Source organism: Pseudomonas sp. B611 (assembly GCF_055407965.1).
Genome location: NZ_JBUZST010000003.1, coordinates 507,964 through 563,988, shown reverse-complemented (window position 1 = coordinate 563,988; position 56,025 = coordinate 507,964). Strand labels below are relative to the sequence as shown.

General features: G+C 60.3%; 50 protein-coding genes and 2 pseudogenes (1 of these 52 only partly in view). 18 read left to right on the top strand and 34 right to left on the bottom strand.

From position 1 onward, the window contains the following. The 10 genes and pseudogenes from ACZRMO_RS10830 to ACZRMO_RS10785 form a co-directional block, all read right to left on the bottom strand. Nucleotides 1-339, bottom strand: a pseudogene (locus ACZRMO_RS10830) (ribonucleotide-diphosphate reductase subunit beta); the annotation flags it as partial. Nucleotides 340-579: 240 nt separating this feature from the next. Further along, nucleotides 580-1,881, bottom strand: a complete 1,302-nt coding sequence (locus ACZRMO_RS10825) for a carbohydrate porin (RefSeq protein WP_463972840.1) — start codon at nt 1,879-1,881, stop codon at nt 580-582. 187 nt (nt 1,882-2,068) lie between these two features. Next, nucleotides 2,069-2,839 carry an SDR family NAD(P)-dependent oxidoreductase gene (locus tag ACZRMO_RS10820; RefSeq protein WP_124529780.1) on the bottom strand — a complete coding sequence of 257 codons (771 nt, stop codon included), beginning with the start codon at nt 2,837-2,839 and terminating at the stop codon, nt 2,069-2,071. A 28-nt stretch (nt 2,840-2,867) separates the two neighbouring features. After that, complete coding sequence (rhaT, locus tag ACZRMO_RS10815) at nt 2,868-3,926, bottom strand: L-rhamnose/proton symporter RhaT (protein WP_463972839.1); 1,059 nt, start codon at nt 3,924-3,926, stop codon at nt 2,868-2,870. Nucleotides 3,927-3,966: 40 nt separating this feature from the next. Continuing rightward, nucleotides 3,967-4,287, bottom strand: coding sequence for an L-rhamnose mutarotase (rhaM, locus tag ACZRMO_RS10810; RefSeq protein WP_463972838.1), 321 nt, complete (start codon nt 4,285-4,287; stop codon nt 3,967-3,969). Further along, nucleotides 4,287-5,162: an amidohydrolase family protein gene (locus ACZRMO_RS10805; protein WP_463972837.1), complete on the bottom strand. Its 876-nt coding sequence runs from the start codon at nt 5,160-5,162 to the stop codon at nt 4,287-4,289. The genes rhaM and ACZRMO_RS10805 overlap by 1 nt, the downstream gene beginning before the upstream one ends. Before the next feature lie 70 nt (nt 5,163-5,232). Further along, nucleotides 5,233-6,666, bottom strand: coding sequence for an aldehyde dehydrogenase (gene aldA, locus ACZRMO_RS10800; protein ID WP_463972836.1), 1,434 nt, complete (start codon nt 6,664-6,666; stop codon nt 5,233-5,235). 12 nt (nt 6,667-6,678) lie between these two features. Continuing rightward, nucleotides 6,679-7,479 carry an HpcH/HpaI aldolase family protein gene (locus ACZRMO_RS10795; protein ID WP_463972835.1) on the bottom strand — a complete coding sequence of 267 codons (801 nt, stop codon included), beginning with the start codon at nt 7,477-7,479 and terminating at the stop codon, nt 6,679-6,681. 11 nt (nt 7,480-7,490) lie between these two features. Then, a complete protein-coding gene (gene rhmD / locus ACZRMO_RS10790; RefSeq protein ID WP_124529790.1) occupies nt 7,491-8,675 on the bottom strand; it encodes an L-rhamnonate dehydratase in 1,185 nt (394 codons plus the stop codon). A gap of 16 nt (nt 8,676-8,691) precedes the next feature. Then, nucleotides 8,692-9,987, bottom strand: coding sequence for an MFS transporter (locus ACZRMO_RS10785; protein ID WP_463972834.1), 1,296 nt, complete (start codon nt 9,985-9,987; stop codon nt 8,692-8,694). A 117-nt stretch (nt 9,988-10,104) separates the two neighbouring features. Here ACZRMO_RS10785 and ACZRMO_RS10780 point away from each other — a divergent pair, with 117 nt between their 5' ends. From ACZRMO_RS10780 to ACZRMO_RS10765, 4 genes are all read left to right on the top strand, one after another. Beyond that, nucleotides 10,105-11,034 carry a LysR family transcriptional regulator gene (locus ACZRMO_RS10780; protein WP_463972833.1) on the top strand — a complete coding sequence of 310 codons (930 nt, stop codon included), beginning with the start codon at nt 10,105-10,107 and terminating at the stop codon, nt 11,032-11,034. 142 nt (nt 11,035-11,176) lie between these two features. After that, the gene (locus tag ACZRMO_RS10775; RefSeq protein WP_026137138.1) at nt 11,177-11,683 is read left to right on the top strand and encodes a sigma-70 family RNA polymerase sigma factor; all 507 of its coding nucleotides are present in this window, start codon (nt 11,177-11,179) and stop codon (nt 11,681-11,683) included. Further along, a complete protein-coding gene (locus tag ACZRMO_RS10770; RefSeq protein WP_463972832.1) occupies nt 11,680-12,582 on the top strand; it encodes a FecR domain-containing protein in 903 nt (300 codons plus the stop codon). The genes ACZRMO_RS10775 and ACZRMO_RS10770 overlap by 4 nt, the downstream gene beginning before the upstream one ends. A gap of 148 nt (nt 12,583-12,730) precedes the next feature. Then, entirely contained in the window at nt 12,731-12,946 is a 216-nt protein-coding gene (locus ACZRMO_RS10765) for a TOBE domain-containing protein (RefSeq protein ID WP_003173733.1), read from the top strand. 45 nt (nt 12,947-12,991) lie between these two features. Here ACZRMO_RS10765 and ACZRMO_RS10760 read toward each other — a convergent pair whose 3' ends face one another. Continuing rightward, complete coding sequence (locus ACZRMO_RS10760; protein WP_463972831.1) at nt 12,992-14,137, bottom strand: MalY/PatB family protein; 1,146 nt, start codon at nt 14,135-14,137, stop codon at nt 12,992-12,994. Between the two features lie 144 nt (nt 14,138-14,281). Next, the gene (locus ACZRMO_RS10755) at nt 14,282-14,950 is read right to left on the bottom strand and encodes a M10 family metallopeptidase C-terminal domain-containing protein (protein WP_463972830.1); all 669 of its coding nucleotides are present in this window, start codon (nt 14,948-14,950) and stop codon (nt 14,282-14,284) included. A 170-nt stretch (nt 14,951-15,120) separates the two neighbouring features. Between ACZRMO_RS10755 and ggt the strand changes: the two genes are divergently transcribed. Then, nucleotides 15,121-16,845 carry a gamma-glutamyltransferase gene (ggt, locus tag ACZRMO_RS10750; protein ID WP_124529804.1) on the top strand — a complete coding sequence of 575 codons (1,725 nt, stop codon included), beginning with the start codon at nt 15,121-15,123 and terminating at the stop codon, nt 16,843-16,845. Nucleotides 16,846-16,965: 120 nt separating this feature from the next. On the opposite strand, the gene ACZRMO_RS10745 is transcribed toward ggt, so the two are convergent. The 3 genes from ACZRMO_RS10745 to ACZRMO_RS10735 form a co-directional block, all read right to left on the bottom strand. Continuing rightward, the gene (locus ACZRMO_RS10745) at nt 16,966-17,490 is read right to left on the bottom strand and encodes an AAA family ATPase (protein ID WP_463972829.1); all 525 of its coding nucleotides are present in this window, start codon (nt 17,488-17,490) and stop codon (nt 16,966-16,968) included. Beyond that, entirely contained in the window at nt 17,487-18,050 is a 564-nt protein-coding gene (gene pnuC, locus ACZRMO_RS10740; RefSeq protein WP_448184971.1) for a nicotinamide riboside transporter PnuC, read from the bottom strand. Before pnuC ends, ACZRMO_RS10745 begins: the two co-directional genes overlap by 4 nt. A gap of 175 nt (nt 18,051-18,225) precedes the next feature. Continuing rightward, nucleotides 18,226-19,860, bottom strand: a complete 1,635-nt coding sequence (locus tag ACZRMO_RS10735; RefSeq protein ID WP_463972828.1) for a methyl-accepting chemotaxis protein — start codon at nt 19,858-19,860, stop codon at nt 18,226-18,228. 199 nt (nt 19,861-20,059) lie between these two features. Between ACZRMO_RS10735 and ACZRMO_RS10730 the strand changes: the two genes are divergently transcribed. Both ACZRMO_RS10730 and ACZRMO_RS10725 read left to right on the top strand, forming a co-directional pair. Next, a complete protein-coding gene (locus tag ACZRMO_RS10730; protein WP_463972827.1) occupies nt 20,060-20,890 on the top strand; it encodes an undecaprenyl-diphosphate phosphatase in 831 nt (276 codons plus the stop codon). After that, nucleotides 20,887-21,270: a DUF1294 domain-containing protein gene (locus tag ACZRMO_RS10725; protein WP_463972826.1), complete on the top strand. Its 384-nt coding sequence runs from the start codon at nt 20,887-20,889 to the stop codon at nt 21,268-21,270. The genes ACZRMO_RS10730 and ACZRMO_RS10725 overlap by 4 nt, the downstream gene beginning before the upstream one ends. Here the strand turns inward: ACZRMO_RS10725 and ACZRMO_RS10720 are convergent. Together ACZRMO_RS10720 and ACZRMO_RS10715 are read right to left on the bottom strand one after the other, a co-directional pair. Further along, nucleotides 21,259-21,615 (bottom strand): MmcQ/YjbR family DNA-binding protein, encoded by a 357-nt coding sequence (locus ACZRMO_RS10720; protein ID WP_463972825.1) that lies wholly within the window; start codon nt 21,613-21,615, stop codon nt 21,259-21,261. The genes ACZRMO_RS10725 and ACZRMO_RS10720 overlap by 12 nt on opposite strands. Continuing rightward, nucleotides 21,612-22,520, bottom strand: a complete 909-nt coding sequence (locus ACZRMO_RS10715) for a LysR substrate-binding domain-containing protein (RefSeq protein WP_463972824.1) — start codon at nt 22,518-22,520, stop codon at nt 21,612-21,614. The genes ACZRMO_RS10720 and ACZRMO_RS10715 overlap by 4 nt, the downstream gene beginning before the upstream one ends. A gap of 124 nt (nt 22,521-22,644) precedes the next feature. Between ACZRMO_RS10715 and ACZRMO_RS10710 the strand changes: the two genes are divergently transcribed. Both ACZRMO_RS10710 and ACZRMO_RS10705 read left to right on the top strand, forming a co-directional pair. Further along, nucleotides 22,645-23,256: an FMN-dependent NADH-azoreductase gene (locus ACZRMO_RS10710; RefSeq protein WP_463972823.1), complete on the top strand. Its 612-nt coding sequence runs from the start codon at nt 22,645-22,647 to the stop codon at nt 23,254-23,256. A gap of 211 nt (nt 23,257-23,467) precedes the next feature. After that, on the top strand, nt 23,468-24,505 hold the full coding sequence (locus tag ACZRMO_RS10705; protein ID WP_463972822.1) for an alpha/beta hydrolase family protein: 1,038 nt from the start codon (nt 23,468-23,470) through the stop codon (nt 24,503-24,505). Here the strand turns inward: ACZRMO_RS10705 and ACZRMO_RS10700 are convergent. The 5 genes and pseudogenes from ACZRMO_RS10700 to ACZRMO_RS10680 form a co-directional block, all read right to left on the bottom strand. Next, nucleotides 24,499-25,674, bottom strand: coding sequence for an MFS transporter (locus ACZRMO_RS10700; RefSeq protein WP_463972821.1), 1,176 nt, complete (start codon nt 25,672-25,674; stop codon nt 24,499-24,501). The two genes, ACZRMO_RS10705 and ACZRMO_RS10700, sit on opposite strands and share 7 nt — an antisense overlap. Nucleotides 25,675-25,821: 147 nt before the next feature. Then, complete coding sequence (locus ACZRMO_RS10695; protein WP_124524611.1) at nt 25,822-27,408, bottom strand: ABC-F family ATPase; 1,587 nt, start codon at nt 27,406-27,408, stop codon at nt 25,822-25,824. Between the two features lie 1,015 nt (nt 27,409-28,423). Continuing rightward, nucleotides 28,424-29,374, bottom strand: a complete 951-nt coding sequence (locus tag ACZRMO_RS10690) for a fimbrial protein (RefSeq protein WP_463972820.1) — start codon at nt 29,372-29,374, stop codon at nt 28,424-28,426. A gap of 242 nt (nt 29,375-29,616) precedes the next feature. Further along, a pseudogene (locus ACZRMO_RS10685) lies at nt 29,617-29,826 on the bottom strand (hypothetical protein). A gap of 66 nt (nt 29,827-29,892) precedes the next feature. Continuing rightward, entirely contained in the window at nt 29,893-30,816 is a 924-nt protein-coding gene (locus tag ACZRMO_RS10680) for a fimbrial protein (RefSeq protein ID WP_463972819.1), read from the bottom strand. 1,368 nt (nt 30,817-32,184) lie between these two features. Here ACZRMO_RS10680 and ACZRMO_RS10675 point away from each other — a divergent pair. Continuing rightward, nucleotides 32,185-32,700 carry a GNAT family N-acetyltransferase gene (locus tag ACZRMO_RS10675; RefSeq protein WP_463972818.1) on the top strand — a complete coding sequence of 172 codons (516 nt, stop codon included), beginning with the start codon at nt 32,185-32,187 and terminating at the stop codon, nt 32,698-32,700. Nucleotides 32,701-32,810: 110 nt separating this feature from the next. On the opposite strand, the gene ACZRMO_RS10670 is transcribed toward ACZRMO_RS10675, so the two are convergent. Together ACZRMO_RS10670 and ACZRMO_RS10665 are read right to left on the bottom strand one after the other, a co-directional pair. After that, entirely contained in the window at nt 32,811-33,137 is a 327-nt protein-coding gene (locus ACZRMO_RS10670) for a DUF2388 domain-containing protein (protein ID WP_463972817.1), read from the bottom strand. Nucleotides 33,138-33,213: 76 nt separating this feature from the next. Then, nucleotides 33,214-34,452: an MFS transporter gene (locus ACZRMO_RS10665; protein ID WP_463972816.1), complete on the bottom strand. Its 1,239-nt coding sequence runs from the start codon at nt 34,450-34,452 to the stop codon at nt 33,214-33,216. A gap of 155 nt (nt 34,453-34,607) precedes the next feature. On the opposite strand from ACZRMO_RS10665, the gene ACZRMO_RS10660 reads away from it, so the two are divergent. Beyond that, nucleotides 34,608-35,414, top strand: a complete 807-nt coding sequence (locus ACZRMO_RS10660; RefSeq protein WP_463972815.1) for a class I SAM-dependent methyltransferase — start codon at nt 34,608-34,610, stop codon at nt 35,412-35,414. Nucleotides 35,415-35,551: 137 nt separating this feature from the next. Here ACZRMO_RS10660 and ACZRMO_RS10655 read toward each other — a convergent pair whose 3' ends face one another. Next, a complete protein-coding gene (locus tag ACZRMO_RS10655) occupies nt 35,552-35,938 on the bottom strand; it encodes a TIGR03067 domain-containing protein (protein ID WP_463972814.1) in 387 nt (128 codons plus the stop codon). Nucleotides 35,939-36,246: 308 nt separating this feature from the next. On the opposite strand from ACZRMO_RS10655, the gene ACZRMO_RS10650 reads away from it, so the two are divergent. From ACZRMO_RS10650 to ACZRMO_RS10635, 4 genes are all read left to right on the top strand, one after another. Further along, nucleotides 36,247-37,524, top strand: coding sequence for a Wzz/FepE/Etk N-terminal domain-containing protein (locus ACZRMO_RS10650; RefSeq protein ID WP_463972813.1), 1,278 nt, complete (start codon nt 36,247-36,249; stop codon nt 37,522-37,524). Between the two features lie 212 nt (nt 37,525-37,736). Beyond that, the gene (gene lpxO / locus ACZRMO_RS10645; RefSeq protein ID WP_463972812.1) at nt 37,737-38,636 is read left to right on the top strand and encodes a lipid A hydroxylase LpxO; all 900 of its coding nucleotides are present in this window, start codon (nt 37,737-37,739) and stop codon (nt 38,634-38,636) included. Between the two features lie 117 nt (nt 38,637-38,753). Beyond that, entirely contained in the window at nt 38,754-39,068 is a 315-nt protein-coding gene (locus ACZRMO_RS10640; protein ID WP_463972811.1) for a hypothetical protein, read from the top strand. Between the two features lie 11 nt (nt 39,069-39,079). Beyond that, nucleotides 39,080-40,237 carry a PQQ-dependent sugar dehydrogenase gene (locus ACZRMO_RS10635; protein ID WP_463972810.1) on the top strand — a complete coding sequence of 386 codons (1,158 nt, stop codon included), beginning with the start codon at nt 39,080-39,082 and terminating at the stop codon, nt 40,235-40,237. A 50-nt stretch (nt 40,238-40,287) separates the two neighbouring features. Here the strand turns inward: ACZRMO_RS10635 and ACZRMO_RS10630 are convergent, their stop codons facing one another. Further along, nucleotides 40,288-40,767: a nuclear transport factor 2 family protein gene (locus tag ACZRMO_RS10630; protein WP_124524506.1), complete on the bottom strand. Its 480-nt coding sequence runs from the start codon at nt 40,765-40,767 to the stop codon at nt 40,288-40,290. A gap of 55 nt (nt 40,768-40,822) precedes the next feature. After that, on the bottom strand, nt 40,823-41,374 hold the full coding sequence (locus ACZRMO_RS10625) for a TetR/AcrR family transcriptional regulator (RefSeq protein ID WP_463972809.1): 552 nt from the start codon (nt 41,372-41,374) through the stop codon (nt 40,823-40,825). A gap of 125 nt (nt 41,375-41,499) precedes the next feature. On the opposite strand from ACZRMO_RS10625, the gene pssA reads away from it, so the two are divergent. Together pssA and ACZRMO_RS10615 are read left to right on the top strand one after the other, a co-directional pair. Continuing rightward, nucleotides 41,500-42,843: a CDP-diacylglycerol--serine O-phosphatidyltransferase gene (gene pssA / locus ACZRMO_RS10620; protein WP_463972808.1), complete on the top strand. Its 1,344-nt coding sequence runs from the start codon at nt 41,500-41,502 to the stop codon at nt 42,841-42,843. 356 nt (nt 42,844-43,199) lie between these two features. After that, nucleotides 43,200-46,679, top strand: a complete 3,480-nt coding sequence (locus ACZRMO_RS10615; RefSeq protein ID WP_463972807.1) for a hypothetical protein — start codon at nt 43,200-43,202, stop codon at nt 46,677-46,679. Between the two features lie 46 nt (nt 46,680-46,725). On the opposite strand, the gene efeO (ACZRMO_RS10610) is transcribed toward ACZRMO_RS10615, so the two are convergent. The 4 genes from efeO (ACZRMO_RS10610) to efeU are packed head-to-tail and all read right to left on the bottom strand — an operon-like array spanning nt 46,726 to nt 50,946. Further along, nucleotides 46,726-47,544 (bottom strand): iron uptake system protein EfeO, encoded by an 819-nt coding sequence (gene efeO, locus ACZRMO_RS10610; protein WP_463972806.1) that lies wholly within the window; start codon nt 47,542-47,544, stop codon nt 46,726-46,728. A 27-nt stretch (nt 47,545-47,571) separates the two neighbouring features. Further along, nucleotides 47,572-48,891, bottom strand: a complete 1,320-nt coding sequence (efeB, locus tag ACZRMO_RS10605) for an iron uptake transporter deferrochelatase/peroxidase subunit (RefSeq protein WP_463972805.1) — start codon at nt 48,889-48,891, stop codon at nt 47,572-47,574. Further along, on the bottom strand, nt 48,888-50,090 hold the full coding sequence (gene efeO, locus ACZRMO_RS10600) for an iron uptake system protein EfeO (RefSeq protein WP_463972804.1): 1,203 nt from the start codon (nt 50,088-50,090) through the stop codon (nt 48,888-48,890). The genes efeB and efeO (ACZRMO_RS10600) overlap by 4 nt, the downstream gene beginning before the upstream one ends. A 10-nt stretch (nt 50,091-50,100) precedes the next feature. Beyond that, the gene (gene efeU / locus ACZRMO_RS10595) at nt 50,101-50,946 is read right to left on the bottom strand and encodes an iron uptake transporter permease EfeU (RefSeq protein ID WP_463972803.1); all 846 of its coding nucleotides are present in this window, start codon (nt 50,944-50,946) and stop codon (nt 50,101-50,103) included. A 168-nt stretch (nt 50,947-51,114) separates the two neighbouring features. On the opposite strand from efeU, the gene ACZRMO_RS10590 reads away from it, so the two are divergent. Beyond that, a complete protein-coding gene (locus ACZRMO_RS10590; RefSeq protein ID WP_463972802.1) occupies nt 51,115-52,131 on the top strand; it encodes an AraC family transcriptional regulator in 1,017 nt (338 codons plus the stop codon). A gap of 722 nt (nt 52,132-52,853) precedes the next feature. On the opposite strand, the gene ACZRMO_RS10585 is transcribed toward ACZRMO_RS10590, so the two are convergent. The 3 genes from ACZRMO_RS10585 to ACZRMO_RS10575 form a co-directional block, all read right to left on the bottom strand. Beyond that, nucleotides 52,854-53,381, bottom strand: coding sequence for a hypothetical protein (locus tag ACZRMO_RS10585; protein WP_463972801.1), 528 nt, complete (start codon nt 53,379-53,381; stop codon nt 52,854-52,856). 309 nt (nt 53,382-53,690) lie between these two features. Next, nucleotides 53,691-55,106 (bottom strand): efflux transporter outer membrane subunit, encoded by a 1,416-nt coding sequence (locus ACZRMO_RS10580; RefSeq protein WP_463972800.1) that lies wholly within the window; start codon nt 55,104-55,106, stop codon nt 53,691-53,693. Further along, nucleotides 55,103-56,025: the end of an efflux RND transporter permease subunit gene (locus ACZRMO_RS10575; RefSeq protein WP_124524494.1), read on the bottom strand. The gene runs 2,257 nt beyond the window's last position; the window shows 923 of its 3,180 coding nt (coding positions 2,258-3,180); its start codon lies off the right edge, out of view; the stop codon is at nt 55,103-55,105. The genes ACZRMO_RS10580 and ACZRMO_RS10575 overlap by 4 nt, the downstream gene beginning before the upstream one ends.

Sequence of the window (56,025 nt, the reverse complement as noted above, 5' to 3'; positions counted from 1 at the left end):
GCCGTCGAGGTACTTCTGCCAGGCCCAGTCGTACTTGAACGGCACGAGTTGGTTGAGGTCGGCGCGGCAGTTGATCATGCGCTTTTCGTCAACGGCGACTCGGGCGGCGGAGCCTTCCAGCTCGGCGAGGCCTTCGGCGATGTCGAGTTTATCGAGGGCGGCCTTGGCGCGCACGATGGCGGCGGAGTCACTGGCAGTGACGGCGCGGGCTTCGAGGGCGGCTTTGGCGCCGTCGCCGTCGAGGCGGTCCATGTTGGCTTCGGTGGCGTGGCCGGCGTTGGCGCCCTTGATCACCGCTGCACCGGTGTCTTCGTTGTCGACTTCATCCCAACTCAGCATTGAAATACTCCTTCCTGGTCTGTTCTGACGGCGTGTGAACCCGTCCAAAAATATGCGGTTTGCAGGCTACTAGGCATTGAAATACTGCGCAGAGTGTGGTCGGTAAATACCGATACTGCACACTATGTAGTGGTCTGTTTTGTTTGTGGGCACACTATATGGTGTGTAACAAGACTGGTCAACGCACAAGATGTGCGGTCTTGGGTCGCTGCCAGTCTTAAGCTACGTCAGGACCAGGGATTAGAAATCCGCGATAAATTGCACGCCGCCCACCACCGCGCCGCGGGTTTGCGTGAGCCCGCCCGGGTATTTCACGTATTGCAGGTTGGGCCGCACTATCAGCCAGTTTGTTGCCTGCACGCCATAGTTGATCTCGTAGCTGTATTCACGGCGCTGTTCGGGCACGTACAGCGGTTCGTCGAGGGACGTCACGCCATTCGCCGCATTGAGCATTTGCGTGTTGCGGGTATAGCGGTCGCTGACTTGCAGCTTCGACGCACCCACGCCGAAAGTGTCATCCGGGCGGGCATCGAACGGGCCACGGTAGATCAAGCCGACCTGAATCAGGCTCTTGATCACGCTTTTGTCCGGGTCATTGACCGTGAGGTTGGCGAACACGTTGAGCCCGCGCTTGTTATTGCCGTCTACCGTGGTCAATTGCTGCTGGCCCGACAGCCACCAGCCACTGTTGCTGGAGTACATCCGATAAGGCTTTTGCGAGCTGGCGGCGTAGTTGCCGTCGGCGTCCTTGAGCATGTCCTTGGTGTCGGCGTTGGCGTAGTAGTAACCGGCGTGATACTCCGCGCTCAATCCGTCGATCCGGCCTTTCCAGATGGCTTCGATGGGGAAACTGGTGCCTTGGGAGCCGCTGATAAACGGTTTGAATCCGTTGCTCGCTTCGGCGTTGTCCGGGTTCTTGTCATACGCGCCGATCTGCATTGCGAATTCGTCAGTGAACTGGTACTTGGCGCGCACCGCCCACTGGCTGATGGGGAAGCTGTTCCATACGCCGTTCCAGTTGCCTTCCTGGGAGCCGCACAGGGTCACGTTCTGGAATTCGCAGGGGAATTGATCGAAGTCTTCGCCGTGGCCGAAGCGCCCGAGTTTCAGGGCGAATTTCCTGTCGAAGAACTTCTGCTCGTACCAGAACTGCGACAACCGCCAGGCATTGCCGCCGCCGAACACTTCCATGGTCGAGGTCAGCCCGGTGGCGTTGGGCTGGTGTACGCGGTCGTTGGTGATGTCCTTGCCATGGCGCTCGCCGATGCCGATGCGAAAGGTCGCGTCCTGCCAGCCGAGGAGTTTTTGCAGGTCCATGTCCACGCCGAGGATCAGTTGATCGCTCCAGCGTGCGGTGGTGTGGGAGTTGTAGCCGCCGCCGAGGTTGGAGCCGACTTCGCCGACGTATTTGAGCGTGAAGTCGTAGCCCTGTTCGGCCAGTTGCGGGCGCAGGCCGTTCCAGTCGCCGAGCATCGCGGGGGCGCTGTAGGCGCAGGTGGAGAGGGCGCTGCAGAGCAGGGCCAGGGGGTAGGTGGTGCGCATGGAAAAGCTCCTTGGATTGTTGTTTTTATTGGGAAATGCACAAATTTCAGGCACACAGAGGCCCCCTGTGGGAGCGGGCTTGCTCGCGAAAGCGGTATGCCAGTCAAAAATGTTCTAACTGAACCACCGCATTCGCGAGCAAGCCCGCTCCCACATTGGTGCTGTGGTGTTTTGGAGAGAGTGGGTATTACTGCAAGTTTACGTACAGCCCGCCATCGACCAACAAGGACGCGCCAGTCACATAACGCGCCATGTCCGAAGCCAGGAACACGATCGGCCCGGCGAGGTCATCCGGTTCACCGAGGCGACCCAACGGCGTACGCGAAGTCATATAGGCGAGCTTCTCCTCATCCGCCAAATCCTCTTTGTTGATATCCGTGGCAATCGTCCCCGGCAGCACCGAGTTGCAACGAATCCCATACGGCCCCAGGGCAATCGCGCAGGACTGCATCAATGAATGCAGGCCGGCCTTGGTCGGCGTGTAGTGGGTCTGCATGCCGCCGCCCACCAGGGCGCTGATGGAGCTGACGGCGATGATTGCGCCGCCACGGCCTTGGTTTTTCATCTGGTTCGCTGCGGCCTGCACGGCGAAGTAGGCGCCGTTGAGGTTGGTGTTGACGGTCTTCAGGTAGACCTCGCGGGGCATGTCGAGGAATGAGTGGAACGGGCAGATGCCGGCGTTGTTGACGAACACATCGACGCTGCCAAAGGCCTTTACCGCGCCGGCCACCAGCTTGTCGCCGGTGTCCGGGTCGGCCGCGTCCCCGCCCACTTCGATGGCTGCGCCGCCAAACGCCTTGATCTCTTCGATCAACGAATACGCCGCCTCGGTGCCCTGGCCGCTGCCACTGTGGCCGATCACCACGCGGGCGCCCTGGCGCGCGCATTCACGGGCGGCGGCGCGGCCGATGCCACGGGAGGCACCGGTGATGATCACGGTTTTATCTGCAAGCAACATAACAACACTCCTTCAAAAATAAGCGGCCTCAGCCGAGGTAATTGCCGTAGCCGACCATGGCGATTGCGCCGAGGATCACCGCGATCCCGGCCACCAGCACGCCTTTGTTGGCGGCGCTGGTGCCGTGCCATTCGCGGAAATACAGGCCCCAGCAGTTGGACACGATGATGATGAAAGACATGTGCAGCACCCACGAACTGGCGTCGTTCTGCAGGCGGCTTTCGCCCATGCCGTAGAAAAAGAACTGCAAGAACCACAGCGTGCCGGCGATCGCCACCAGCAAGTAATTGCCCAGCAGCGGGGTGCTGCGGTCGGTGTAGTTGTGGAAGGTGCGGTTGCGCCAGTTCAGCCACAGGCACCAGATGCCATTGGTGGTCAGGCCGCCCCACATGATCACCATAAAGGTCACGTTGTTCTGGAACAGGCTATTGGCGCCGTGCTCTACCGCTGCGGCGGCGAGTGGGCGCCCGGCGGAGATGCCGTAGCTGAAACAGGCACTCAGTACGCCGGAAATGACCGCCACCAGCATGCCCTTGCCCAGGGAAAACTCACTGACACTGGCGAACTTCACCGCCTGGGACACCTCCCGTTCCTTGATCAACCCGGCCTTGCCGCACACCGCGATGCCGACCAGCGACACCGCCACGCCCCACAGCACCCAATGGCCGCCCTGGGAGGCGAGCATCGAGGTCAAGGTGCCTTCGGTTTCGTTGGTGAACAGGTCGCGGTACAGCGCCGGCATCAAGGCGCCGAGGGCCGAGGTGAGGCCCATGATCAGCGACATGCCCAGGGACAGGCCGAGGTAGCGCATGGTCAGGCCAAACGTCAGCCCGCCGATGCCCCACAACACGCCGAACATATACGTCCACAGCAGCGTGCTGGTGTCGGCATCGCGCAGGATCTGCACCCAGCCCGGCACCGTCAATTGCGCGGCAATCAGCGGCACGATCAGCCAGGACACCAGGCCGCCGGTGATCCAGTAGCTTTCCCAGGCCCAGCCGCGGACCTTCTTGTAGGGGATGTAGAAACTGCCGGAAGCGAAGCCGCCGATAAAGTGCAGAATCACACCGAAGAGAATGATTTCCACGTAGTCGAATCCTTTTTATTGTTGTTGTGGGCTGTGTTGGTCAGGGGCGCGTGAGCTGGAACATGGGCTGTAGATCGATGCTGACCGGCGAGGCATCCGCGTGGCTGGGCATGATGTCCTGCATGTGGTTCCACCAACGCTGCATCAGCGCGGTGCCCGGCAGTGCATCCAGGCCGTGGGTGTCCTCGTGGGTCAGCACGGCGAACAGCGCATTGGCAGGCTCATCGAGGAAAATCCGGTAATCCACCACGCCGGCGTCCAGCAGGGCCTGGGCCAGTTCGGGCCAGATCTCGTCGTGGCGCTTGCGGTACTCATCGGCCTGGCCGGGGTTGAGGTTCATGCGAAAGGCGCGCGTCTGCATCAGTGGGCTCCTGCGTCGGGGGTGTAGACCCGTACCGCGTTGTGCACGAAGAATTTGCTTTGTACTGCCGCGGGTTTGTCGGCCATGCAGCGTTTGACCAGGCCCAGGGTGGTGGCGAAATCCGCCAGGTGATCGCTGTTGGGCCAGTCGCTGCCAAAGAAGCAGCGGTCTTCACCGAAGGCTTGCCACAGCACGGCCAGGCGGTCGTTGTAGAACGCCGTGTCGCTGATTAAACCCTGGGGGCCGACCTGCGGGATTTCCGCCAGTTTGGCGAACACATTCGGCCGCTCGGCCAGGCGCAACAGGTCGGCGTGATAGGCCGCTTCTTCAGCGGTTGGCACCTGGGCGTTGGGCAGGTGATCGACGATGATGCGCAGCTCGGGCAAGGCATCGCTCAGGTGCAACAGGCCCTTGATCAAGCGCGGGTTCGGGTTGGCGCTGTCCAGGCTACGGCCGGTGGCGGCGAGTTGGCGCAGGCCGTCGATAAAGCCGGGGCGGGTCTGGTCCAGCAGCAGGTCGCGGTCCCACAGGTTGCCGTAGCGCAGGCCAAGGAACAGCGGCTCGTCGGCCAGCGCCTCGAGGTCATGGGCGAAGTCTGCGTGCAACGGGTCGAGGTTGCCGACAAAGCCGAGCATGCGCGGGTCGCTGCGCAGGGTGTGCAGCAGCCAGCGGTTGTCGTCGCGCCAGGGGCTGGCTTCCACGGCAATCGCGCCGACCACATTGTGCGGCGCGGCCAGCGCCCAGTAGTCCGCCGGCAGATGCGCGGCGTACAAGCGGTTGCCCGGCTCGGGCCAGGGGATGCCTTGGGGCCGGCGCGGGTCGAACAGGTGCAGGTGGCTGTCGATGATCGGGCCGCTGTAGGGCGTCAAGGGCATGGGGCAGTCCTTATCAGAAGCACATTGGGAAGGGCCCGCACGCTACCGTGAGCGGGCCCGTTTAACCAGATCAGCTCTGCAGGTACACCACGTGGGTATGGGTGTATTCGTACAGGCCATGCTTGCCGTCGGCGCCGCCGATGCCGGATTTGCGCACGCCGGCATGGAAGCCTTGCATGGCTTCGAAGTTCTCGCGGTTGACGTAGGTTTCACCAAAGTCGAGCGCGCGCACCGCGTGCATCGCCTTGCCCAGGTCGCGGGTGTAGATCGACGAGGTCAGGCCGTAGTCGCAGTCGTTGGCCATGGCGATGGCTTCGTCGAGGTCGTCGACAATCTGGATCGGCAACACCGGGCCGAAGATCTCTTCGCGCATGATCTCCATGTCGGCGCGGCAACCGGCCAACACCGTTGGCTGGAAGTGAAAGCCTGCGCCCAGGTCGGCAATCTGCCCGCCGGTGATCAAGCTGGCGCCTTGGCTCAGCGCGGTGCGCACCTTGCGATTGACGTTGTCCAGGCCCTGGCGGTTGATCAGCGGGCCCATCTCCACATCGGCCTGGGCCAGCGGGTCGCCGTAGCGCGTGGCGGCCATCGCCGCGCTGATGCGCTCGATAAACTGGTCGGCGACCTTGCGCTCCACGTACACCCGCTCGGCGCAGTTGCACACTTGGCCGGTGTTGATGATGCGCGAATCGCGGATCGCTTTGACCGCCAGTTCCAGGTCGGCGTCGGCCAGCACGATGGCCGGTGCCTTGCCGCCCAGCTCCAGGTTAAGCTTGGTGATGTTCGGCGCGGCGGCGGCCATGATCCGTGAACCGGTGGCGACGCTGCCGGTAAAGCTGATCATGTCCACGCCTTTGTGCGCGGTGAGGGCGCCGCCGACCTGGCCGTCGCCGCACACCACGTTGAACACGCCGGCGGGCAGGTCGGTTGCGGCGACGAGTTTGGCGAATTCAAAGCAGTTGTTCGGCGTTTCTTCGCTGGGCTTGATCACGATGGTGTTGCCGGTGAGCAGCGCTGGCGCCATCTTGCGCGCGATCAGGAAGAACGGGAAATTCCACGGCAGGATGCCGGCCACCACGCCCAGCGGTTTGCGGAACAGGAAGATATTTTCGTTCGGGCGGTCGCTGGTGATGATCTCGCCTTCGATGCGCCGCGCCCACTCGGCCATGTAGTCGAGGTAGTCGGCGGTGAAGTTCACTTCGACCTCGGCCAGCGCGCTGACCTTGCCTTGTTCCAGGGTGATGGTGCGCGCCAGGTGCGCCACGTTTTCGCGCAGCTTGGCGGCAATCCGACGCAGGTGTCCGGCGCGTTCGATGGCCGGTTTGCGCGCCCAGTCTGTTTGCGCCTGGCGTGCGGCGGCGAGGGCCTGGTCCACATCGGCGGCGGTGGAGGCCGGCACCTTGGACAGCAGCGCGCCGGTGGCCGGGTTGCGCACGTCAATGTGGGCTTCACTGGGTACGAAGCGGCCGTTGATAAAGTTCTGGTACACGGGAACAGACGACATAGGGGCAGCTCCTTAGTAAGTGCGTGACGGCGCTTTCGCGTCGGCAATCGGGCGATAGCGGGCGAGGGTGGCCAAGGCGCTCTGGCGCAGCAGGCTGATGTCGATGGCCACTGCGATAAAGCGGCAACCCCAGGCCTGGTAGCGGCGTGCGTCGTCTTCATTGGGCGCGAGGATGCCGCAGACCTTGCCGGCAGCGAGGGTCGCGTCCACTGCGTGCTTGATCCGCTCCTGCACCTCGGGGTGGCCGGGGTTGCCGGCGTGGCCGAGGCCGATGGACAGGTCGGCCGGGCCGATGAACACTGCGTGCACCCCTTCGACTGCGGCAATCGCGGCGACGTTTTCCACCCCCAGGCGCGACTCCACTTGCACGATCAGGCACAGTTCCTCGTGGGCGGTGGTGAGGTAGTTGTCGACGCCGTCCCAGCGTGTGGCACGGGTCAGACCGCCGCCGACGCCACGGATGCCGTGGGGCGGGTAACGCATGGCGCGCACCAGGGCCTGGGCCTGTTCGGCGGTTTCGACCATGGGGATCATCAGCGTCTGTGCGCCAACGTCGAGCAGTTGCTTGATCAGGTTGGCGTCGCCATTCACTGCGCGGACAACCGGCGCGGTGGCGTAGGGCGCCACGGTTTGCAATTGGTTGAGCACGCTGGGCACGGTGTTCGGTGCGTGTTCGCCGTCGATCAGCATCCAGTCGTAACCGAGGCTGGCGACGATTTCGGCGGCGTAGCCCGTGGCGAAACCGGCCCAGATGCCGTACTGCGTGGCGTCGTTGGCCAAGGCGGCCTTGAAGCCGTTGCGGGGCATATTCATGGCAGGTTTCCTCAGCGGTTGTAGGGACGGTGCAGTTGGCAATCCGGGTTCAGGTCAACGCCGAAACCGGGTTTGTCCAACGCCGACAGACGCATGCGCCCGTTCACCGGCACCGGCTCGCCGAGCAGTTGCGGGTGGAACATCGGCACCACTTCATCGGCCTTCGGCGCCATCATCAGGAACTCGGCGAACGGGCTGTTATGGCGGGTGGCGACGAAGTGGTAGCTGTACACCGAGGAGCCGTGGGGCACGACCATGGCGTTGTGGGCATCGGCGAGGGCGGAGATTTTCACCAGTTCGGTGAGGCCGCCGCACCAGCCGACATCCGGCTGGATGATGTCGCAGCAGCCCATCTCGAGGAGCATGCGGAAACCCCAGCGTGTGGCTTCGTGTTCGCCGGTGGTTACCAGCATGCCCTTGGGCACGTTGTTGCGCAGGGCCGCGTAGCCCCAGTAGTCGTCCGGCGACAGGGCTTCTTCGATCCACTTGAGCCCATGTTCATGGGCGCCGATGGCCAGTTTGGTCGCGTAGTTCAAGTCCAGGCTCATCCAGCAATCGAGCATCAGCCAGAAGTCCGGGCCGACCCGCTCGCGCATGGTGGCCAGTTCTTCGAGATTTTTGCGCAGGCCTTCTTCGCCTTCGCTGGGGCCGTGGTGCAGGGGCATCTTGCCGCCGATAAAGCCCATCTTCTGCGCCAGGTCGGGGCGCGCGCCGGTGGCATAGAACTGCAGTTCGTCACGCACCGCGCCGCCGAGCAGGTGGTGCACCGGTTCCTGGCGCAGTTTGCCGAGCAAGTCCCACAGCGCCAGGTCGACGCCGGAGATCGTGTTGATCACCAGGCCCTTGCGCCCGTAGTAGAGGGTGGACTGGTACATCTGGTCCCAGATCTTTTCGATGTCGGTGACGCGGGCGCCTTCGATGAAGCGCGCCAGGTGTTTCTCGACGATATAGGCCGCCGGTTCCCCGCCGGTGGTCACGGCGAAACCGACGGTGCCGTCGCTGGCCTCGATCTCCACCACCAGCGTGCCGAGTACGTTGATGCCGAAGCTGCGGCGGCTCTGGCGGTACTCGGGGTATTTGCTCATGGGTGTGGAGATATGGTCGTCGATCCAATGGCCGTCGCCCTGGTCGTGGTAGTCGGCGCCGCCGCCGCGCAGTACAAAGGCGCGCACGTGTTTGATGGTGAGGTTGCCCATGGTGTGACTCCTGGAGTTAAACAGTGGCCGGCGTGTTCGACGCTTTAGGGCCAGGTGAATGGATGCCCAGTACCAGCAACGCAGCCAGTACCGTGGTGGCGGACAGCAGGTACAGACCGGCTGCCGGGGATGCGAAGGCGCCTTCGGCCCAGTGTTTGAGCACCGGCGCGATAAAGCCGCCAAGGGCGCCGAAGGAATTGATCAGGGCAATGCCGGCGGCGGCAGCGCTGCCGGCCAGGTAGCTCGACGGAAAGGTCCAGAACACCGGCTGCACCGCGATAAAGCCGGAGGCGGCAAAGCACAGGGCAAGCATGCCCAGCAGCGGGCTGGCGAAGGTCACCGAGCAGGCGATGCCAGCGGCGGCCATCAGCAGGGTCAGGCAGGCGGTTTGGCGGCGCAGGCCGGTGCGGTCGGAATAGGCCGGAATCCACCAGGCCGCAAACAGCGCACACACCCACGGAAACGCCGAGACCAGCCCGACCATCAGGCCGACCTTGGTGCCGAGCAGGCCACCGACTTGGGTCGGCAGGTAAAACACCACGCCGTACACACTGGCCTGGATCAGCAGGTACACCAGGCACAGGTACAGCACCGAGGGTTGGCACAGCACGGTCAGCAGGCTGCGGCCATGGGAGGTTTTGTGTTGGTCCTCCTGGTCCAGCAGGGTCTGGATTTGCTGGCGCTCATCCACGCTCAGCCACTTGGCATCGGCGGGGCGATTGTCCAGGTAGAAGTAGGCCCAGATGCCCACCACCGAGGCCATCAGGCCTTCGACGGCGAACAGCCACTGCCAGCCGTGGATGCCGGCCCAGCCGTCCATCTCCAACAGCAGGCCGGACAACGGGCTGCCGAAGATAAACGCCAGCGGCGCGCCAAAGTAGAAGAAGCCCATGGCCTTGCCGCGCACGGCCTGGGGGAACCAGTAGGTCAGGTAGAGGATCACGCCGGGGAAGAAGCCGGCTTCGGCCACGCCCAGCAGGAAGCGCAGGACGTAGAAGCTGGTTTCGTTGTGGGCAAACACCATCGCCGCCGAGATCAGGCCCCAGCTGACCATGATCCGACACATCCACAGGCGGGCGCCGACACGGTGCAGGATCAGGTTGCTCGGCACTTCCAGCAGCGCGTAGCCGACAAAGAACACACCGGCGCCGAAGGCAAACGCGGCATCGCTCAAGCCGGTGTCGGCCTGGAAGGCTTGCTTGGCAAACCCGACGTTGGCGCGGTCGAGAAACGCCATGATGTACATCAACAGCAGGAAGGGCAGCAGCCGCCAGGAAATCTTGGCGAGCAGGGGCGCGGGCAGGGTTTTCATAATGGCAGTCCAGTGTTTTGTTCTTATGGGCCGGACTGTACGGCGGCCGAGCAATGCGCTACAAATCGAATCTCGCTTACAAGTGATAACCTCAGGGTATCGATAAGAAAGGTGAAAATGCGTAGTCCCAGCCTGTTCAACCGTTTGCGCTACAAGCACCTGCATATGCTGGTGGCCCTCAGTTCCAGCCAGAACCTGCACCGCGCGTCCCAGGCCCTGAACATGTCGCAACCGGCGGCCACGCGCATGCTGCGGGAGATCGAGGACATGTTTGGCTGCGACCTGTTCGAGCGCTTGCCCCGGGGCATGCGCCCCACGGCCTTGGGCCAGGAACTGATCCGCTTTGCCGAAGCGGCCCTGAGCGGCCTCGACCGTTGCGCCGAAGACCTGATGGCGCGCCAGCAGGGCGGTTATGGCTACCTGTCCATCGGCACCATCATGGGCGCCGCGCCGGACCTGGTGATGGACTGCATCGCGCAGATCAAGGCGCTCAACCCGCAACTGCGCATCCGCATCATGGGGGACACCAGCGACCAGGTGATCCAACTGCTGGAACAGGGTCGCATCGACCTGGCCATCACCCGCCGCAACGCCGCCACCGACAGTGAGCACTACAGCTTCGAACCCCTGGGCAACGAACGCATGCTGGTGGTGGTGCATGCCGGCCACCCACTGGCCCAGCGTGAGCACCTGCCGCTGGCGGAGTTGGTGCGCGACTGGCCGTGGATTCTGCAACCGCAAAGCAGCCCGGCGCGGATCGGCTTTGATCAGGCGCTGCAAGATCTTGCCCTGCCGAGCCCGGCGGACATCATTGAATGCAGCTCGGTGTATTCCATGCAGCAGCTGATCCAGCTGACTGACGCGGTGATGGTGTTGTCGGAAAGCGCCCTGCGCGACTACCTGAAAATGGGCCTGGTGGTGGCCCTGCCGGTGGCGCTGGATGTGCGCCTGGCGCCGTTCGGCCTGTTGTTGCGCAAGGGCGAAGGGGTGGGGCGCGAGTTGGCGTTGTTTATTGACTTGCTGCGGCAGAAGGCGGCGTTGTTGTAGGACGCGGAGCGTCCGGGGCGGCATTCCCACGCGGAGCGTGGGAACGATCAGCGATCAGTTGAAAAGATCGTGGTATGGCGTGGCGATATTAAATAGAATGAATCTCATTTGAGACATGATCGCGCCGCGCAGGTTGCTTGCCATGAATGATGTTGTCGCCCCCGAACTGACGCTGTCGAGCCTGTACCGCGACCACCGCAGTTGGCTGGAAAGCTGGCTGCGCCGGCGCCTGGGCAATGCCTGGGATGCGGCGGACCTGAGCCAGGATACGTTTTTGCGGGTGCTCGCCAGCGCCCAGCCGATTGCGCAGATGCAGGAGCCCCGGGCGTACCTGGTGACGGTGGGCAAGCGTCTGCTGGTCAATTTTCATCAGCGCCGCAGCCTGGAGCAGGCCTATCTGAATGCGCTCGCCAGCTTGCCTGAGGCGTGTGTGCCGTCCCCCGAGCAACGCTGGCTGCTGCTGGAAACCCTGCAGGCCCTGGACGAATTGCTCGATGGCCTGCCGGTGTTGGTGCGCCGCGCGTTTTTGTGGAGCCAGCTGGAGGGCTTGGGTTATCGCGAGATCGCCGAGCGCCTGGACGTGTCCGAGCGCACGGTGAAACGCTACATGGCCCAAGCCTACGAACACTGCCTGCTGGTGGAGCTGTGAGTCGCGACGTTGCCCGCGCGGCGGCCCAGTGGCTGGCGCTGCTGGAGTCTGGCACCGCCACTGAAGGTGACCACGCCGCGTTGCAACACTGGCGCGACAGCCACCCGCAGCACGAACAGACCTGGCAAAAAGCCCAGACGTTGCGCCAGCGCTTCGGCGGCTTGCCCCAGGCGTTGGCGATGGCCAGCCTCGACCGCCCGCAACCGGGCCGGCGGGCCGTGCTCAAGCGTGCACTGGGCGTGGCGGCGCTGCTGCCGACGGCGTGGCTGATCAGCCGCCAGTTGCCCATCGACGTGTGGCGCTCCGACCTGCACACCGCCACGGGCGAGCGCAAGCGCATGGCGCTGGCCGACGGTGCCAGCCTGCAACTCAATACCGCTAGCGCCGTGGATGTGGCGTCACGGCATATCCGGTTGGTGGAAGGCGAGTTGGCGTTGAACGTCCCGGGCCCGGACACGATGACGGTGCAGACTCGTTATGGCGAACTTCAGGTCAGCCAGGCCGAAGTGTGTGTGCGCCAACTTGCCTCGGGCTGTCGGGTATCGGTGCTCAAGGGCATGGTGCAGGTACGCGACCTCAACGGGCAGTTGGCGACGTTGCACGGTGGCCAGCAAGCACCGTTGACCGCCCGCGGCCTTGGCGCCTGGCTGCCGTTTGATGTGCTGCAACTGGGCTGGCGCGACGGCGTGCTGACCGCACAGGACCAAGGGTTAGGGGATTTCTTGCGTGAGCTGGAGCGCTATCGCCCTGGCGTGTTGCGCTGGGAGCCGCGCCTGGAAGCGTTGAGGGTAACCGGCAGTTTTCGCCTGGACGACACGGACCGCATCCTCAACCTGCTGGCGTCGACCCTGGGCTTCAAGGTGCAGGCGCGCACCCGGTATTGGGTCACCCTCAGTTGAATCTTGTGCTGTGGCCACGGGAGCTCTATATATATCTATAAGATATAAATAAAGAGTTATTTATTCCTTTTAAGTTTTTGGCCGCTGCGGCATCTTGAGGGCCTGCGCATTCGTGCGGATTGACCCAACAGCCAAAAGGAAAGCCGACATGACCATTAAAGCGATCAACGTGCGCAACCAGTTCAAGGGCGTGATCAAGGAAATCCTGCTGGGCGAAGTAGTGTCCGAAATCGACGTGCAAACCGCGTCCGGCATTGTCACTTCGGTGATCACCACACGTTCGGTACGGGATCTGGAATTGAAAGTGGGCAGCGAAGTGATTGCCTTTGTGAAGTCCACCGAAGTGTCCATCGCCAAGCTTTAAATGATGGCCCCCGCGCGAAGGCGGGGGAATTCAAAACTGCTCCGATCAGCGGTCTTTCAAGCTGCGCTCCATGCGCTGCAATCCTTCTTCCAGCAGGGCTCGTGGGCAGCCGAAGTTCAGGCGCACGAATTGCTGGCTGTCATCACCAAACTCGATCCCGGCGCTCAAGCCGACTTTGGCCTGTTCGAGGAAAAACTGCTGCGGGTCATCCAGGCCTAGCGCACTGCAATCCAGCCACGCCAGAAAGGTGCCTTGGGGCGCGTGCATGACCACACCAGGCAAGCGGGTTTGCACGGCATTGAGCAGGTAGTCGCGGTTGGCTTGCAGGTACTGCTTCAGCGCGTCGAGCCATTCGCCGCACTGGCTGTAGGCGGCGCGGGTGGCTTCCAGGCCCAGCGGGCTGACGCTGTCGACCATGCCGCAACGGGCGTTGTTGAAGCGCTCGCGGATCTCGGCGTTCTGGATCACGGCAAAACAGGTCTTCAAGCCGGCAACGTTGTACGCCTTGCTCGCCGACATCAGGGTGATGGTGCGGTCGGCGATTTGCGCGCTGAGGCTGGCGGTGGGGATGTGGCGGCGGCCGTCGAAACACAGCTCGGCGTGGATTTCGTCGCTGATGATCAACGCGCCCTGTTCCAGGCACGCGTTGGCCACGGCCAGCAATTCTTCGCGGGGGAACACCTTGCCCATCGGGTTGTGCGGGTTGCTCAGCAGCAGTGCGCCGGCGCCGGCCAGGGCGTCGCGAAGGGCGGGCAGCGGGGTCAGGTATTCGCCGTTTTTCAGTTCAAACGGCACTTCGATTTTCGGCAGGTTCCAGTGCCCCGGCGCCAGGCGGATCGGCCGGTAGTTGGGGGTTTGCAACACCACCGGCTGGCCCGGTTGCACAAACGCATGCAGGGCCATATTGAAGCCCGGCTCGACGCCCGGCAGGAACAACAGGTCTTCGGGCTGCACACGCCAGGCGTACTTGGCCCACAGGTCGGCGACGATGGCTTCGCGCACATCCGGGCCGGCCACGCTGTAGCCGAGGATCTGCTGGTCGAGGCGTTCGCGCAGGGCCTGCAATACGGCGGGCGGGGCGGCGATGTCCATGTCGGCGATCCACATCGGCAGGACGTCGGCCGGGTAACGGTTCCACTTGGTACTGCCGGTACCGAGGCGGGGGTGGATCGTGTCGAAATCAAAGCTCATGGGGGGCTCGTGGCTGAGGGGCGGGCGCAAGAATGGCGCTGATTCTAGCGCCATTAATTTTATAGGCCAGAGCTTATTGATTGACGGCACTACCTGAACGCAGTGGTCTTGCCGCCGGGCGAAGGGGAACCTGTGCCCAGTGGATTAACTGGTAACGTCGGCCTCAGTGATTTTTGTGTGCTGAATTTTAAGCTTGAAGTCTGCGGTTCCGTCACCGTCTGTATCGACCAGCAAATAGCTGGTACCCAAGCGTGGCAACATTTCGCCTGGCTGATGGATGATCATTGCCTGCCCCGGCTGGCCGGTAAATTCTTGGACGAAATCCAATTTGTCCTTTCCGGGCGGCGTTAAGTTGGAAACGTCAATCTTATCTTTGCCGACAACAAAGTTATTAATTGAATCGGGGTTTTCGGGTGGCGAATCCGAGGCGCTGCTGAAACCAAAAATGCTCTTGCCGCCTTCGGCCTCGGTGGTGCCGCTATACATGTATTGCTGGCCGGAAAGCCCAAGGATTACGTTGTTTGCACCTTTTTGCCCAATCAGATGGTTCTGTCCTTCTACCTCGCTGTGAACCAACTTGTTCGGGCGGCTCTGGGATTCTTGGTTGAGAATGGTTTCTTTGAGGGTGATGACGCGGCCTCCAAACGCGATATGCATCCTGTTATTGGCAGTCGGACCGGAAGGGGCGGAACTATTGGTCGTTGGGGTGGGGGGTTGCGTCGGCGTCATGTCCCAGACGTCAGCAATATTGACGGTGGGTATGTGTGCAGTCGCGGAAGGGCGACTTTGATTGGATAGCCCGTAGTGACTCATGATGAATACCCCTGTTTGGTGATGGATGCGCCTATTGTTGGTAACGATGCTGGAAAAGGTTCCGGTGCCGTTCTGTGACCGACAAGTTCTGTAATAAAAACGCCACTGCACTGGGGATTACATCTACGCCGGGCTATTTTGGTGCATCTCAATAACCAGAGTAGCCATGGATGAAATACCAACCCTTCAGCCGTACCTTGATTGCCACCGCGCTGGTGTTGACGGTCAGCGGTGTGCAAGCCGCGTCGCAGGCCCCGGTGGCCGGCGAAAATGGCATGGTGGTCACCGCCCAGCATTTGGCCACCCATGTGGGCGTGGATGTGCTCAAGGCCGGCGGCAACGCAGTGGACGCGGCCGTGGCCGTGGGTTATGCGCTGGCGGTGGTGTACCCGGCAGCGGGCAACCTCGGCGGCGGCGGTTTCATGACCGTGCAACTGGCGGACGGGCGCAAGACGTTCCTCGACTTCCGCGAAAAAGCCCCGCTGGCCGCTACCGCCAACATGTACCTGGATAAAGACGGCAACGTCATCGAGGGCCTCAGCGCCAAGGGTCACCTGGCCGTCGGCGTACCGGGCACTGTCTCGGGCATGGAATTGGCCCTGAGCAAATACGGCACTCTCAAGCGCGCCCAGGTGATTGCCCCGGCGATCAAACTGGCGGAAAACGGCTTTGCCCTGGAGCAGGGCGATATCGACCTGCTGCACACCGCCACCGGCGAGTTTGAAAAAGATAAAGACATGCGCGGGATCTTCCTGCACAACGGTCAGCCGATGCAGGTTGGCCAGAAACTGGTGCAGAAAGACCTGGCCAAGACCCTCAAGGAAATCTCGGCCAAGGGCAGCGATGGTTTCTATAAAGGCTGGGTGGCCAAGGCGCTGGTGGATTCCAGCCAGGCGGGCAAAGGCATTATCACCCAGGCCGACCTGGACAAGTACAAGACCCGTGAGCTGGCGCCCATCGAGTGCGACTACCGTGGCTACCACGTGGTCTCGGCACCGCCGCCGAGCTCCGGTGGTGTGGTGATCTGCCAGATCATGAATATCCTTGAAGGCTACCCGATGGCCGACCTCGGTTATCACTCGGCCCAGGGCCTGCACTACCAGATCGAAGCCATGCGCCATGCCTACGTGGACCGCAACAGCTACCTCGGCGACCCGGACTTCGTGAAGAACCCCATCGCCCACCTGCTGGACAAGGACTACGCGGCCAAGCTGCGCGCCGCCATCGAGCCGCAAAAGGCCGGGGATTCCCAAGCGATCAAGCCGGGCGTATCGCCCCACGAAGGCAACAACACCACCCACTATTCCATCGTCGACAAGTGGGGCAACGCGGTCTCCGTCACCTACACCCTCAACGACTGGTTCGGTGCGGGCGTGATGGCGAGCAAGACCGGGGTGATCCTCAACGACGAAATGGACGACTTCACCGTCAAGGTCGGCGTGCCGAACATGTACGGGCTGGTGCAGGGTGAGGCCAACGCCATCGCCCCGGGCAAGGCGCCGCTGTCGTCGATGAGCCCGACGATCGTGACCAAGGACGGCAAGGCCGTGATGGTGGTGGGCACGCCGGGTGGCAGTCGCATCATTACCGCGACGTTGCTGACGATCCTGAATGTCATCGACTACAAGATGAACATCCAGGAAGCCGTCGACGCGCCGCGTTTCCACCAGCAGTGGATGCCGGAGACCACCAACCTTGAGACCTTTGCGGTGAGCCCGGATACCCAGAAGATCCTCGAAAGCTGGGGCCACAAGTTTGCCGGGCCGCAGGATGCCAACCACTTGGCGGCGATCCTGGTCGGTGCGCCGTCGCTGGGGGGTAAGCCGGTGGGGAACAACCGTTTCTACGGGGCGAATGATCCGCGTCGTAACACCGGCCTGTCACTGGGTTACTAACGCCTGACACGGTCAAAAATGTGGGAGCGGGCTTGCTCGCGAAAGCGGTGGATCAGCGAATATATCTTTGCCTGACACACCGCTTTCGCGAGCAAGCCCGCTCCCACAATGAAGCCAGTGTTATGACTGGAGCAGTTGTTCCACGGCTGAAAACGCCGTCCGCCTGCGCTCTTCCCAATCCCCGCGAATCACCCGCACAGGCTGTTGATGCTCTCGCATCCACTCCAGACTGCCCTGGAAAAACGCCTGGCGATCCGCCAACTGCGGCTGGCATCGCTGCCCATCAGCCGTCCACTCCACATCATCCGGCGACAACAGCAAGTGCAGGTCGTAGTGACGGGCCAGCAGTTCGCTGTCGAGCCATGCCGGGTAGTCGCCGAACAGGACCTGGCTCCAGAGTTTGTTGGTCAGCAAATGCGTATCGAGGATCAGCAGGCGCGGCTGTTGGGCGCGGGCGGCATCTTCCCAGGCCAGTTGGCCGTGGGCGATGGCCGGGATGTCGGCCAGGGTGGTGTCGCGTTGATGGTGGTCGATGAAGTGGCGCACGTATTCGCCGACCATCAAGCCACCGAAATGTGCGTGCAACTCAGCCGCTAGCCAACTTTTACCGCTGGATTCGGGACCAGCCAGTACCACTACTTTCATGATTGCAACGCCGGGTCGGCGCGCCACTCGCGCCAGCCTTGCACAGCGATCACGGTAAACAAGGCGTAGAGCGCGGCGGTGAGGTAGAGGCCTTTATAGAGGAACAGGCCGACGAAGATCACATCCACGGCGATCCACAGCGGCCAGCATTGCACGCGCTTTTGTGCCATCCACAGCTGCGCCACCAGGCTGAAACCAGTAAGTGCGGCGTCGAGCCAGGGTTGTGCGGCGTCGGTCCAGTGGGCCATGGCGGCGCCCAGCAGCAGGCTGCCCACGGCGCCTATCGCCAAGCTGGTGACAATGGCCGGCACACCCAGGCTGGTGACCTGACGGCCTTGCTTGACCTCGCCGGCGCGGGTCCACTGCCACCAGCCGTACAGCTGCAACACGGCGTAGACCACTTGCAGGAGCATGTCGGAATAGAGTTTTACGTCGTAGAACACCCAAGTGTAGAGCAGCACCATGATCAGGCCGATGGGCCAGCACCAAGGGTTTTGTTTGACCGTCAGCCAGACAGCGATCACCCCCAGGGCGGCGGCGAACAGTTCAAGCCCGGACATGGCGGTTCCTTGGAGGAGTGGGAGAGGGCGGGGATTGTAACCAAAGACGACGATCGTTCCCACGCTCCGCGTGGGAACGCATCCCCTGACGCTCCTCGTCGCTGTTACAGGAGTGGACGCGGAGCGTCCTGAGCGGCATTCCCACGCGGAGCGTGGGAACGATCATGAGCCAGTGTTAGACCTTGAATTGGCGGAGCAGGTCGTTGAGTTGTTCGCTCAGGCCGCGCAAGTGGGTACTCGCCACACTCGACTGCTGCGCCGCCAATGCGGTGCTGTGGGACAACCCTGCCGCCTGGGTGACGTTCTGGTTGATGTCTTCCACTACATGGGCCTGTTGCAAGGTGGCGCTGGCAATTGACGCATTCAAACCATTCAGATTACGCAGCGCCTGGCCGATGGCCGTGAGGCTGGCGCCGGCCTGGCCGGCTTGTTCGATGGTCAATTGCGAGGCGCTGTGGCTGTCGCTGATCACCTTGACCGCTGCTTCCGAGTGACCCTGCAGGCGCTCGATCATGCCCTGGATCTCGGCGGTGGATTTTTGCGTGCGCTGGGCCAGCAGCCGCACTTCATCGGCCACCACGGCAAAACCACGGCCTTGTTCGCCAGCGCGTGCGGCTTCGATGGCGGCGTTGAGGGCCAGCAGGTTGGTCTGGTCGGCGATGGAACGGATCACTTCGAGCACGCTGCCGATCTGGGTGCTTTCAGCGGACAGTGTGCGCATCACCTCGACCGCCTGGCTGATGGTGCTGGAGAGTTGGTCGATCTGCTGCAAGCTGCCATCGATATTGACCTGGCCTTGCTGCGCCTGGGCCTGGGCGTCGCGCATTTCGCTGGCGGCGTGTTCGGCGTTCTTGGCCACGTCTTGCACGCCGTAGGTGACTTCGTTGATCGCGGTGGCGACCAATTCCATCTGCTGGGACTGCTGCTGGCTGCGGTCATGGGCCTGGGTGGCGTTGCTACCCAGCTCGGTCGATGACTGGCCCAGGGCGTTGGCGCACACCTGCAACTGGCTGACCACCTGGCGCAACTTGGCGGTGAAGCTGTTGAAGTGTTGCGACAGCTGGGTCACTTCGTCGTGGCCGTGGGTGTCGAGGCTGCGGGTCAGGTCGCTTTCGCCGCTGGCGATGTTGCCCATGGCGTTCACCGCCGCTTGCAACGGGCGCACGATGCTGCGGGCGATCAGCGCCACCAGCAAGGCCATCACCACCGCAATGATCAGGCCGATCACCGAGGCTTTCCACACTTGGCCGGTGAACTCGGCCTGTACATCATCCACGTACACGCCGGAGCCGATGATCCAGCCCCAGGGTTCGAACAGTTGGATGTACGAGGTTTTCGCCACCGGCGCATCGGCGCCCGGCTTTGGCCAACGGTAGTTGACGATGCCGGCGCCCTTGGCCTTGGCCAGGACCACGAACTCGTTGAACACCGCAAAACCGTCGGGGTCGCGGATCGCCGAGAGGTTCTGGCCGTCCAGCTTGGGGTTGGCCGGGTGCATGATCATCACCGGCGTGAGGTCGTTGATCCAGAAGTAGTCGTCATGGTCGTAGCGCAGGCCGCGCACCACACTCAAGGCTTGCTTCTGCGCGGCGTCGCGGGTGAGGGCGCCGGTTTTTTCGAGGTTCTGGTAGTAGGCCAGCACGCCGCTGGCGGTCTGCACCACATGTTGGGTCTGCTGGCGTTTGGCCTGGTAGAGGTCGCCATGGATCTGCTTGAGCATCAACAGACCCAAGGTCAACAACATCAACACGGCGACTATCAGGATCAGCCAGAGCCGGCGGCTGATCGACATGCTGCGCAAACTGTTCATCGTCCTGTCACTCCGTGCTTTTTTATAATTGTGGGCGCTGCATCGACTTTTACGCCTTGTCTGATAGGCTTTCGGCCTGTAATCGGAAAACCTGAGTACTGCCTGATTTTTCACGGGTTTTTTTCAAACACCCGACGTCAGTGAACCACTTGAAAAATACTATCGAGGCCTGCCCCGCGCAGGACCTTTTGGGGGAAGCATGGATTTTTGGACCGCCATACAGGCATTGATTCTTGGCGTGGTGGAGGGGTTGACGGAGTTCCTGCCGATTTCCAGCACCGGCCACCAGATTATTGTCGCCGACCTGATCGGCTTCGGCGGCGAACGCTTTGAAGCGTTCAACATCATTATTCAATTGGGCGCGATTCTCGCCGTGGTCTGGGAATTCCGGCGCAAGATCCTGGACGTGGTCATCGGCCTGCCGACCCAGCGCAAGGCCCAGCGTTTCACGGTGAACCTGATCATCGCGGTGTTGCCGGCGGTGGTGCTGGGGGTGATTTTTGCCGACGCGATCAAGCACTACCTGTTCAACCCGATCACTGTGGCGGCGGCGTTGGTGGTGGGCGGTGTGATCATGTTGTGGGCGGAGCGACGTGAACATGCGGTGCACGCCGAGACGGTCGATGACATCACCTGGAAAGACGCGCTCAAGGTCGGCCTGGCCCAGTGCCTGGCGATGATCCCGGGCACCTCGCGTTCCGGCGCGACGATTATCGGCGGCCTGTTGTTTGGCCTGTCGCGCAAGACCGCCACGGAGTTCTCGTTCTTCCTGGCCATGCCGACCATGGTCGGTGCGGCGCTGTACTCGGGCTACAAATACCGCGAGCTGTTCCAGCCAGCCGACCTGCCGGTGTTTGCCATCGGCTTTGTGACCTCGTTCATCTTCGCGATGATTGCGGTCAAGGCCTTGCTCAAGTTCATCGCCAGCCACAGCTATGCCGCGTTTGCCTGGTATCGCATCGCGTTCGGCCTGGTGATTTTGGCGACCTGGCAGTTCGGCTGGATCGACTGGTCTGCGGTCAAGCCATGAACATCCAGCACCCACGCTTGAAGGCCGCGATTTTCCTGCTGTTGTGCGCCGCGCCGCTGCTGGGCGCGGTGCTGCTGTGGCATCGCGGCGAGACGGTGCTGCCGCTGGCGGCGTACGGCGTGGTCAGCGTGCTGGCGCTCGTGTTGTATTGGCGTGACAAGCGCCAGGCGCAAACCGAGGGCCGGCGCACCCCGGAAAACATCCTGCACGCCGTCGAGATGGCAGGCGGTTGGCCGGGTGCGTTGCTTGCCCAGCAAGTGTTCCGACACAAGACGCGCAAGGTGTCTTATCAGGTGCTGTTCTGGGCGATTGTGCTGCTGCACCAGGTGTTCTGGCTGGACCAGCTGTTCCTGGGCGGCACCTTGCTTTCAATCCTCTAGCAGCAAGCCGACCTGCGTGCGCTTGGGCAACTTGCTCACCACCAGTTGGTGGGAGCGCTGCAACAAGCCACGCAATTCATCCGCGCCCAGCGGGTACGGGGTGTTCATGATGATCCACTGCGCGCGCGCCAGGTAGGGCGCCGGGTGGATGCCTGGGCGGTCGACATGGCCGAGGAACAGATCTTTGTCGACCTTGAACGCCAGCGACTCACCGCGCAGGTTTTGCAGGGCGAACATCTTGTTGCCAGCAATCGAAAACACCCGTACGCCGCCCCATTTGTAATCCTCGCGCGCGCCGGGCAGGCTCAGGCAGAAGCTGGCGACTTGTTCTTCGGTGATCTTCATAGCAGACGGTCTCCGCAACCTTTGAAGCCTTCTTCAAGGTAGTCGATCCAGGCCCGGATGGCCGGCAATACACCACGCCGATGGGGGTACACGGCTTGCAGCCAACCGCCCGGCAACGACCATTGCGGCAGCAGTTGCACCAGGCGGCCGCTGGCCAATTCCTCTTCGCAATACATCATCGGCAGTACAGTAAAACCCAGGCCCATGATCGCGCTGGCTTTGCGCACGATAAAATCATCGATGCCCAGGCGCGCTTCCATCACCAGCTCGTGGGGGTTGCCCTCGGGGTCGAGGATGCGTTGATGGACCATGCGGTCCGGCTCCAGCGCGCCGAGTATGGGCAGCTGCTTGAGGTCGTCGAGGCTGTTGATCTGCTTGCCGTAGACAAAGGCCGGGCTGGCCACCAGCACCGTCTGGGCCTGGCGCAGGCGCTTGGTCACCAGCAGCGGGTCTTCATCCCCCAGCTCGCGCACACGCAGGGCCACGTCGATGCCTTCGGCCACCAGGTCGACGCGGCGGTTGACCAAGGTCATTTCCAGTTGCACATGGGGATGGGCGGCGAGAAACCCGGCCACCAGTTCCGGCAGGATGTGCTGGGCCATGCCCACCGGGCAACTGACCCGCAGCCGTCCACGGGCTTCGCTGGACATGCTGGCCACAGCCTCGTCGGCCATCTCGGCTTCCAGCAGCATGGCCTGGCAATGGCGCAGGTAACGTTCGCCGACGGCGGTGAGGGTCAATTGCCGCGTGGTGCGTTGCAGCAAGCGGGCACCCAGGCGGTCTTCCAGCTCGGCAATGCGCCGCGACAGCCGCGACTTGGGAATCCCCAGCAGCCGGCCGGCGGCCGCGAAACCACCGGCTTCGACGACTTTGGCGAAATAGTAGAGGTCGTTGAGGTCTTGCATGATCGGCCTATTGTCCTGTCAGTAGGACAAACTATCGCATTTCAGCTAGCTTATCGGCTATTGGTTTCATGCGTAGCATCACCACCATCTGATCGCCACTGACGATCCTACTCGGAGAACTCACATGAAACTGTTGCACATCGATTCCAGCATCCTCGGCGACAACTCGGCATCCCGTCAGCTCACCGCTGGCGTGGTCAAGGCGTGGCAAACGGCCGAGCCGGGTGTGGAAGTGACCTACCGCGATCTGGCGAGCGAAGGCATCAGCCACTTTTCCGGCCTGACCCTGGGCGCGCTGGGTACCGCTGCCGAGCTGCGTGACGCGGTACAACAGCACGAGGCGCAACTGAGTGCTTCGTCGTTGGCCGAATTCATCGCGGCGGACGCGGTGGTGATCGGTGCACCGATGTACAACTTCTCGGTACCGTCCCAACTCAAGGCCTGGATCGATCGCATCGCCGTCGCTGGCCAGACCTTCCGCTACACCGAAGCCGGCCCTGAAGGCCTGTGCGGTGGCAAGAAACTGATCATCGTCTCCACCGCCGGCGGCCTGCACGCCGGCCAGGCCAGCAACGTCGGCCACGAAGACTACCTGAAGCTGGTATTTGGCTTCCTCGGCATCACCGATATCGAGTTCGTCCGCGCCCAAGGCCTGGCCTACGGTGATGAAGTGCGTAACAAGTCGTTGAGCGACGCCAACGTAGTCATCAACGAACAATTGTTCGCTGCCGCGTAAGGGTTATGTAAAAGTTCGCTGTTCCCCGTTTCATTCTGAAAACGGGCGCCTAAACTCTGTATTCTGCTCGCCTTGAACGCGATCGGAGTACGGAGTTTTTTCGTTTACCCGCTGTCTTTTGACTATGGCCCAGGTTATGCAGGCTCGGGTTCAACACCCTGGACCTTTAATTCGACATGTCGGTTCTTACGCAACAAAGGTGGACATCCCCATGATGCGTCTTTGTGCAGTTTTGGTTCTTTCCCTGCTCGGCGGCCTGGTTTCAGTGCACGCCGCGCCTGCGCCGCACCCGCATTGGAGTGTGGGCTTTCATCGTATGACCTTTCTCGACCCGCTGGATTTGCAGCCGATGAAGGCCATCGCGTTCTACCCGTCCACCGATGTCGAGCACAGCACGCAGCTGGGCGCTTACCATGTGGGTGCCGGTGAAGACGCCAAGGTCGCCATCGGCCGTTTCCCGATGTTGATGTTGTCCCACGGCAACACCGGTACACCGCTGGCGCTGCATGACCTGGCTACCTCCCTGGCGCGCAAGGGCTTTGTGGTGGTAGCGGTGCTGCACCCCGGCGACAACTACAAGGACCACAGCCGCCTGGGCACGTTGAGCAATCTGTATGGGCGGCCGATCCAGATCTCCGAAGCGATCACCGCGACCCTGGGCGACCCGATGCTGTCGCCGTTCGTCAACGTCGATCAAGTCGGCGTGATTGGCTACTCGGCCGGTGGCGAGACGGCGCTGATCCTCGCGGGCGCGAAGCCGGATTTCGACCGCCTGCGCCGCTATTGCCAGGAGCGTCCCGAAGACCGCGACGCCTGCACCACCAAAGGCGAGTTGGTGGTGGACCGCGATGACTTGCAACCGCAAGCCGACCCGCGCATCCACGCACTGATGCTGATGGCACCGCTAAGCCTGATGTTTGGCCGCCAGACCCTGGCCGATGTGCACGTGCCGGTGCTGCTCTACAGCGGCGATGGCGACAAGCTGGTGGCCGTGGACAAGAACGCCGCCGCCCTGGCGCGCAAACTGCCGGAACCGCCGGACTTCAAGCTGCTGGCCGGGGCGGGGCACTTCGTGTTCATGGCGCCGTGTGACAGCGATCAACTGCTGGCCATGCCGGCCATCTGTACCGATGCGGACGGTGTCGATCGCGAAGGCATCCACCGCAACCTGATCTCCGAGGCGGGGCGGTTCTTCAGCCACACCCTGGGGCAATCGACCCGCGCCGGCTTGCAGACCGCCGATCAGTAAGCGCGGCGCTTGAGCAGCAGGGTCAGGCCCAGCGCGCCGACCGACAGCAGTGCGGCGCAAAAGAAAATCCAGCCGTAGCCCAGGTTCAGGGCGACAAAGCCCATCAACGGCCCGGCAATCGCCAGGGCCAGGTCAAAAAACACCGCATAGGCACTCAACCCGGCGCCACGGCTGCTGTTGGGCACCTGTTTGATCGCCTCCACGCCCAGCGCCGGGTACACCAGCGACAGGCCAAAACCGGTCAAGCCCGCGCCGATCAACGCCACGCCGGTGGACGGCGCCAGCCACAAAAGCGTCAGGCCCAGGGTCTCGATGGTCATGCAGGCAATCGCCGCACGAAAGCCGCCAAAGCGGCTGATGGCGGAGATAAAGATCAGGCGCGACACGATAAAGCACACGCCGAACACCGTCAGGCAATACGCCGCACCGGCCCAGCCACGGTTGAGGTAGTACAGGGTGATAAAGGTCGTCAGGGTGCCGTAGCCGATCGAGGCCAGGCACAAACTGGCGCCAAACGGTGCGATGCGCCCGAACACCGCCCAGAACGGCAAGCGCTCGCCCCGCACCACCGGCACCGACGGTTTATTGCGGATCAGCAACAAACCCAACGCCGCCAGCACCGACAGCGCAATCCCCAGGCTGCTGTAGCCGTATTCGGCAACCATCACCACGCCCAACGGTGCGCCGATGGCGATGGCGCCGTAGGACGCGATGCCGTTCCAGGAAATCGAACGCGCCGTGTGCTCGGCGCCGACCTGGCCCATGCACCAACTGATGGTGCCCACGCCGATCAGGCCCTGCGCCACGCCTAGCAACAAGCGCCCCGCGATCAAAATACCCAAGCTGATTGCAGGCATGCTTTCCATCAACGTCGCCAGCAACGTCAGCACGCCACTGAGCAGAATCCCGGCCAGCCCCAGCACAATCGCTCGCTTGGTGCCGACGTTGTCCGACATGCGCCCGGCCATCGGACGACTGAGCAGGGTGGCCAGGTATTGCGAACCAATGGTGATCCCGGCCACCACCGCGCTGAACCCCAACTGTTCGTGCACGTAGCCCGGGATCACCGCAATCGGCAGGCCGATGCAGATAAAGGCAATAAAGGTATAGAAGACGATGGAGACGATCTGCAAGGTGATCGACAGGGAGCTGGGGGCGGCGGCAGACATGGGCACTCGTTCGCGGGCGGGCGGTGCGGCCATCATGGCAAGGGCGTGGGGGAAAAGAAAGCAGGCTATCTATTAATGATGACGTGCCATTAAATGCAAAAAAGCCCCGTCACAGTGGACGGGGCTTTTGTGTGCCGCGGGCGGTGCTTAGAACACTACGCCTTGGCTACGCAGGTAGTCATCATAGGTGCCGCTGAAGTCGATCACGCCGGTGGCGCTCAACTCGATGATGCGGGTGGCCAGGGACGATACGAACTCACGGTCGTGGCTGACAAAGATCAGTGTGCCCGGGTAGTTCTCCAGCGCCAGGTTCAGCGCCTCGATGGATTCCATGTCCAAGTGGTTGGTGGGTTCGTCCATGATCAGCACGTTCGGCTTTTGCAGGATCAGCTTGCCGAACAGCATACGGCCTTGCTCACCACCGGAAATTACCTTGACCGACTTCTGGATCTCGTCGTTGGAGAACAGCATGCGACCCAGGGTGCCACGGATCATCTGTTCGCCTTGGGTCCACTGGCCCATCCAGTCGAACAGGGTCACGTCGTCTTCGAAGTCGTGGGCGTGGTCCTGAGCGTAGTAACCCAGTTCCGCGGCGTCGGTCCACTTGATGCTACCGGCGTCCGGCGTCAGCTCGCTGACCAGGGTGCGCAGCAGGGTGGTCTTGCCGATACCGTTCGGGCCGATGATCGCCACGCGCTCGCCGGCTTCAACCTGGAAGCTGAAGTCCTTGAACAGCGGTTTGCCATCGAAGCCTTTGGCCATTTTTTCGACCATGACTGCCTGACGGTGCAGCTTTTTGTTCTGCTCGAAACGGATGAACGGGCTCACACGGCTCGACGGCTTGACCTCGGCCAGCTGGATCTTGTCGATCGCCTTGGCACGGGAAGTGGCCTGCTTGGCTTTCGAGGCGTTGGCCGAGAAGCGGCTGACGAAGGATTGCAGCTCGGTGATCTGCGCCTTCTTCTTGGCGTTGTCCGACAGCAGTTGCTCGCGGGACTGGGTCGCCACGGTCATGTACTCGTCATAGTTGCCCGGGAACAGGCGCAGCTCGCCGTAGTCCAGGTCAGCCATGTGGGTGCACACGCTGTTCAGGAAGTGACGGTCGTGAGAGATGATGATCATCAGGCTGGAACGCTGGGTCAGGATATTTTCCAGCCAGCGGATGGTGTTGATGTCCAAGTGGTTGGTCGGTTCGTCGAGCAACAGCACTTCAGGATCAGAGAACAACGCCTGGGCCAGCAATACACGCAGCTTCCAGCCTGGGGACACTTCGCTCATCGGACCGAAGTGCTGTTCCAGCGGAATACCCAGGCCCAGCAACAGCTCACCGGCACGGGATTCGGCGGTGTAGCCGTCCATCTCGGCAAACTCGGTTTCCAGCTCGGCCACGGCCATGCCGTCTTCTTCGCTCATTTCCGGCAGCGAATAGATACGATCGCGCTCGGCCTTGACCTTCCACAACTCCTCGTGACCCATGATCACGGTGTCGAGCACGGTGAATTCTTCATAGGCGAACTGGTCCTGGCGCAGCTTACCCAGGCGCACATTCGGCTCCAGCATGACCTGGCCGCCAGACGGATCGAGGTCACCGCCGAGGATTTTCATGAAGGTCGACTTGCCGCAACCGTTGGCACCGATCAAACCATAACGGTTGCCAGCGCCGAACTTGACCGAGACGTTCTCGAAGAGCGGCTTGGCGCCGAACTGCATGGTGATGTTAGCTGTGGAGATCAATTACTTTACCTATCAATGGGTTGCGAGCGTGGCGGCAGGAGCCTTCAGGCATGCATCAACAGCGACATCAAGGCGCGAAACCCGGTCGCTGAGCAGAAAATTGGGGATGTGTGTTGGAATTTGGCGCGCATTGTCGCATATGTGAGGCGACAGTTGTATGGCAGGCGACGAGGGATATTTAGTGGCTTGGGGGCGGGAGGCGTTTGCTGGATGTGTTCGGCTGCTGACATGGGGGGCTGGCCGCGGATGGTGGCTAGTGAGTGGTCGCGGCTGGTCTACAGTTGATCGAGATGTTACTCGGTGGGGAGAAAATGGATGTTCGACAAGTATCCCGAGCAAAAGCAGGCCCGAAAGTGGGTAGGGGCGTTCGGTGTTGCACTCCTGGCGTTGGGGGGCTTCTGATTGTCATTGATGGAACAGGGGGTGGACTTTGTATCGTTATGGGGAGCGGTTTGGTGCTGCTGGTGTTGTTGGCCAATGAAAAACAGTTTGCGAAGACGTTATGGGTGTTGGGCTGGTTTGATGGGCTTTCGTGAGTAGACGGCCTCGCTCGCTGTTCACCGACAACCACGTACTTCTTGCAAGTGACTTCAAGGCCTCTTGGGTCGAGCTCGCACTTGCCGCTATAGCGGCTATCAAATTCATAGAGGGGAGAGGTATCGTTGCCACCTCAGATAGGGAGGTGCGATGTGGTCTTACACGGAGTTGAATACAAGTTTTTTACCGCCTCACACGTGACAAAGGGGCATGACGGCTTGGCGATTGAGTGCTGGCGCGGCAATGAGTTGGTTTTCGATATATTCAGGAATGATCACACGCTGCGTTTTGAGGTGACGCTCTTCGAACAGAATGTCCCGTTGGAGTTACTTGAATATGCCATCCCAACTGCTCGCGAAAGCCTGGGTGAGTTCGCGCCGTAGAACCTACCCTTGGCGCTATAGGGGCTGATTTTGAAGGGGAAGGGGTTAAAGCTTTGAATCGCCCCGGGTTGTGCATCGACGTTGCTCTCCAAGTACTATAGATAATTCACAATGAAGGTGACTTCAGTATTGGCGCTGCCGGGATTGAGATCACCATTTGGCAGCCGATAGTACGCCGCTGAAAAGGGGATCTTGAAGTCGGTACCTGTAGTAGTAAAGGCATTGAACGCGTAGTTGGTATTGAGTGCAATCGGCTGTCCGCCGTCGTTCATCAATTGGAGGCCTCTACCAGTGGCGGTCGAGGTATTGTTGAGTGCAACCACACCCTTTGCCGCGTCGATGACAGGAGTGGTAGCTTTGAGGGAGTAGGTGACTTTTTTGATTCCGCTCTGGCACCCGGTCAAAGTGATGTTCCAGCGCACCGTTCGCTGTGTTGCGCCGACCTCGCGAAATTCACCGAGTTCATAATCTTCACCCATGGCTACGGAGGTAGAAGGAGTCTGGCAGGAAGCAGTGTTTAAGATTATTGGATTGTCTAGATAGAGACGTACTAAAGTAATACCACTGGCATAGTGTGCCCCTAATAAGCCTTGGGAAATTGTGTTTTGCGATGATAGGTTGTCTGATTTGTAAATCTCAATTTTGTATTCTCTGCTCGGAAATATTTGAGGGTCCGCACTTATGCGGCTCTCTACTTGAACAGGGTGCCCGTTCGTATAGACTCTCAACGAGAGCCCGGAATTTCCAAGTGGGAAGCTGCTGCCGTTAAGCACCTTTCCAAAGATCGGGTTTAACTGGAATACTAAATATCCTGCGTCGGGACAGATAAAGCTTTGAGAGGAAGCTGTAAGCGTTTCTTCATAAATGACTGTCCCGACTGGCGCATCTTTTGGCACTGTTAAGCTTCCGCTTTTGATTCCGGAATAGTGAAGGTCTACCTGATTTGAATTGCCTTGAAATCTGCAGATTTCTGCAGCGAATACGTTGAGTGATAAAATGGATAAAGTGGCAGCTAAGAGTAGCGCTTCCCGCAAGAGCTTTCTCATTTTATAAAACTATACGGTTGGTGATTTTTAATTGTGGTGGTAGTGTGGCTGTATAGAAATAAGACATTTCTTAAATTGCTTGCAAGGTGTCTAGAAATTCCCATAGGCGATTCAGTCTAGCCCCTCTGAGGTGTCTTCATCGATGGTCAAGATGGGGGATCTTAACGCTGTATGTGTATACAGTTTTCCAGGTTTGGCGACGCGGAAGGGCTGAGGCGACAAACTGCAGTTTTGCCCGATGATCAGTAAGGCGTCATCAGGACGGCCAGGGTCAGCTTAATGAACATTTCGTTCTCATCGATGGTTTGCAAAGCGCCGTGTATGTTCTCTGCCACATCGGCGGATCTGCGCAGTTCAACCCAGTTCGAGAGTTCCATGATGGACGCCTCGAGGGCGAGCTGATTTTCGTAGAGCTTCTAGAGTAGGGGAGGGATCAGGTCTGAGTTAGGCATGGCTGTTCCTCTGTGAGGTGAACAGGGCAGCTTCAACTCTATTCTAGTGAGAAGCTCATCGTGTTTTTACAGATAGCTCATTATAAAAGTTACTGATGTGTTTGCAGTGCCAGCTTTGAGTTCGCTATCGGCTAGGCGGTAATAAGAAGCAGAAAGAGGGATGTTGAAGTCTGTGCCTGTGGTACTGAAGCCGTTGAATTGATAAGTGGCATCCAAAGCAACAGGCTGACCTGCGTCGTCCATTAGTTTCAGACCGATGCCTTTGGCGGTCGAACTGGCATTCAACGCAACGATGCCCTGCTTCTGATCAATGACTTGAGTGGTAGCTTTAAGAGAGTACGTGACCTTCTGGATGCCTGTCTGGCACTGGTGAAGGCCAATATTGAATTTAACGGCTTGTGACGTATCACCGATATTGCTGAATTCATAAAGGTAATAATCATCACCCATTTGAACAGATACATTCGGGGTCACGCAGGATGCAGCGTTTAAAATGATTGGGTTGGCCAGATTGATCTTCACAAGGTCAAGGTCACCGAATCGATGCGCCCCCAGATTGCCTGCAGGAACCTCATTTTTCGATGACAGTTCACCCGACTTAATAATTTCAATGGTGTAGGCCCTGGAGACGTCCTGGTAACTCTGGCCAGCGATAATTCTGTCCGCATTTAAATAGCCATTTACTGTGTTTTTGACTTTGAGTGATAGCCCGGTTTTACCCAAAGGAAAAACGTTGCCGGTAGCGACGCTACCTAGCGTAGGGTTAAGTGCGAAAATAAAGGGGGACGCCGAAGGGCAGTAAAAACCTTGTTGTGGCGCTGTTATGGACTCTTCATAAACCACCGTGCCTACAGGTGTATCTCGAGGGACTGTCAAGGCGATTGGCTTGACAGCGAAGTTAGCCGTAAATTCGCCACCTTGGTTGAACCGGCAGTTCGCTGCCAATGTTTCAGATGAATAGCCAATAAAGCTCGTGGCTACCGCAATCATCAAAGAGGATAGCCAATAGTGTTTTTTTGAAATGCACATTTTTTGATAACCAGGGTAGGTGTGAGCGTTGACGAGATACCCTATCGATTACGTGCGACTGAGAAAATAAGACAGTTCTTAGATTATTGCTTGCGATGACAGCCTTCGTTGCGTTGATCGTATTCGGCCGTCAGAACGTCGGGCGAGGGGGTGAACCGGTACCATAAATAAGGCCGAACCCCATACAGAATAAGGGCTGCAGGCCTGCTCTTTTATCTGATCTGTGGAAAGGCTGATAGCCTATGAGGCTATCCCCACCTGAATTTGACTATCGGTCTTGAAAAGCGGCGGATGCGGCTGCGTCCATAGGGTGGTCACGTCTTTTTATTAGGCAGATCGATCTGCCCTTGAGCATGCATCTAGAGGTGGTGGGGAATCAACGAGGTGCATAAATGTAGTTCCGCAACTCACATCGGCCGGCTTGGCCTGTCTTTATAGCGCCCACTGGAAAATGCAGGTTTGCCCGATGATCAGTCAGGCACTATCAGGACGGCTAGGGTCAGCTTGATGAACGTAGCCGGCGCAAGCTTGGGATTTGATATAGGTCGGCAGGACGCCGAAGGGGAGGGTTATGCAGTTTCGGCATGGGCCAAAATTCTCCCGTCGGGACAACTTCTGGAACCAACGGGTGCATTTCGGTGCATTACGAGTGGTTACTCACGATGACTTCACCCAATAAACACTGATCACCGCTAATCACCAGAATACGTTTCAGACCGCATGGTGATGTTAGCTGTTGAGATAAAATGCTCTACCTATCAATGGGTTGCGAGCGTGTCGGCAGGAGCCTACAGGCATGCATCAACAGCGACATCAAGGCGCGAAACCCGGTCGCTGAGCAGAAAATTGGGGATGTGTGTTGGAATTTGGCGCGCATTGACGCATATGTGAGGCGACAGTTGTATGGCAGGCGACGAGGGATATTTAGTGGCTTGGGGGCGGGAGGCGTTTGTTTGTGCGAGTCGGGTGTTTGCTGGGTGTGTTCGGTGCACTTGTCGTCATTGAGCGACCCCAGCTTGATCAGGCCATTTCTTGATCAACACCTGGGCGGCAGGCTTGGTTCCTTTCTGTGCCGGGGGGAGGGGAACGTTACTGCGCCGGTGGCCGTTCCACATAAAGCGGATGCGGATCGATCTGTGGTGGAGGTCCATTTCTGCGGGCAAACCCATTGGCTTTCGAGCCATTCGTAGTTACTGCTCGTGTAGTTCGCGGTTTAAACGCCCAGCCCCGCGTTGGGCTTTTTGCATCTGGCCCCCCAGTGCTACAGTCCCGCGCCACAGTAGGCGATTAAGACTGCGTAGATTTTGGTCGGCATTGGAGAGCTTCAGCATGATGGACCGCCTGATTTATAGAGCGCCGCAACCATTTGATGTACAGCGACTATTCACTATTTATAGCGACCCACAAACCAACCTTTTCAACCCGGCAGGCCCAATGACTGATCTTGTCAGCGCACAGGATTTACTGGGTCGCTGGATCGAGCATTGGGACAAGCATCTATACGGTGTATGGGCTATTGCAAGGAGCGATGCGCCGGCGCACGTCATAGGGTTTGGTGGCATTTCCCTCCACGATTACTTGACTGAACAGCGCGTCAATCTGGGGTATCGCTTCGCGGTCGAAGCGTGGGGTCAGGGTTATGCAACCCAGTTAGGACGAGATGCGCTTACACATGCATTTGAACAGCTTTATTTGTCCGAAGTTTACGGGCTAGTCAGACCAGATCATATGGCTTCTATCCGGGTGCTAGAGAAGATCGGCATGCAACCCTATGGACAGTTGGATGATGTCCCAGGTAAAGCGCCAAGTTTGGTGTTTAAGGCGCTGCGGGGCACGTCTACCTAACCGCGAGGGAACACGGTGAAAGACGCTACGAATTTGTTTCCAAGACGCAGCTTGATCCCTGAATCAAGACGCTAGCGAGCCAGTACGATGTTAAGCAGGCGCTCCACTTATCAGAACAAACTAGCAATCGCCTCCGCCAGCTGCATATCGGACATCAGGGGCGTTGCGTAGGTCGCACGGTAATACCGGGACGCCTGCTCAAACTCCGCACCGCGAATCTCACCACCTGAACCAACAAACGCCAAGGCATCGGTCTTGGCGGTTTTGAACAGCTTGGGTGGCTCGGTCGTGAGGGAGGTGATTCCGCCGATCAGTATGGTCGGCAGAAAGGTGGTAATCATCAGTCCTTTATCAAAAGGATTGGCATTTTCCGCGGCCACTGCTTGAGTGCCGGTCAAAGCCAGGACGGCTATGGCTAGCGTCTTCCATGGGTACATTCGTGACGCTTCCATTGCGATCTGAGGCCGCTACCATAACAGGGTATAGGCGCCAAAGCGCACATCGCCGCCTTTGTCAGGCCACTGCCGTTTGCCGTGCGAGCGTTGGTTTCGCCAAGGTTTCCGGCATCGCCAATGCCAGCAGCACCAACGCCGCGCCAGCCACGCCGGCCAAGGTCAGGAACGCCGCGTTGTAACCGGCCTGTTGCACGACAAAACCCGCCAGGCTGCTGCTCAGTGCCGCGCCCAGGCCGAAGGCGGTGGAGAGGGCGCCCAGGCTGACATTGAAGCGGCCGGTGCCTTGGGTGAGGTCTTTGACGATGACCGGGAACAGCGCGCCGAAGATGCCCGCGCCGATGCCGTCGAGCATTTGCACCGCAACCAGCCAGTAGGGGTCGTTGGACAGGGTATACAGCACGCCGCGCAACGGCAGGATCATGAAGCCGGCGAGCAACAGCGGTTTGCGTCCCCAGCTATCGGCCTTGATGCCCACCAGCCAGGCCACTGGCACCATTACCAGTTGCGCGGCGACGATGCACGCCGAGGTCAGTGGTGTGGCCAGGTGCAGGTTGATTTGCGCCAGTTTCTGGCTGACCAGCGGCAGCATCGCGGCATTGGCCAGGTGAAACAACGCGCAGCAGATGGCGAATACCAGCAGTGGGCGGTTCGCCAGCAATACGCCCATGCCTGAGGGTTGCGCGTGGTCGGTGACGTGGTCGGGGTCGAAGCCACGGGCGACGTCATGGTCGATGGCGCTTGCCGACACACAACTGATCGCGACCACACTGGCCAGCGCCATGGCCGCCATCAGGTAGAACACCACCACCGGTCCGTACAGGTACGCCAGGCCGCCGGCGAGCAGGGCGGCGGTGGCGTTGCCGGCGTGGTTGAAGGTCTCGTTGCGCCCGGTGCGCCGGGTAAAAGCGCGGGGGCCGGTAATGCCCAGGGAAATCGCCGAGATCGCCGGGGCGAACACCGACGCAGCGACCGCGCTGGCCGACTGGGTCAGGGCCACCAGGCTGAATGAGCTGACGAAGGGCAACAGCAGGCAGCTGGCGGTGACCAGGATGGCGGCAATCGCGATTACCGCGCGTTTACTGCGGGTGCGATCGATCAGCGCGCCTGCCGGACCTTGGCTGATCAGCGCAGCGATACCGGCAAGGGTCATCACCACGCCAATACTGGCCGGGTCCCATTGGTGCACGGCCAGCAGGTAAATCGCCAGGTAGGGGCCGAGGCCGTCACGCACGTCGGCGAGGAAGAAGTTCAGGCTGTCGAGGGACAGGGTGTTACGCAGGTCTGAGTGTGGGGTCACGGCGCAGGCTTCGGGAGCGGCATTCAACGGCTGAACGCCCATTGCGTTAATGACCTGTGGGTTTTGCGATAAGTTTCGCGGTGGCGATAGGCTTTTATTTGGCGGGCGCTTGGCTTATTTTCTGAGCCCGATTGTTACGAAGTTCTGGAGACGCAATGGACATGCCCTCAGCCCAAGAGGCTATCACCAGCAACAAGCACGCCTGGGATGAATCCGCCCAGCTGCACAAAGATACGGATAACTGGAAAAACCTGCTGCGCTCAGCCGCCGATCCAGGCTTCTCGCGCCTGGACCCCACCATCACCGCTTTGCTGCAAGAGGTCGGCGTCGCCGGCAAAGACGTGGTGCAACTGTGCTGCAACAACGGGCGTGAGTGCCTGTCGTTGTTCAGCCTGGGCGCGCGGTCGGTGGTGGGGGTCGATCAATCCCGGGCGTTTTTGCAGCAGGCACAGGAACTGGCCGAGGTCTCGCCTCACTCTCCGGAGTTCATCGAAGCCGATATCCATCATTTACCCGAGCGGTTGCACGGGCGTTTTGACGTTGCCTTGGTCACCATCGGTGTACTGGGTTGGATGCCGGATGTGGCGCTGTTTATGCGTCACGTCGCGAGTACCTTGAAGCCGGGCGGCACCTTGGTGATGTATGAAACCCACCCGTTCCTGGAAGTGTTCGACCCGCACGCGAGCAACCCGTTGCTGCCCGCCAGTTCGTACTTTCAGCGCGATCCCTTTGTGTTGCAGGAATCCATCGTTTACGAAGGGCTGAGCGAGGTGGCGGGGCCGACGTCCTATTGGTTCGTGCACACGATGGGTAGCCTGGTCAGCGGCGCAATAGCGGCGGGACTGCAGATTGGCCACCTGCAGGAGTACCCGCACTCCAACCGCGAGGAACTCTATGACCAATATGAGCACCAGCCTGCGCAATTGCCGCTGTGTTTCACCTTGACCGCCACGAAGCGCTGAGCCGGTTCGCGCGAGCAAAAAAAGGCCCGCGAGAAGAGGCGGGCCAAGGGATTTACAGGAGTAGGTAGGCTTCACCCTACAGGCCGCAAAGTGAAGGGCGTGTGAAAAGGTTGTCTTGATTTCGCACGTGGACCGGGTCAGGCCCGGCGTATGAAAGTGCGCATGGTCTGGCCCGGACCGGTGCGGAATTCACTCGGGCGTGGCATGTGCTCATCCGCTGCAATAAACACAAACTCATCCCCTTCGAGACGGTAGCTGGCGGGCAGGTGCTTGCCGGCGTCATCGCCCATGCTGTCGATCCAGGTTATGCCCTTGGGGGTGGTTGTGCTGTCGAGGAAAAACCGTCCGGCGAGCAACACCTCGCCACTGACGGTAGTCACTTCGAATCGATCATCCACAATCGTTGTGATGGCGCCGGGAGCGCTGTGGGCATCGACGGGATTGAGCACACCGCTGTCTTCCAGTGCGGTTTGCTCCCAGATACCTTGCAGGGCTTGCAGGTCTGGATCTGTGTTAAGTGACATACAAATTCCTTTTTGTTGAAGGGCTATTCGCCGCTAGTTAGCGGTAATGGGCTGTATTCAGTCAATCAGTTTTCCGAAGGCTGTAGGACTCGTCTCTATTCTGTGTGTTTGGGCAAAATTCCCCTTTGTCGGCAATGGATTGGCGCTATTTTCTCGCCCTCGGGCAGCGTCACGCGCGTAACCTTCTATGCTTTCGTGTGTAACAAAGGGCGCCTCTTTCGCCCTTGACGTTGCCCCCTGTTTATTCCGTCGTTATTCAGGTCTGTGTTGTCGGGCGCTGAATAACCACTCTTCAGGGCGAACTTACAGTGAACAAAATCCCCCCGACTATTGCGCATCCGGCCTCGGATGAGATCGATCTTTTCGAACTGGCCCATGGGCTCTGGAAACACCGTGTGCTGGTCTTCACGTGCGCAGCCATCGCTACAATCCTGGGTATCGGTTACGCGATGTTTGCGCCTCAGGTGTACCAGGCCAGCAGTGTACTGAGGCCGGTGGAGCTCAATGAGCTGGACGCGCTCAACCGCTCCGAGGTCTACCCGCTGTCGCCGGCCGACGCATTGAGTAAAGTGGCGTTGCAGTTGGATTCCTATGACACCCGGCTTGGTTTTTTCAACGCCAATGCCATGCTATTCGAAACGTACCAGCGGCCAGGGCAAAACCAGGAGCGAAGCTTTGACGCGTTTGACCGCAGCCTCGTCAGCCAGGTGCTGCCCGATCCGAAAAACAGCACCGCCCCTGGCACCTATATACGCCTGGAAATGCAGTACCCCCAGGGCGGCGGCGGAGTGGCGATCCTCAATGGTTTTGTGGATTACGCGATTGCCCGCCAACGTGAGCGCGTAGCGGCTGATATCAAGGTGATCGTCAACAATCGTCTCGCGGAGCTCGGCCGCAAAATCGATGCCGCCCGTGAGAACTATGAGAACGAAAAGTCCACGAAAATCGCCAGGCTGCTGGAGAGTGATGCCATCAAGCGCGGCCAACTGCAGGATGAACTCGGCGCCCTGCGCGAGGAGATGGCAAAGGAGCGCTCCCATCGCTTGGCGCAACTGGCTGAAGCCATTGCCATTGCCCAGTCCGTCGGTATCACAAGGCCGACCACGCCCTCGGCAATGGGTGGGGCAAGCCAGGTAACGGAGATTTCCCAGCAAACGGTCCCTTTGTTTTTCATGGGGACTCAAGTGCTGGAAGCTGAACGTGCGGTATTGCAGAAACGCAGCAGTGACGACGTTACCAACGAGCGCGTCGCCGAAATCAACAGAAAGCTACGTTTGTTGGAGGTCAATCGCGAGGTTGACGCACTGAAAACGCGCGGCAACGAGGACATGTTCCTACAGGATGTTGAATGGCTCCGCACGGAAACCACCCGGCTGCGTGCGCTCAATCTTGATATGGGCGGGTTGCAGCTGGCGACGATCGACCGCCCGGCCCAAGAGCCATTGGCCCCGATCAAACCCCGCAAGGTGTTCGTGATGGCGGTGAGCCTGTTAACTGGCTTGATGCTGGGCGTGCTGGTGGCGATGGTGCGGTATTTTGCGAGCCTGCGCCGGGGCCATCTGCGAGGACGATATATGCCGCAATAAGTAGGCTGAGTGGACAGCTTTTCACAATTCTTCGCTAACTTTTAGTTACAACTTGTGGCTAAATATCTGCCAAATGGTCACGCAGCGGCTTGTCACTGAGTCGCCTGCGCTGCCTGTCTGTGAATTGTGATTTCAGCTGCTGCTTATCCAAACCTCGGCCGTCGTGGGCACGCAGGAGCAGCCTGTTTTCTCCTGACGTGTGACGACATACCGTGAAACTTATTATTGTTGTTCTCTACGTTGCTTCCATTGCGTATGTGCACTTGCGTGGCCGGGTGCGCCACTCACTGGGCCGCCAATTGAGCGACCACTCCACCTTCCTGGCACCGATCAACTGCTTTCTCTATCTGTTCTCCAAACTGCCCAGCCGACCCTATCTGGCCCCCAGCGATTTTCCAGACCTCAGCCCATTGCAGGAACACTGGGAAGAAATTCGCCAGGAAGGGCAGAACCTGATGCGTGCCGGCGCAATCAAGCGCTCGGACCAGTACAACGACGTGGGTTTCAACTCGTTCTTCAAGTCCGGCTGGAAGCGCTTCTACCTCAAGTGGTACGGCGACAGCCATCCCTCGGCGATGAAACTGTGCCCGCGCACCACTGAACTGGTGCAGGGCATCGGCTCGATCAAGGCGGCAATGTTCGCCGAGCTGCCGCCAGGTTCCAAGCTGGTGCGCCATCGCGATCCCTACGCCGGTTCCTACCGTTACCACCTCGGGTTGGATACGCCCAACGATGCGGCCTGCTACATCGACGTGGATGGCGAGCGCTACGCTTGGCGCGATGGCGAGGCGGTGATGTTTGACGAGACCTACATCCATTACGCCGAAAACGCCACCCAGCAGAACCGCATCATTTTGTTTTGCGATATCGAACGGCCAATGAAATACCGCTGGGCGGCGGCGTTCAACCGCTGGTTCAGCCGCAACGTGATGGCGGCGGCGGGCTCGCCCAATGACGCCGGCGACAAGACCGGCGGGCTGAATCGCGCCTTTACCCGGCTGTACAAGATTCGCCTGCGCGGCAAGGCGCTGAAAAAGCGCAACCGCACGCGTTATTACCTGGAGAAGTGGGCGATCTTTGCAGCCCTGGCGGCCATTTTCCTGTTGATCTGAGGGGCTCGCAGACAGATCGTGTTACACCTGATGAGAAACTATTTAGTTACCAAAGCCGAACCCTGGGCGTAGCGTGTTATCGAAAGCACGTACCACTCGCCCTTGAGAGGCTTTGTCATGAATAGTTGTGTACGCCACCTTGCACTGCTGGCACTGGGCGTTTTCATTGCCGCCGGTGCCCAGGCGCAAAATCTGCCGGGCAGCAACGACGCCAACAACAGCCCGATCCACCGGGCCAACCCCAATAGCATGCAGGGCACCCAGCCCAATGCGCCGGCCGTGCGCGGGCCTCAGATCGGTCCGGCGCCCCGCGCACCCACCCTGGAAAACGGCGGCATCGGCAATCGTTATCCCACGCGCAACACCGCTCCCAGCCGCCCAGCCACCGAAACCAAAGCCCCCACTTACGATGCCAACGGCAATCGCCGGTAAGGACTCGCCTAATGCACCTACGTAAAACCCTTCTGGCCGCCCTTTGCGCGACCACTGTTCTTCCACTGTCGGCGGTGTACGCCGCGGGCCCCCAACAATTCCCCAGCGAGCAAGGCAGCCTCACGGTCACGCCAATCGCCCAGGGCCTGGATCATCCATGGGCCGTGGCGTTTCTGCCCGACAAGCAAGGTTTTCTGGTGACCGAGCGCCCAGGCCATCTGCGCTTCGTCAGCCCGGACGGCAAACTGTCGGCGCCCCTTAGTGGTGTGCCGCAAGTGTGGGCCAAAGGGCAGGGCGGCTTGCTCGATGTGGTGCTGTCGCCGGACTTCAAGCAGGACCGCATGGTGTACCTGTCGTACGCCGAAGGTGGCGGCAAGGTCGGTACCGCCGGCACGGCTGTCGGGCGTGGGCGTTTGGCCGATGACCTCAGCGGTTTGAAGGATTTCAAGGTGATCCTGCGCCAGGAACCCAAGCTGTCCACCGGCAACCACTTTGGTTCGCGCCTGGCGTTTGACCGTGACGGCTACCTGTTCGTGACCCTGGGCGAAAACAACGATCGTCCGACCGCCCAGGACTTGGACAAATTGCAGGGTAAGGTCGTACGCATTTACCCGGATGGGCGAGTGCCCGATGACAACCCGTTTGTGGGCCAGGCAGGTGTACGGCCGGAGATCTGGTCCTACGGCCAGCGCAACCCACAAGGCCTGGCTCTGAACCCGTGGAGTGGCACGATCTGGGAAAACGAACACGGGCCCCGGGGCGGGGATGAGATCAACATCATCGAGCGCGGCAAGAACTACGGCTGGCCGTTGGCGACCCACGGCATCAACTATTCGCTGGCGCCGATTCCAGAGGCTCAAGGCAAGACGGCAGAAGGCACGGTGCAGCCCCATCATGTCTGGGAAAAATCACCCGGCATCAGCGGCATGGCATTTTATGACGCCGACCGCTTCAAACCCTGGCAGCACAACGTGTTTATCGGCGCACTCGCCAGCCAGGAGTTGATCCGCTTGCAGTTCGATGGCGACAAGGTGATCCACGAGGAACGGCTGCTGGGCGGTTTGAAAGCGCGCATTCGCGATGTACGCCAGGGGCCGGATGGCTACTTGTATGTGCTGACGGATGAGGATGATGGCGTGTTGTACCGCGTGGGCTTGAATCAGGATTGAGCAGCCAGCCGCAAGCTTGAAGCTTGAAGCTTCAAGCTTGCGGCTACAGGCTAGAGCCCCAGTTCCGATAGCCCCGGATGATCATCCGGGCGCCGCCCCAGCGGCCAGTGGAACTTGCGCTCGCTGGCCTGGATCGGCAGGTCGTTGATGCAGGCAAACCGATTGGCCATCAGGCCGTTTTCGTCGAACTCCCAGTTCTCATTGCCGTAGGAGCGGAACCAGTTTCCCGAATCGTCATGCCACTCGTAGGCATAACGCACGGCGATGCGGTTGTCGGTGAAGGCCCACAGTTCCTTGATCAGGCGGTAGTCCAGTTCCTTGGCCCATTTGCGCGTGAGGAAATCCTTGGCTTGCTCGCGGCCGTGGGCAAATTCGGCGCGATTGCGCCAGCGGGTGTCCAGGGTGTAGGCCAGGGACACCCGTTGCGGGTCGCGGGAGTTCCAGCCGTCTTCGGCCAGGCGCACTTTCTCGATGGCCGATGCGCGGGTAAAGGGCGGCAAGGGTGGGCGTACATCGATGTTGGATGACATTGGCATGCTCCTTAAAACAATAAGGGATTGTTGGAAAGTTGCCTGGCCTATGGGGTCAAAGCGCCAATAACGTTCGCGCCATGCATTGCGCATTATCGGCCGCGGTTGAATCACCCATTACCAGGGCAACAGTAATGGCGCCATCGATCAGGATCAGCAGTTGCGCGGCCTGCTGCTGCGGGTCGGAGGTGCCATGTGCTTGACACAGTTCAAGTGCGTACTCGAACAGTTTCTGTTTATGGGCCTTGGCCAGCAGGCGCACCGGGTCTAGTGGGTCGCCGGTTTCACCGCTGGTATTGATAAAGGCGCAGCCACGGAAGTCGGCCGAACCGAACCAGGCCTTGAGGGCGTCGAACAGCGCCAGCAGGCGTTCGCCACTGCCTTCCTGGCGCTCCACTTCCGTGCGCAGCCATTGCAGCCAACGCTCGTCGCGGCGCTGCAGGGCGGCAATCACCAACTCATCTTTGTTGGCAAAGTAACGGTAGATACTTTTTCTCGAGACACCGGCGGTTTTCACCAGGAAGTCCATGCCGGTGGCGGCGATGCCGTGGCGATAGATCAACTTTTCGGTAACGTCGAGGATAATGTCGCGGGTCATGTCGTTCATGTGACAAACAGTAGAACGATCGTTCTTCTTGGTCAATTAAATTTTTTCCATGCGCCGCAGCAAGACCTGAGCACCCCCATGGTGTAAGCTCGGTACCTCTTCGGATTCGACCCATTGCGAGCCCTATGCCGTCGTTCTTCAAACGCTCACTGTTGCCCAAACTGCGCGGTTTCCCCCTCACTCCCGACGCGATTGACGTGCTGTCTGGCGCCGATGCGTATCGCCGCCGCCTGCTGGCCCTGATCCCCCAGGCGACCCGGCGCATCTATATCGTTGCCCTGTATTTGCAGCACGACGAAGCCGGACAGGAGATCTACGACGCCCTGCACGCCGCCAAGGCTGCGCGCCCGGAGTTGGACATCGTGGTGGTGGTTGACTGGCTGCGCGCCCAACGCGGGTTGATCGGTGCGGGCAAACAACCGGGCAACAGCGCCTGGTACCAGGCCATGACCGAGCGCCACGCCAGTGAAGTGCCGGTGTACGGCGTACCGGTGCAGACTCGCGAGTTGTTCGGCGTGCTGCACCTCAAGGGCTTTGTGATCGACGATACGGTGCTGTATAGCGGCGCGAGCCTGAACAACGTGTACCTGCACAAGTTCGACAAGTACCGCTTCGACCGTTACCACCTGATCCACAACCAGCCGCTGGCCGATTCGATGCAGCATCTGGTGGAACATGGCCTGGTGGCATCCAAGGCGGTGCATCGCCTGGACCTGCCGAACCCGCCCACCACCCGCAGCCTGCGCAACGACATCGGCGACTTGCGCAGCCGCCTCAAGCACGCGGCCTATGACACCACGGCGGGGCAGTTGCCCAATGGCCACCTGTCGGTCAGCCCGCTGCTGGGAGTGGGCAAGAACAACCCCCTGAGCCGGGTGATCCTCGAACTGATCGCGAGTGCCCAGCAGCAACTGACCATCTGCACCCCCTATTTCAACCTGCCGCTGCCGGTGACCCGCGAGATCAATCGCGCCCTGGCCCGTGGGGTGAAAATCGACATCATCGTCGGCGACAAGACCGCCAACGACTTCTATATCCCGCCCAGCGAGCCGTTCAAGGTGATCGCGGCACTGCCTTACCTGTATGAAATCAGCCTGCGCCGCTTTGCCAAGCGCCATCAGCCGATGCTCGACAGCGGCCAATTGAACCTGCACCTGTGGCGCGATGGCGATAACACCTACCACCTCAAGGGTATGTGGGTCGACCAGCGCTATACGCTGCTGACGGGCAACAACCTCAACCCACGGGCGTTCCGCCTGGACCTGGAAAACGCCTTGTTGATCGACGATCCCCAGGGCCAATGGCTGGCGCCGCGCCGCACCGAGCTGGCGCAGATATTCCAGCACGCCACGCGCATCGAGCGTTACCAGCAATTGCAGACCCTGGTGGATTACCCGGAAGCGGTCGGCAAGTTCCTGCGGCGGGTCAGCCGGGTGCGGATTGAGCGGTTGCTGTACCGGATACTTTGACCTGTGTTGACTGTGGCCAAATAATTCCCACTGATTGCCTGCAAGGCTTTAGGACTTTGCTGACGCTTGCGTTGGGAATGGCTCGGTAGATTTTCTCTCGACAGTTCTTAGGGACAAGGACTCTTGCCGTTTCCATTGGTAGAGAGGAAAAGACCATGTCGATGATCAGCGTAGGCGGCCAAGACCGCGCGTTCAACCTTGCCGCTCAACCCCCGCTTCCATTGCAACCCGGCCCCTGGGCCTCTGGCGCACCGCGAGTCAGGCGCGATGCGTCGACAGCGAACAATCAGATCCCCCAGCGTTTTCCATCCGAGGAAAACGCGACCCAAGGGGATAGCAACCTGCAGGAGCGCTTGATGCGCGGACTGCTCAAGGGCATCACGTCTGTACCCGTCATACCGCGCAATGCCAGCATCGCGCCCTTTATCAGCGTGTATACCCAGGCACTGAGTGAGCAACCCTTGCAAGACTGGTTGCGCGCCAAGGGTCTTAAGCTCGCCACTGTGCGGGTGTTCAACGACCATATGACGGGTGTGGTCACCCAAGATGGGAAAGACACACTGGTGCGCTTTACCACCAGTGACGGCTCTGGCTGGGGTGAAGTCAGTGCCCGTTTGTCTGCTGCACAGCAGGCCCTGTCGCCGAGCAATTTCGGGCTTGGGGTCACCGAAGATCCGCTGCCGCGCCATGCCATCCTGGATTTCTACGGGGTACAACCGCCCCGGAATGAGCAATCGGCGTCTGCCCTTGGCCAACAGCTCAAGCGAGATGGCTGGCCGCCGATTGTGTCCGCGCAGCGGGTTCGCTGGCGCGAACACTACACCCAATTGACCCAGGCCCACGGTGATGCAACGGAACGCACACGACTGCACGATCACCTGCGTCACGAGCTCAAGAACAAGGCTGCGGACGACGATCTCAACCTTGATCAACAGACTTTCATCACTGAGCCCGGCTCCTCGTTGGCGCGGCGCAGCAAGGCCCCTCGCAATGCGTTTGTCGAACTCTTGGCGTCGCAGTCCTTCAAGGCGTTTCTCGCCAAGAACAACCTGGTGGCCCATGACGATCAATTCAGGATCAGCCAGGGCGATCTTCAACTACGGACCGCAGAGGGTGGATGGGTATCCCTGCAAGCCAGCCTCGACGCCGAGTTCAGCGAACACTCGACACCGCAGGGCGATACCCTACGCGATGGCCTTCGCCAACTGGTTGTACAGAGTGAAAAGACGGGTAACGCACTCTACTCAACGGACACTTATGACGTACGCCAAGCGTTGGACTTTTTCTGTCTGGGCGCACCGAAGACCTACGCACACGTGCAGGTCGCCATGGCATGGCTGGATACCCGCCTGGCCCGGCCCCCGCTGGCCGCCGACTTTGCGCAACTGACGCCGTATGCCTGGGCCCCGGGGGCGCTGTCCACCACTGACTGTGGGGCACTCAAGCACCTCGCGGTAGGTATGGGAGGGTTACTGGACAGCTTTCTCGCGCAGCCGGATCCATGGCATTCGTTGCCCGACGCTGACCATCGGCTGGCCGCTTTTTTTGACTCGCCCGTCGCGGTGGCCAAGGCGGACGCCATGGCGAAGGCCCTGCAACTGTATGAAGTGGCTGGCGGCCAGCCGTTGTCCAAAGCCATGCGCCATCAATTGCTGGCGACGGCCCTCAAGCTTGAGGCCGGCGCCGATGTGCCTGGCAGGCCGGGTTTTGTGGCCGGGTATGAGGTGTACTCGCCGAACAACCAGGGGCGCAGCCAGAAAGCGCTGCGCAGCGATATCGAACAGCATCTGCAAGGCAAAGGCGCCAGTGCCCGCAGTGCGCCGTTGCTCACCCATCTGTTCCTGGCGCAGGCCGCGCCTGAGCTATTGGTCAAGGCTGACCCGGCGGCACCTGGTTCGGCACTTTTCAAGCAAAGCAGCGATGACATCACCCTTGGTTCTACCGCCTGGCTCGGCTTGCGCCTGGGCTGCGCTTTGGCAGACACGCTGGCAGGCCCGGGGGCTTCACGCTTGATGAGCCGTACGCAACTGTTGGCGCTGACGCAATTGCAGGCCCAGGTGCCCGAGCAGGAAACCTTGATCAAAAGCCTGGCCGCCAGGCCGTTGCTGGAGTGGGCGGTAATGGCCGGCGTTTTCCCCACACCCGCGAATGGCCACTATTCGCCGCAGCATTACCGACAGGCCAGCGAAGCCTTTACCGCCCAGCAAGCCCTCACAGAGGCAGCGTTCAGTACCTTGACGAGCGAGCCACCGACTCAGACAAGCGTGTTGATCCAGCACCTGGCACGGTTGTTTCCAGAGCTGACCGAGCAGGAAATTCGCGACTTCAAACTCAAGCGGGTCTACCACACCATGCAAGGTCAGCCGCCGCCGGTGCTGTTGACCGAAGTGCTGCTGACCGGGCAAGCGAAGTTGGGCCTGCTGGCGCAGTTGACCAATTGGATGACGGAGAACTCCACCGGCAAAGTTCAGTACGAGCTGCCCCCCGGCACGATCTCCCAGGCGACGTTTGATGAGCGAATCAAGCAACTGCCGTTGATCGCGCCCTTGGTCGCCCCAGCCATCGATCGCTATGTGGCCGATACACGTAGCGCCCAAGCCAGCGCGTTAAAGCTGATGATCGCCCAACTGCCATTGGCGCAGCGCAAGGCCCTGGAAGTCGGGCAGATCGAGTTTTTCAGCTTGCGCAAGGCCACCGGAGAAACGCTCAAAGAGGACAGCGGCGACGAATCGAAAGTCGCGCAGAGCAAAGGCATACAGGGCACTCTGATCCGCTACGAGACTGGAATTGTCGAGCCGCGGTTTGGCTATTACGAAGTGTTCCCGGGCTCCATGCGCATGATCAAGCGCGACGACTTGCCGTACTCCCTGTCGCTTGGGGGGGAGATCAAAAAGGAGCAGAGACCGTTTGGGCCCTTCGCTTACACCCGCGAGGACGTTCGCCGAGAGAAACCCGAGGCGTTTGATTTCCAGGCCTATTCTTCCGGGACTGAGCCGCGTGCGGGGGTTCAATCGCCGGTCATCATTGAAAAAGCCGCGCCCGACCTGGCAGCCACCCTGCAAAAGGCTGGGGTCAACCATACGGGAGTGCCCGTACCCGACAGCTTCGCCAGTGATAAAACCGCGCGCATTGTCGAGCGCATACTGGGTAATAGTTTTGACGAGCGACGTGACGCGTTGACCGCCTATGCCAACCAACCCACGAATCTGCAACGCCGGCGCGAGTTTCCGTTTGGTGCCGACGACGTATTCAGCAGCGAGAACCTGCGTATGGTGCTGGGGCTGCTGCCGTTTGTCGGGGCGGTTGCAGACATTGCTGAAGGTAACGTAGCCCAAGGTCTGAAGGGCTTGCTGATCGACTTCGCGTCGTTTGCCGCGACCGGTGGCGTGGGTGTGGCCAAAAACGCCTTCAGAGGGTTGAAGAGGGTGCTGCCCTTCAACGGCCGGGCGTTCACCATGGAGGGATTGAAGGGCGCCGCACCGCTCTTTCGCAGCCTGTTCAACCCGCTGGACGGAACCGTTGGCCTATTCAAATCAGGTCAAAAAGCGTCAGGACTGCTAAAGAGCTTTTTGAAGGGGGAATTGCGATTGCTGAACGCTGGCATTTACCTGCCGGCTACCGTATTTGAGCGCTCTCGCTGGGGTGCGGGCGTCTATAGCACCGTCGCTGGAGGCCAACCAGCGGGCGCGCAGCAAGGCACCTACGACGGACAGGAACTCTACGCAGTACAAAAAAACAATCATTGGTACGGGGTCAACCCGCACACCTTTGAAACCGGAGGGGCACCCTTGCAAGGGTTTGTGCCGCAAGCCGCCGTGTCGCAGGCGGCCAGCTAACGTGTGCGCCTTCGCGTCCGGGAGGGACGTAGGCGCACTGGCTTGATCAGTTCAAGCCCAGCTTGCCACGCAAGGTGGACAGATCTTCTGCCAGGGTATTGACCGGCCCCACCAGGGCCTTGCGGTCGTTTTCCTTGACCTTGTCATAGGTCTCGAAGCCGCCATCCTTGGTTTTGTACTTGGCCAGGACCTTATCCACGGTGGCGAAGTTCTTGTCGACCTTGGCCAGGAAGGCCTTGTCTTGTTTCTCGATCTGGCCACGGAACAGGTCGACGATTTTCTTCGCGCCGTCGATGTTGCCCTGGAAGTCATACAGGTCGGTGTGGCTGTAGCGGTCTTCTTCGCCGGAGATCTTGGTGGCGGCGACTTCTTCCAGCAGCGCTGCGGCGCCGCCGACGACTTTTTCTGGCGGGAAGGTCAGGCCATCCACACGGGTTTTCAGGTCGTTGACGTCGGTGTTGAGCTTGGCGGTCAGCGCCTCCAGGCCTTTGGTGGTGTTCTGCGAGAACAGCGCGTACTCGATGCGGTGGAAGCCGGTGAAGTCTTCGGCGGTCACGCCTTTTTCATGGTCGTCCACGCGCGAATCGATGGACGCATCGAGGTCGCTGAACAGCTCGGCGATCGGCTCGATGGACTCATAGTGCACGCGAGTGGGCGCGTAGAGCTTCTTGGCGGTGGCCAGGTCGCCCTTGTTGATCGCATCGGTAAACGCCTGGGTCTGGGTGACCAACTCAGCGATTTCTTCGGTGACGTAGATCTTGTAGTCCGACACCGGGCCTACCAGGTCCAGCGGTGCCGTGGCGGCGAACGCAGCCAACGGCGAAAGGGTCAGTAGCAACGACAACGCGAGAGTCGACTTCTTCATGGGACGGTTTCCGCTGTGGGGTGGGTTTCAGGTGTTGGCAGTGGTGTGCGGGTGCGTGGCGGCAAGCAGCGTGCGCCCAATGAAATCCTTGGGGCCCGTGACCCCCGGCAAGGTGAAGAAATACCCGCCGCCGACCGGCTTGAGGTATTCCTCCAGGGGCTCGCCATTGAGCCGGGTTTGCACGCTGATAAAGCCTTTCTCCAGGTCAGCCTGGTAGCAGATGAACAACAGCCCCATGTCCAGCTGACCGTTTTTATTGACGCCGTTGGAGTAGTTGAACGGCCTGCGCAAAATCAAGTTGCCCTGAGTGTGCGGGGTGCGCGGGTTGGCCAGGCGGATGTGGGCATCGAGCTTGGTCAACTTGCCTTCGGGGTCCTTGCTGTAGTCGGGGACCTGGCTTTCTTGCTGGCCACCCATGGGCGCGCCCGTGGTCTTGACGCGGCCGATTATGCTTTCCTGTTCTTGCAGCGGGGTGCGGTCCCAGCGTTCGACGAAGTTGCGGATGATGCGCACCGCCTGGTAGCTACCATGGGCGGCCCAGGCCGGTTCGTCGCTGGACGGTTGGACCCACACGATCTGGTCCATGGCCTTGTTGTCGTTGGAATTGGGGTTGGCCGAACCGTCACGGAAACCGAGGAAGTTGCGCGCGCTCTGCGCCGGCTCACCGGGTTTGCTCGGCGCCTGGGGCGGCACGCTGCCTTCCTGTTTCCAACGCACCAGCAGCAAGTCGGGCAGGTTTTTCACGATGTCGCGCAGGGCGTGGATATTGGTGTCGGGGGTGTTGGAGCAAAATTGCAGGCTCAAATCACCGTGGCATTGCGCCGGCTCCAGTGCGTCATTGGGAAAGCCCACCATGCGGCTCAGGCGCTTGGGTTTGGCGTGTTCCAGGCCGAAGCGCTCATCGAACAGCGACTCGCCGACGGACACGGTGATGGTCAGGTTATCCGGCGTGACCACCGGGCCGAGAATCCCCGAATCGGTGGGCGGCAGCTTCGGATCGACTTGTGCCACGGCACCGCCGGTCATCAGGAAGCTGATGCGCTCGTTCAACGTGCGAAACAACCGTTCCAGGTCTTCGCGGTCGCTGGCCAGCACGTCGAACGCCACCAGCATGCCGCAGGCCGGGCGCGGGGTGACGATGCCACTCTGGTGCGTGCCGAAGAAGTCGTGGTGGTCCTGGGTCTTGTCACTGCGCGGTGCGTTGGTGACTTGCTCCGCGGCGGCCATGGCCGGGCCGCTCAGGCTGCTGCCAGCCAGCGCGACGCCGGTGGCGGCCATGCCCAGCAGGACACGGCGGCGCTGGAGGTTGGTGTGTGCGGAATCACTCATGTGTGCGGTCGTCTTCACTGCAGGCCGGAAAGGCCAAGGGCGGGATCGATTCCATCGAGTGCGGCGGCCAGAGCCTTGGCCTTGCCGGCGATCTGCTTGCGCTGATCGGCGGTCACGCTGTCGTAGGTGGTGTAGCCGGTAGAGGTCTTGAAACCAGCGAGTTCACTGTCGAAGGCGGCGAGGGTGCTGTCGATCTTCGGCAGCAGTTCGGCAGCGGATTTGCCCAGCAGTGGGCGCATCAGATCGACCACCTTGTGCGCGGCCTCCAGGTTGGCGGCGAAACCATCCAGGTCAATGTGGCTGTAGCGTTCTTCTTCACCGCTGAGGGCGCGACCCTCTGCCAGGCTGTTGAGGTTGCGCACCACGATGCTCACCAACTGTTCCGGCGGTAGCGATTGCGCCAGCAACTGTTGTTTGAGCGTGCTGACGTCGGTCAGCAAGCGCTGGGCAATCGGCGCCAGGCCATCGAGGCTGCGCTGCTGGAACAGGCTGTATTCGACACGGTGGAAACCGCTGAAGGCTGGGTCCTGCTCGCGTTTTTCAAAGTAATCGGCACGGGCGTTGATCGCGTTGTCCAGCTCCGCCAGGCGCTGTGACGCCGGGGCGAGTCGCTGGTAGGCCTCGCGGGCCGGAATGTACAGCGCTTGCGCCTGGGCCAGGTCACCGGCGTCGATGGCCTGTTGCAAGGCGGTCACCGCCTTGACCAGCGCGCCGCCCTGGGCGCTCAGGTACACGCGGAACTCCGACAACGGGCCGATAAACGCCACCATCGACGGCTTGGCCTTGGCCTGGGCGTCGGACTCCGCCGTCGGCGTCACATGCAAGGTGCCGCGTGGGTTGCTGAGCAAGCCGCAGGTGATCGCGTAGTCGCCGGGCAGCAGGTTGGCGTTGATCACCTGACTGAGACCGGGGGCGATGTTTTCCCGTTCTTCGACCACCAGCACGCCGTCGAGGATTTCCCATTCCACCGCGCGGTCGGAGCGGTTGATGATGCGAAAGCTCGCACGGCCGGCGGGTACGGTCAGCGCATTCGGCTCGCAGGCGTGGCCGTGAATGGTCACTGCGATTTCATTGTGGTTGGCCTGGCGCTTGCTCGCGGCCAGTTGCGACGCATAGTAGAACAGGCCACCGGCGGCGATCATCACGACCACCGAGCCCGCCACGGCCCAGCGCAGGGCGCGGGGCGGCAGAGCCGGTTGGGGAGTTGGGTTGGACAAGGGGCGGTCCTTACTGGCTGGAAACGGAAGAGGGGTTGGCGACAGGCTTGGCCGGTGTCGCCGGCAGGAAGAACATCACCAGGGCCACCACCAGGTAGATCAAATAGGCGCCCAGGGTGCTGACGGTCGGCGCTTCCTGATAGCCGAACATGCCGGCGAGTACCGAGCCCAGCGGGCTGTCCATCGGCAACACGGCGCTGAAATCGAACAGCACGGTTTGCAGGTGGTTCCACACGCCGGCTTCATGCAGGGCCTGCACCGAGTTGGCGAGGATGCCGGCGGCCACCACCAGGATGAACAGGCCGGTCCAGCGGAAAAACGCACCGAGGTTCAGGCGCATGCTGCCGCTGTAGATCAGGAAGCCGACGATGATCGCCAGGATCAAGCCGAGCAGGGCGCCAATCGGCGCGCCCGGGCCTTCACTTTGCTGGAACACAGCGAGCAGGAAGAACACGGTTTCCAGGCCTTCACGGGCCACGGCGAAGAACACCATGAGGATCAGCGCAGTGACCTGATGCTTGGAACCGGCCAGCGCGTGATCGAGGGATTCATGCAAGGAGTGCTTGATGGAGCGCGCCACCTTGCGCATCCAGAACACCATGGAACTGAGGATGGCGACGGCGACCAGTCCGACAACGCCTTCGAACAATTCCTGCTGCTTTTGCGGGAACTCGGCGCTGACCAATTCCAGGCCACCACCGACCAGCAACGCCAGGGCAGCGGCGAGAAATACCCCGATCCACACCGCCGGCATCCACTGGCCGCGGCCGGTCTGTTGCAGGTAGCTGGCGATGATGCCAACGATCAGTGCGGCTTCAATGCCTTCGCGCAACATGATGAGAAAAGGAACAAGCATTCGGCACCGCGTCGCAACTAGATAGGAGGCTAAGTTGTAACATAATGATACTCATTGCTAAACAACAATTCTTGACGTTTGCTGAACAGTGGCTGAACGGTGGTGGCGAAGGGCAACCGCCCTTATGATGCACGCCATCTTGTGTGCCGCCGGAATGCCCAACTGCCCATGTCGGAAAAAGACTCCATCTCCATCCACCTCGTGCGCGAAGCCCTGTTGCAGAGCTGTGCGCCTGGGGCGGCCACGGTTGAAGCGCTGAGCAAAGTCGGGATTGCCCCGGCGTTGCTGGAGCAGCCCGACGCCCGCGTACCGGCGACGGCCTACGCGCGGCTGTGGCGCCTGCTGGCGCGGCGTCACGACGATGAGTTTTTCGGCATGGACCCGCGCCGGCTCAAATCCGGCAGCCTGGCGTTTCTCTGTCACGCGTCGATGGCGCAACCGACGCTCGCCACCGGCCTGGAAACCGCGCTGGGCTTTCTGTCCTTGATGCTGGAACAAATGCCCGCGCAACTGGTGCGTCAACAGAGCCTGGCGGAGATCGTGCTGGCGGAGCCCGCGCCCAAGCGCGCGTTCACCTATTTCACCTATTGGATGATTGTGCATGGCGTGGCCTGCTGGTTGGCGGGGCGGCGCATTCCGATCCTGGCGATCGAATTGCGCTGCCCGCAGCCGGACTTTTGCGACGACTACCAGGTGATGTTTTCCGACAACCTACGCTTTGATCGGCCACGCACCCGCATGATCTTTTCCGCCGACTGCCTCGACCTGCCAATCAAGCGCAGCACCGAAGAACTCAAACGCTTCCTCGCCCACGCACCGGCCAACATCCTGGTCAAATACCGCGACCCCGATAGCCTCGCCACCCGCATCAAACACGACCTGCGCCACCTGCCCCCTGACACCTGGCCGGAAACCGACGGCCTGGCCGCCAGTTTGTGCATCTCCGCCTCAACCCTGCGCCGACGCTTGGCGGAAGAGGGGCAGACGTATCAGGGCCTCAAGGACAGCGTGCGTAAAGAGTTGGCCATTGTTTGGCTGGCTGAACCGCAGATCAGCTTTGCCGAGATTGCCGCACGGTTGGGGTTTGCCGATGCCAGTTCGTTTTATAAGGCGTTTCGTAAATGGGTGGGGTCGAATCCGGGGCATTATCGGAGTTTGATTTTGAATGAAAGTGCCCGGAGTTAGTTGGTCCTGAGCGGGATTGGGATATAGCTGACTCGTTCCATCGAATTAATATGACAGAGCGCTCCTTAATGATTTTAGGAAGCGGCTGGCATATTCACAGCATGAATTCGTGCACAGTAAATCGTGTGTTTCCTTCTGCCAGTCATAGTGACGTTAGGTTGCCGTGTAGGAAGCTTGACATACTGTTTAACTGTGAGGGAATTCTATGGATATATAAACCAATAGATTGGCTTTCTGTGCATATTTGAAAATTAATTATTGATTTTGAGGTGTGATCATGAAAAGTCTTATTGCGGTGCCGTTTGCTATGTTGATGGTGATGTCGTCGCAGGTGTCTGCGGCGTGCTTGTATATAACGGATAGCTTTAGTGGGATTGTGTCGGGGAAGCAGGTTGATACAGCCCATGGTCCGTTCACGATAACGTCTGCCAACGGATGTTCAAATGCAAATATTGATGTGCGGGTTTCTGCGCTGGGTGTGGGTAGAGGCCCAGAGGTTTACATTGAGCGCCAGGTAGGCGGTTCGTGGAAAAGAGAGACGTTCGGTATAGGTAGCAATGCTACGTACAATGGGCCACTCGGAACGTATCGAGTTCAAGTGAACAATGACGAAGAGCTTCCAAAAGCTTACTCAGGTACAAACAGGTACGGTCGGTAGGTTGTTGTAAGGTCTGTGCGCTAGGCTAAGCCTAGCGCACAGCTTCCTGTCGAGCCCCTCCAGATTAGGCTCGCTCGTCGATAGACAAATGACTGCTGTTCGAATTAATGAAAAATGCAAGTGCGTTGATTGCGTGATTTGCATCTACCATTCCCTGTAAATAATCCGTAGCTCCTTCACGTCTCGGGATTGCCGGATCGCTGTTGAAATGTGCAATGGTATCTTCAAGCTTTTCGTTGAAGAGGGCGATGGCATTGAACTTCACATGGGTGTCCGTTTGCTTTCCGTTAGCGTCGGACGCACCATCTCCAGAAATAAACATGCCGAAGGACCGGCGGCTAATCATTTCGTTTTTGTAAAGCAGGCTGCCAACGACTTTCAATTCGTCAGTGCTGATTGACGTCATGTCATATTTTTTCAAAAACGCCTTCAGCTCAACGATTTCTTTACTATCGCTAAGTTTTAGCGTCTCTGCGGCCTTGGATGCCTCGGTTATTGTGAATTGATTCGTCACCTGTCCAGGGTTCTTGATCTGAAAAGGATTGGAAGCCTTGGTGTGCCGCATTTGCTCAGCAGTCAATAAAATAGCCATGATGGTGCCCTCCAATAGTTGAAAGTTACATCGGCTTTTCGTCAGGCTCACTGTTTTCTTGAGTCGAGGTGAACGACCGTCAGCTGTACATTTCAATATTTAATTAAAGAAAACCCCGACAGCGAATGCCACGGCAGGCAGGCTTGCGAAAAAACCTACAAAAACTTTCTAGTAGGCCTACAGTTATTACCCTCAATTTTTTAAGACTTATCCCACAAATAATCCTCAAAAAAAAGCCCCACGACCAAATGGACCATGGGGCTAAAAATTGGCTGGATGCGACCAACCAAAGGAGCTCTTTAAATCAAATCACTTCGCGCTGGCCACCACCGTATCCGGCTGCCAACCCCCGCCCAGCGCCTTGTAGATCGCCACAATCCCGCGATACAAATCCACCTCGGCCTGGGCCTGGGAGTCTTCCGCCGCCAACCGCTCGCGCTGTGCGTCCAACAGCACCAGGAAATCCACGGTACCTTCGCGGTAACGAATCGCCGCCAGGTCCGCCGCCGCGCGGCTGGACTCACTCTGACGGATCAACGACACCAGGCGCTGTTGCCGCTTGCCATAGTCACTGAACGCATTCTCGGACTCCTCCAGCGCCAGCAATACTTGCTGCTCATAGGTCGCCAACGCGCCGTCTGCCTCGGCATTCGCACCGCGCAAACGGGCGCGTACGCTGCCCAGGTCAAAGGCGGCCCAGGTGATGCTCGGGCCCAGGGACCAGGCATTCGCCGCTGCCGAGCCGATCTGCGAACCGCGCCCGGCGGTGAAACCGAGGAAGCCGCTGAGGCTGACCCGTGGGAACAGGTCGGCCTTGGCCACGCCGATCCGCGCGGTGGCGGCGGCCAGCTTGCGTTCGGCGCTGAGGATGTCCGGACGGCGTTGCAGCAGTTGCCCTGGGTCGCCAATCGGCAGCGCCTTGGCAATCGCCGGCAGGTCTTTCGGGCTCAGGTCCACGCTCAATTTGTCCGGGCGCTGGCCGAGGAGGGTGGCGATGCGGTTGCGCTCGCGCACTTGCTCGGCTTGCAGTTGCGGCACGCTGGCTTCGACCGCCGCCAGGCGGGCGTCGGCACGCTCCACGTCCAACTGGTCGCCCACCCCGGCATCCCGCAGGCTGACGGTGATGGTGCGCGATTCCTGCTGGTTTTTCAGGTTGTCCAGGGCGATGCGCTCACGCAGTTGCGCGCCGCGCAGTTGACCGTAGGCATCCACCAACTCGGCAATCATGGTCACTTGCAGTTGATACAGGTCGGCTTCTGCCACCTGTTGGTCAGCGTCGCTGGCCTCCAGGTTGCGGCGGATGCGCCCGAACAAGTCGACTTCCCAGGCCATGTCCAAGCCCAGGTCATAACGCTCGCTGGTGACGCGCTTGGTGGTCTGGCCGGGGATCTGGCCCTTGCCCACATCGCTGCTGGCACGGGAGGTGACCACCGGCATGATGTCGTTGGCCGCGTCATCACGGATCGCACGGGCGGCGCGCAGGCGGGCAAATGCCACCCGCAGGTCGCGGTTACCGCTCAACGATTGGGTCACCAGTTGGTTGAGGGTCGGGTCCTCGAACTGCTGCCACCAGATGCCTTCGTACTTGGCGTGGTCGTAGCTCTTGGTGTCGGCGGCGGCCGTGATATTGGCCGCCTCCAGGTTCGCGGTTTTGTAGTCCGGGCCCACGGCACAGGCGCTCAGCGCCAGTACCAGCAAGCTCGGCAGGAATACTTTCACGCTCATTGCTGTGTCTCCAGCTTCAAGGCCTTGGCCGCTTTGCGTGCTTCGCTGCGCTCCACATAGCGACGGATCAGTACGTAGAACACTGGCGTCAGCAACAGACCGAAGAAGGTCACGCCGATCATCCCGGAGAACACCGCCACACCCATGGCATGACGCATCTCGGCACCGGCACCGCTGGACAACACCAGTGGCACCACACCCATGATGAACGCGAACGAGGTCATCAGGATCGGCCGCAGACGCAGACGGCACGCCTCCAGCACCGCAGCCAGCGGGTCAAGACCCTCCGCCTGTTTATCCTTGGCAAACTCGACGATCAGAATCGCGTTCTTGCACGCCAGGCCCACCAGTACGATCAGGCCGATCTGGGTGAAGATGTTGTTGTCGCCGCCGGAGATAATCACCCCGGTGATGGCCGACAGCAGGGTCATCGGTACGATCAGGATCACCGCCAGTGGCAGGCTCCAGCTTTCGTATTGAGCGGCCAGTACCAGGAACGCCAGCAACACACACAGCGGGAACACGAACAGTGCAGTGTTGCCCGAGAGGATTTGCTGATACGTCAGGTCAGTCCACTCGTAGGTCATGCCGTTGGGCAGTTCCTCTTTCAGCAGTTTCTCGATTGCCGCTTCCGCCTGGCCCGAGCTGTAGCCCGGTGCCGCGTTGCCGTTGATCTCGGCGGTGATAAAGCCGTTGTAGTGCATCACGCGGTCCGGGCCCGAGGTGTCGCTGACCTTGATAAAGGTCGCCAGCGGGATCATCTCGCCTTTGTTGTTGCGTACTTTCAGTTGGCCGATCTGGTCTTCGTCGAGGCGGAACTGCTGCTCAGCCTGCACGTTGACCTGGTAGGTACGGCCAAATCGGTTGAAGTCGTTGGCATACAACGAGCCCAGGTAGATCTGCAGGGTGTCGAAGATGT

Coding starts and splice junctions, on each gene's coding strand:
- ACZRMO_RS10825 (WP_463972840.1), bottom strand. CDS start 1,881: ATGCGCACCACCTACCCCCTGGCCCTGCTCTGCAGCGCCCTCTCCACC.
- ACZRMO_RS10820 (WP_124529780.1), bottom strand. CDS start 2,839: ATGTTGCTTGCAGATAAAACCGTGATCATCACCGGTGCCTCCCGTGGC.
- rhaM (WP_463972838.1), bottom strand. CDS start 4,287: ATGCAGACGCGCGCCTTTCGCATGAACCTCAACCCCGGCCAGGCCGAT.
- ACZRMO_RS10805 (WP_463972837.1), bottom strand. CDS start 5,162: ATGCCCTTGACGCCCTACAGCGGCCCGATCATCGACAGCCACCTGCAC.
- aldA (WP_463972836.1), bottom strand. CDS start 6,666: ATGTCGTCTGTTCCCGTGTACCAGAACTTTATCAACGGCCGCTTCGTA.
- ACZRMO_RS10795 (WP_463972835.1), bottom strand. CDS start 7,479: ATGAATATGCCCCGCAACGGCTTCAAGGCCGCCTTGGCCAACGACGCC.
- rhmD (WP_124529790.1), bottom strand. CDS start 8,675: ATGGGCAACCTCACCATCAAACACGTGCGCGCCTTTGTACTGCGCGGC.
- ACZRMO_RS10785 (WP_463972834.1), bottom strand. CDS start 9,987: ATGAAAACCCTGCCCGCGCCCCTGCTCGCCAAGATTTCCTGGCGGCTG.
- ACZRMO_RS10780 (WP_463972833.1), top strand. CDS start 10,105: ATGCGTAGTCCCAGCCTGTTCAACCGTTTGCGCTACAAGCACCTGCAT.
- ACZRMO_RS10775 (WP_026137138.1), top strand. CDS start 11,177: ATGAATGATGTTGTCGCCCCCGAACTGACGCTGTCGAGCCTGTACCGC.
- ACZRMO_RS10765 (WP_003173733.1), top strand. CDS start 12,731: ATGACCATTAAAGCGATCAACGTGCGCAACCAGTTCAAGGGCGTGATC.
- ACZRMO_RS10760 (WP_463972831.1), bottom strand. CDS start 14,137: ATGAGCTTTGATTTCGACACGATCCACCCCCGCCTCGGTACCGGCAGT.
- ACZRMO_RS10755 (WP_463972830.1), bottom strand. CDS start 14,950: ATGAGTCACTACGGGCTATCCAATCAAAGTCGCCCTTCCGCGACTGCA.
- ggt (WP_124529804.1), top strand. CDS start 15,121: ATGAAATACCAACCCTTCAGCCGTACCTTGATTGCCACCGCGCTGGTG.
- ACZRMO_RS10745 (WP_463972829.1), bottom strand. CDS start 17,490: ATGAAAGTAGTGGTACTGGCTGGTCCCGAATCCAGCGGTAAAAGTTGG.
- pnuC (WP_448184971.1), bottom strand. CDS start 18,050: ATGTCCGGGCTTGAACTGTTCGCCGCCGCCCTGGGGGTGATCGCTGTC.
- ACZRMO_RS10735 (WP_463972828.1), bottom strand. CDS start 19,860: ATGAACAGTTTGCGCAGCATGTCGATCAGCCGCCGGCTCTGGCTGATC.
- ACZRMO_RS10730 (WP_463972827.1), top strand. CDS start 20,060: ATGGATTTTTGGACCGCCATACAGGCATTGATTCTTGGCGTGGTGGAG.
- ACZRMO_RS10725 (WP_463972826.1), top strand. CDS start 20,887: ATGAACATCCAGCACCCACGCTTGAAGGCCGCGATTTTCCTGCTGTTG.
- ACZRMO_RS10720 (WP_463972825.1), bottom strand. CDS start 21,615: ATGAAGATCACCGAAGAACAAGTCGCCAGCTTCTGCCTGAGCCTGCCC.
- ACZRMO_RS10715 (WP_463972824.1), bottom strand. CDS start 22,520: ATGCAAGACCTCAACGACCTCTACTATTTCGCCAAAGTCGTCGAAGCC.
- ACZRMO_RS10710 (WP_463972823.1), top strand. CDS start 22,645: ATGAAACTGTTGCACATCGATTCCAGCATCCTCGGCGACAACTCGGCA.
- ACZRMO_RS10705 (WP_463972822.1), top strand. CDS start 23,468: ATGATGCGTCTTTGTGCAGTTTTGGTTCTTTCCCTGCTCGGCGGCCTG.
- ACZRMO_RS10700 (WP_463972821.1), bottom strand. CDS start 25,674: ATGTCTGCCGCCGCCCCCAGCTCCCTGTCGATCACCTTGCAGATCGTC.
- ACZRMO_RS10690 (WP_463972820.1), bottom strand. CDS start 29,374: ATGAGAAAGCTCTTGCGGGAAGCGCTACTCTTAGCTGCCACTTTATCC.
- ACZRMO_RS10680 (WP_463972819.1), bottom strand. CDS start 30,816: ATGATTGCGGTAGCCACGAGCTTTATTGGCTATTCATCTGAAACATTG.
- ACZRMO_RS10675 (WP_463972818.1), top strand. CDS start 32,185: ATGATGGACCGCCTGATTTATAGAGCGCCGCAACCATTTGATGTACAG.
- ACZRMO_RS10670 (WP_463972817.1), bottom strand. CDS start 33,137: ATGTACCCATGGAAGACGCTAGCCATAGCCGTCCTGGCTTTGACCGGC.
- ACZRMO_RS10660 (WP_463972815.1), top strand. CDS start 34,608: ATGGACATGCCCTCAGCCCAAGAGGCTATCACCAGCAACAAGCACGCC.
- ACZRMO_RS10655 (WP_463972814.1), bottom strand. CDS start 35,938: ATGTCACTTAACACAGATCCAGACCTGCAAGCCCTGCAAGGTATCTGG.
- ACZRMO_RS10640 (WP_463972811.1), top strand. CDS start 38,754: ATGAATAGTTGTGTACGCCACCTTGCACTGCTGGCACTGGGCGTTTTC.
- ACZRMO_RS10635 (WP_463972810.1), top strand. CDS start 39,080: ATGCACCTACGTAAAACCCTTCTGGCCGCCCTTTGCGCGACCACTGTT.
- ACZRMO_RS10630 (WP_124524506.1), bottom strand. CDS start 40,767: ATGTCATCCAACATCGATGTACGCCCACCCTTGCCGCCCTTTACCCGC.
- ACZRMO_RS10625 (WP_463972809.1), bottom strand. CDS start 41,374: ATGAACGACATGACCCGCGACATTATCCTCGACGTTACCGAAAAGTTG.
- pssA (WP_463972808.1), top strand. CDS start 41,500: ATGCCGTCGTTCTTCAAACGCTCACTGTTGCCCAAACTGCGCGGTTTC.
- ACZRMO_RS10615 (WP_463972807.1), top strand. CDS start 43,200: ATGCGCGGACTGCTCAAGGGCATCACGTCTGTACCCGTCATACCGCGC.
- efeO (WP_463972806.1), bottom strand. CDS start 47,544: ATGAAGAAGTCGACTCTCGCGTTGTCGTTGCTACTGACCCTTTCGCCG.
- efeU (WP_463972803.1), bottom strand. CDS start 50,946: ATGCTTGTTCCTTTTCTCATCATGTTGCGCGAAGGCATTGAAGCCGCA.
- ACZRMO_RS10590 (WP_463972802.1), top strand. CDS start 51,115: ATGTCGGAAAAAGACTCCATCTCCATCCACCTCGTGCGCGAAGCCCTG.
- ACZRMO_RS10585 (WP_463972801.1), bottom strand. CDS start 53,381: ATGGCTATTTTATTGACTGCTGAGCAAATGCGGCACACCAAGGCTTCC.
- ACZRMO_RS10580 (WP_463972800.1), bottom strand. CDS start 55,106: ATGAGCGTGAAAGTATTCCTGCCGAGCTTGCTGGTACTGGCGCTGAGC.